The sequence below is a fragment of the Caballeronia sp. BR00000012568055 genome (genome assembly GCF_029439455.1).
In the GTDB taxonomy this organism is placed as follows: Bacteria; Pseudomonadota; Gammaproteobacteria; order Burkholderiales; family Burkholderiaceae; genus Caballeronia.
The window spans coordinates 1-57,671 of the sequence record NZ_JAQFVG010000298.1; the positions used below are offsets into that span (position 1 = coordinate 1).

At 61.9% G+C, this 57,671-nt stretch carries 47 protein-coding genes and 1 tRNA gene (1 of these 48 running past the window's edge); 32 read left to right on the top strand and 16 right to left on the bottom strand.

Features of this window, described 5'->3' with window-relative positions; all coding sequences use genetic code 11:
* The 5 genes from P7F28_RS33880 to P7F28_RS18510 form a co-directional block, all read right to left on the bottom strand.
* Positions 1–272, bottom strand: a 272-nt coding sequence (locus P7F28_RS33880) for a DUF6538 domain-containing protein (RefSeq protein ID WP_368860341.1), incomplete at its 3' end; no start/stop codon positions are given.
* Positions 273–365: 93 nt separating this feature from the next.
* A tRNA-Met gene (locus P7F28_RS18495) sits at positions 366–442 on the bottom strand.
* 95 nt (positions 443–537) lie between these two features.
* The gene (locus P7F28_RS18500) at positions 538–2,196 is read right to left on the bottom strand and encodes an MFS transporter (protein WP_277186042.1); all 1,659 of its coding nucleotides are present in this window, start codon (positions 2,194–2,196) and stop codon (positions 538–540) included.
* 103 nt (positions 2,197–2,299) lie between these two features.
* Entirely contained in the window at positions 2,300–3,859 is a 1,560-nt protein-coding gene (locus P7F28_RS18505) for a sensor histidine kinase (RefSeq protein ID WP_277186043.1), read from the bottom strand.
* Between the two features lie 9 nt (positions 3,860–3,868).
* Entirely contained in the window at positions 3,869–4,561 is a 693-nt protein-coding gene (locus tag P7F28_RS18510) for a response regulator transcription factor (RefSeq protein ID WP_277186044.1), read from the bottom strand.
* Between the two features lie 256 nt (positions 4,562–4,817).
* On the opposite strand from P7F28_RS18510, the gene recA reads away from it, so the two are divergent.
* The 8 genes from recA (at position 4,818) to P7F28_RS18550 (ending at position 13,205) form a co-directional block, all read left to right on the top strand.
* Positions 4,818–5,888, top strand: coding sequence for a recombinase RecA (gene recA / locus P7F28_RS18515; RefSeq protein ID WP_277186045.1), 1,071 nt, complete (start codon positions 4,818–4,820; stop codon positions 5,886–5,888).
* Positions 5,889–5,908: 20 nt separating this feature from the next.
* A complete protein-coding gene (recX, locus tag P7F28_RS18520) occupies positions 5,909–6,781 on the top strand; it encodes a recombination regulator RecX (protein WP_277186046.1) in 873 nt (290 codons plus the stop codon).
* A 105-nt stretch (positions 6,782–6,886) separates the two neighbouring features.
* The gene (locus P7F28_RS18525; protein WP_277186047.1) at positions 6,887–7,462 is read left to right on the top strand and encodes a DUF2889 domain-containing protein; all 576 of its coding nucleotides are present in this window, start codon (positions 6,887–6,889) and stop codon (positions 7,460–7,462) included.
* 87 nt (positions 7,463–7,549) lie between these two features.
* Positions 7,550–8,731, top strand: coding sequence for an ADP-forming succinate--CoA ligase subunit beta (gene sucC, locus P7F28_RS18530; protein ID WP_306805944.1), 1,182 nt, complete (start codon positions 7,550–7,552; stop codon positions 8,729–8,731).
* A 94-nt stretch (positions 8,732–8,825) separates the two neighbouring features.
* A complete protein-coding gene (gene sucD, locus P7F28_RS18535) occupies positions 8,826–9,707 on the top strand; it encodes a succinate--CoA ligase subunit alpha (RefSeq protein WP_277186049.1) in 882 nt (293 codons plus the stop codon).
* Positions 9,708–9,795: 88 nt separating this feature from the next.
* Positions 9,796–10,506 (top strand): TerC family protein, encoded by a 711-nt coding sequence (locus tag P7F28_RS18540; RefSeq protein WP_277186050.1) that lies wholly within the window; start codon positions 9,796–9,798, stop codon positions 10,504–10,506.
* A 114-nt stretch (positions 10,507–10,620) separates the two neighbouring features.
* On the top strand, positions 10,621–11,217 hold the full coding sequence (locus P7F28_RS18545) for a pilin (RefSeq protein WP_277186051.1): 597 nt from the start codon (positions 10,621–10,623) through the stop codon (positions 11,215–11,217).
* A 185-nt stretch (positions 11,218–11,402) separates the two neighbouring features.
* The gene (locus P7F28_RS18550) at positions 11,403–13,205 is read left to right on the top strand and encodes a Wzy polymerase domain-containing protein (protein ID WP_277186052.1); all 1,803 of its coding nucleotides are present in this window, start codon (positions 11,403–11,405) and stop codon (positions 13,203–13,205) included.
* 107 nt (positions 13,206–13,312) lie between these two features.
* Here P7F28_RS18550 and moaC read toward each other — a convergent pair whose 3' ends face one another.
* The gene (moaC, locus tag P7F28_RS18555) at positions 13,313–13,792 is read right to left on the bottom strand and encodes a cyclic pyranopterin monophosphate synthase MoaC (RefSeq protein WP_277186053.1); all 480 of its coding nucleotides are present in this window, start codon (positions 13,790–13,792) and stop codon (positions 13,313–13,315) included.
* A gap of 145 nt (positions 13,793–13,937) precedes the next feature.
* Here moaC and P7F28_RS18560 point away from each other — a divergent pair, with 145 nt between their 5' ends.
* Positions 13,938–15,767, top strand: a complete 1,830-nt coding sequence (locus tag P7F28_RS18560) for a M48 family metalloprotease (RefSeq protein WP_277186054.1) — start codon at positions 13,938–13,940, stop codon at positions 15,765–15,767.
* Here P7F28_RS18560 and P7F28_RS18565 read toward each other — a convergent pair.
* The 6 genes from P7F28_RS18565 to P7F28_RS18590 form a co-directional block, all read right to left on the bottom strand.
* Complete coding sequence (locus tag P7F28_RS18565) at positions 15,764–16,330, bottom strand: DUF2946 family protein (protein WP_277186055.1); 567 nt, start codon at positions 16,328–16,330, stop codon at positions 15,764–15,766. The two genes, P7F28_RS18560 and P7F28_RS18565, sit on opposite strands and share 4 nt — an antisense overlap.
* The gene (locus P7F28_RS18570; protein WP_277186056.1) at positions 16,323–17,396 is read right to left on the bottom strand and encodes a YheT family hydrolase; all 1,074 of its coding nucleotides are present in this window, start codon (positions 17,394–17,396) and stop codon (positions 16,323–16,325) included. The genes P7F28_RS18565 and P7F28_RS18570 overlap by 8 nt, the downstream gene beginning before the upstream one ends.
* 34 nt (positions 17,397–17,430) lie before the next feature.
* A complete protein-coding gene (locus P7F28_RS18575) occupies positions 17,431–17,877 on the bottom strand; it encodes a nuclear transport factor 2 family protein (RefSeq protein ID WP_277186057.1) in 447 nt (148 codons plus the stop codon).
* Positions 17,878–18,042: 165 nt separating this feature from the next.
* The gene (gene waaF, locus P7F28_RS18580; RefSeq protein ID WP_277186058.1) at positions 18,043–19,104 is read right to left on the bottom strand and encodes a lipopolysaccharide heptosyltransferase II; all 1,062 of its coding nucleotides are present in this window, start codon (positions 19,102–19,104) and stop codon (positions 18,043–18,045) included.
* Between the two features lie 145 nt (positions 19,105–19,249).
* Positions 19,250–19,447, bottom strand: coding sequence for a zinc-finger domain-containing protein (locus tag P7F28_RS18585; RefSeq protein ID WP_277186059.1), 198 nt, complete (start codon positions 19,445–19,447; stop codon positions 19,250–19,252).
* Positions 19,448–19,512: 65 nt separating this feature from the next.
* Positions 19,513–20,433, bottom strand: a complete 921-nt coding sequence (locus tag P7F28_RS18590) for a branched-chain amino acid transaminase (protein WP_277186060.1) — start codon at positions 20,431–20,433, stop codon at positions 19,513–19,515.
* Between the two features lie 278 nt (positions 20,434–20,711).
* Between P7F28_RS18590 and P7F28_RS18595 the strand changes: the two genes are divergently transcribed.
* From P7F28_RS18595 to P7F28_RS18635, 9 genes are all read left to right on the top strand, one after another.
* Entirely contained in the window at positions 20,712–21,500 is a 789-nt protein-coding gene (locus tag P7F28_RS18595; RefSeq protein WP_277186061.1) for an AzlC family ABC transporter permease, read from the top strand.
* On the top strand, positions 21,497–21,820 hold the full coding sequence (locus P7F28_RS18600; protein WP_277186062.1) for an AzlD domain-containing protein: 324 nt from the start codon (positions 21,497–21,499) through the stop codon (positions 21,818–21,820). The genes P7F28_RS18595 and P7F28_RS18600 overlap by 4 nt, the downstream gene beginning before the upstream one ends.
* A gap of 372 nt (positions 21,821–22,192) precedes the next feature.
* Complete coding sequence (locus tag P7F28_RS18605; protein ID WP_277186063.1) at positions 22,193–23,389, top strand: phosphoglycerate kinase; 1,197 nt, start codon at positions 22,193–22,195, stop codon at positions 23,387–23,389.
* A 358-nt stretch (positions 23,390–23,747) separates the two neighbouring features.
* On the top strand, positions 23,748–25,184 hold the full coding sequence (gene pyk / locus P7F28_RS18610) for a pyruvate kinase (protein WP_277186090.1): 1,437 nt from the start codon (positions 23,748–23,750) through the stop codon (positions 25,182–25,184).
* Positions 25,185–25,339: 155 nt separating this feature from the next.
* The gene (gene fba / locus P7F28_RS18615) at positions 25,340–26,404 is read left to right on the top strand and encodes a class II fructose-bisphosphate aldolase (RefSeq protein WP_277186064.1); all 1,065 of its coding nucleotides are present in this window, start codon (positions 25,340–25,342) and stop codon (positions 26,402–26,404) included.
* Positions 26,405–26,552: 148 nt separating this feature from the next.
* Positions 26,553–27,443, top strand: coding sequence for a phosphoribosylaminoimidazolesuccinocarboxamide synthase (locus tag P7F28_RS18620; RefSeq protein ID WP_277186065.1), 891 nt, complete (start codon positions 26,553–26,555; stop codon positions 27,441–27,443).
* 11 nt (positions 27,444–27,454) lie between these two features.
* The gene (purE, locus tag P7F28_RS18625) at positions 27,455–27,967 is read left to right on the top strand and encodes a 5-(carboxyamino)imidazole ribonucleotide mutase (protein WP_277186066.1); all 513 of its coding nucleotides are present in this window, start codon (positions 27,455–27,457) and stop codon (positions 27,965–27,967) included.
* Positions 27,968–28,092: 125 nt separating this feature from the next.
* Entirely contained in the window at positions 28,093–29,280 is a 1,188-nt protein-coding gene (locus P7F28_RS18630; protein ID WP_277186067.1) for a 5-(carboxyamino)imidazole ribonucleotide synthase, read from the top strand.
* 33 nt (positions 29,281–29,313) lie between these two features.
* Positions 29,314–30,345: an L-threonylcarbamoyladenylate synthase gene (locus P7F28_RS18635; protein ID WP_277186068.1), complete on the top strand. Its 1,032-nt coding sequence runs from the start codon at positions 29,314–29,316 to the stop codon at positions 30,343–30,345.
* Positions 30,346–30,464: 119 nt separating this feature from the next.
* On the opposite strand, the gene P7F28_RS18640 is transcribed toward P7F28_RS18635, so the two are convergent.
* From P7F28_RS18640 to dacB, 3 genes are all read right to left on the bottom strand, one after another.
* Entirely contained in the window at positions 30,465–30,773 is a 309-nt protein-coding gene (locus tag P7F28_RS18640; protein WP_277186069.1) for a HigA family addiction module antitoxin, read from the bottom strand.
* 91 nt (positions 30,774–30,864) lie between these two features.
* Entirely contained in the window at positions 30,865–31,974 is a 1,110-nt protein-coding gene (locus P7F28_RS18645; protein ID WP_277186070.1) for an SGNH/GDSL hydrolase family protein, read from the bottom strand.
* 269 nt (positions 31,975–32,243) lie between these two features.
* Positions 32,244–33,809 (bottom strand): D-alanyl-D-alanine carboxypeptidase/D-alanyl-D-alanine-endopeptidase, encoded by a 1,566-nt coding sequence (dacB, locus tag P7F28_RS18650; protein ID WP_277186071.1) that lies wholly within the window; start codon positions 33,807–33,809, stop codon positions 32,244–32,246.
* Positions 33,810–34,033: 224 nt separating this feature from the next.
* Between dacB and P7F28_RS18655 the strand changes: the two genes are divergently transcribed.
* From P7F28_RS18655 to P7F28_RS18685, 7 genes are all read left to right on the top strand, one after another.
* The gene (locus tag P7F28_RS18655; RefSeq protein ID WP_277186072.1) at positions 34,034–34,696 is read left to right on the top strand and encodes a response regulator; all 663 of its coding nucleotides are present in this window, start codon (positions 34,034–34,036) and stop codon (positions 34,694–34,696) included.
* A complete protein-coding gene (locus P7F28_RS18660; RefSeq protein WP_277186073.1) occupies positions 34,696–35,997 on the top strand; it encodes an ATP-binding protein in 1,302 nt (433 codons plus the stop codon). Before P7F28_RS18655 ends, P7F28_RS18660 begins: the two co-directional genes overlap by 1 nt.
* Before the next feature lie 490 nt (positions 35,998–36,487).
* Positions 36,488–39,520 carry a YadA-like family protein gene (locus P7F28_RS18665; protein WP_368860342.1) on the top strand — a complete coding sequence of 1,011 codons (3,033 nt, stop codon included), beginning with the start codon at positions 36,488–36,490 and terminating at the stop codon, positions 39,518–39,520.
* 152 nt (positions 39,521–39,672) lie between these two features.
* Positions 39,673–41,208 carry a DegQ family serine endoprotease gene (locus P7F28_RS18670; RefSeq protein ID WP_277186075.1) on the top strand — a complete coding sequence of 512 codons (1,536 nt, stop codon included), beginning with the start codon at positions 39,673–39,675 and terminating at the stop codon, positions 41,206–41,208.
* 152 nt (positions 41,209–41,360) lie between these two features.
* Positions 41,361–41,837 (top strand): carboxypeptidase regulatory-like domain-containing protein, encoded by a 477-nt coding sequence (locus P7F28_RS18675; protein ID WP_277186076.1) that lies wholly within the window; start codon positions 41,361–41,363, stop codon positions 41,835–41,837.
* A gap of 161 nt (positions 41,838–41,998) precedes the next feature.
* A complete protein-coding gene (locus P7F28_RS18680) occupies positions 41,999–42,376 on the top strand; it encodes a DUF427 domain-containing protein (RefSeq protein ID WP_277186077.1) in 378 nt (125 codons plus the stop codon).
* Positions 42,377–42,453: 77 nt separating this feature from the next.
* Positions 42,454–43,245, top strand: a complete 792-nt coding sequence (locus tag P7F28_RS18685) for a CoxG family protein (protein WP_277186078.1) — start codon at positions 42,454–42,456, stop codon at positions 43,243–43,245.
* Positions 43,246–43,248: 3 nt separating this feature from the next.
* Here P7F28_RS18685 and P7F28_RS18690 read toward each other — a convergent pair whose 3' ends face one another.
* Positions 43,249–43,887 carry a TetR family transcriptional regulator gene (locus P7F28_RS18690; protein ID WP_277186079.1) on the bottom strand — a complete coding sequence of 213 codons (639 nt, stop codon included), beginning with the start codon at positions 43,885–43,887 and terminating at the stop codon, positions 43,249–43,251.
* A 439-nt stretch (positions 43,888–44,326) separates the two neighbouring features.
* Between P7F28_RS18690 and P7F28_RS18695 the strand changes: the two genes are divergently transcribed.
* From P7F28_RS18695 to P7F28_RS18725, 7 genes are all read left to right on the top strand, one after another.
* Complete coding sequence (locus P7F28_RS18695) at positions 44,327–45,634, top strand: efflux RND transporter periplasmic adaptor subunit (protein WP_277186080.1); 1,308 nt, start codon at positions 44,327–44,329, stop codon at positions 45,632–45,634.
* Positions 45,635–45,649: 15 nt separating this feature from the next.
* A complete protein-coding gene (locus P7F28_RS18700; RefSeq protein ID WP_277186081.1) occupies positions 45,650–48,832 on the top strand; it encodes an efflux RND transporter permease subunit in 3,183 nt (1,060 codons plus the stop codon).
* 1 nt (position 48,833) lies between these two features.
* Entirely contained in the window at positions 48,834–50,357 is a 1,524-nt protein-coding gene (locus P7F28_RS18705; protein ID WP_277186082.1) for an efflux transporter outer membrane subunit, read from the top strand.
* Positions 50,358–50,842: 485 nt separating this feature from the next.
* A complete protein-coding gene (locus tag P7F28_RS18710) occupies positions 50,843–52,009 on the top strand; it encodes an efflux RND transporter periplasmic adaptor subunit (protein WP_277186083.1) in 1,167 nt (388 codons plus the stop codon).
* A gap of 17 nt (positions 52,010–52,026) precedes the next feature.
* Positions 52,027–55,212, top strand: a complete 3,186-nt coding sequence (locus tag P7F28_RS18715; RefSeq protein WP_277186084.1) for an efflux RND transporter permease subunit — start codon at positions 52,027–52,029, stop codon at positions 55,210–55,212.
* A gap of 1 nt (position 55,213) precedes the next feature.
* Entirely contained in the window at positions 55,214–56,692 is a 1,479-nt protein-coding gene (locus P7F28_RS18720) for an efflux transporter outer membrane subunit (RefSeq protein ID WP_277186085.1), read from the top strand.
* Between the two features lie 62 nt (positions 56,693–56,754).
* Positions 56,755–57,671 carry the 5' portion of a polysaccharide pyruvyl transferase family protein gene (locus tag P7F28_RS18725; protein ID WP_277186086.1) on the top strand. Its footprint extends 379 nt past the window's final position, so the window shows 917 of its 1,296 coding nt (coding positions 1–917); its start codon is at positions 56,755–56,757; its stop codon lies beyond the right edge, outside the window.

The window sequence follows — 57,671 nt, forward strand, 5'->3', positions numbered from 1 at the left end:
ATGCGCAAGCCCTCCACGATGAGCTTTCGGATCGAATCCGCGTCAATGCGGTCAGGGTCAAAATGCGCGGCCAAGCGTTTCGCCTCCTCAACGATCGGAATCATCTTTGCCGACAGATGGTAAGCCAAGAGGCGGGCTGCCGTCGGGCTTTTCGTGCCGAGAGAGCGCTTGATTTCTCTTTGGCCAAGCGCGGCTCGAAGAGGGGCGGGAAGGACGAGGCGGAATGAATAAACGCCGTGTCGGGAACGGCGGAGATGGGACGCAAGGCGCATGGGCTCACTCGGTTAAGAGTGGACCACCTTCTTGGACCCCCGGGCGCGCCCGGAAATGAAAAAAGCCCTGACAAGTCAGGGCTTTAGTGAAACTGGTGGCGAATCAGGGATTCGAACCCCGGACCTGCGGATTATGATTCCGTCGCTCTAACCGGCTGAGCTAATTCGCCAAGAGAAGCGAGATTATGGCGATCTCCGAAACGAGTGTCAACCCCTTCCGCGCATTTTCTTCATCAACCTCGCGCGGAAGGGAAACGCCCCGAAATCAATCCTCGTGATACACGTTCGACTTGCGCGTGTCCTTCACAAACAACATGCCGATCACGAAGGTCGCCAGCGCAATCACGATTGGATACCACAAGCCCGAATAGATATCGCCCTTGGCCGCGACAATGGCAAACGCCGTAGCAGGCAGGAACCCGCCGAACCAGCCATTGCCGATGTGATACGGCAGCGACATCGACGTATAGCGAATCCGCGCGGGGAACATCTCGACCAGCATCGCTGCGATCGGGCCGTAGACCATCGTCACGAAGATCACGAGGATGGTGAGGATCACGATCGCCATCGGCCAGTTGATGAGCGCCGGATCGGCCTTCGCCGGATAGCCCGCGCTCTTGAGCGTACCCGCCAGCGTTTTGTCGAACGCTGCGCCCTGAGCCTTTGCGTCCGGTCCCTTGCCGTCGTACGTGTTCACCACGGTTTCGCCGACCTTGATCTGCGCGAGTGTGCCTGCCGGCGCGGCCACGTTCTCATAGTTGAGACCGGCTTTCGACAGCGCGCTCTTGGCGATATCGCACGACGACGTGAACTTCGACGTGCCCACCGGATTGAACTGGAACGAGCACTCGTCCGGATTCGAGATCACCACGATTGGCGACTTCTGCGTCGCAGCTTCGAGCGTCGGGTTCGTGTAGTGCGCCAGCGCCTTGAACAGCGGGAAGAAGCTCAACGCGGCGATCAGGCAGCCCGCCATGATGATCGGCTTGCGGCCGATACGATCCGACAACGAGCCGAAGAACACGAAGAACGGCGTGCCGATCAACAACGCCACCGCGACCATGATGTTCGCGCTGGTGCCATCGACTTTCAAAGTTTGCGTGAGGAAGAACAGCGAGTAGAACTGGCCCGTGTACCAGACGACCGCCTGGCCCGCCGTCAGACCGAACAGTGCGAGCAGCACGATCTTCAGGTTTTTCCATTCACCGAACGCTTCGGTCAGCGGCGCTTTCGAGGTCTTGCCTTCCGACTTGATGCGCTCGAACACCGGCGACTCGTGCAGCTTCATGCGAATCCACACCGACACCGCCAGCAGCAGAATCGACACGAGGAACGGCACGCGCCACGCCCATGCGCCGAACTGTTCTTCGCCGACCATCGTGCGGACCGCGAGAATCACGATCAGCGAGATGAACAGGCCAAGCGTCGCCGTCGTCTGAATCCACGCGGTCCATGCGCCGCGCTTGTTCGCGGGCGCGTGTTCGGCCACGTAGGTCGCAGCGCCGCCGTACTCGCCGCCGAGCGCGAGACCTTGCAGTAGGCGCATCGCAATGAAAATGACGGGCGCCGCAATGCCTATGGTCGCGTATCCCGGCAGGAAGCCGATCAGAAACGTCGATAAACCCATGATGACGATGGTCACCAGGAACGTGTACTTGCGCCCGACCATATCGCCGAGCCGCCCGAACACGATCGCGCCGAACGGACGCACCGCGAAGCCCGCCGCGAAGCCGAGCAGGGTAAAGATGAAGCCGGCCGTCGGATTGACGCCCGAGAAAAACGTCTTGCTGATGTAGATAGCGAGCGAGCCCGCCAGATAGAAGTCGTACCACTCGAACACGGTGCCGAGCGACGACGCGAAGATCACTTTCCTTTCTTCGCTTGTCATCGGCGCGTGTGAGATGCGTTGTTCGACCGTAGCCATGAATCGTCTCCTGATTGGTCTTTCAGCCACTCGTTGTCATCGTCCCGCCTGAAGCGGTCCGGTGAGACGATTATTGGAACGAAAACTTACGGCGTTCTGACGCTCAGGGTTTGTCCCGCATAGGAAAAACCCGCTGCAGGGTCACGCGCACCAGCGTGCCCGCGAGTCGCGGTGTCTGCTGATAGACATGGTCTTCGATTGCGAGCGTGCCGCCGTGCATCGCCGTGATTTCCTTGACTATGGCAAGGCCCAGGCCGCTGCCGTCGCCTTCGCGTCCGAGAATGCGGTAGAAGCGCTCGGTCACGCGTCCCCGTTCGGCGGCGGGAATGCCGAGTCCGGTGTCTTCCACTTCGAGGTGCACGAAGTCGAGTTCGTGTTCATCGGTCCGCACGCGCACGGTGATGCGTCCGCCAGCGGGCGTGTAGCGGATGGCGTTATCGACGAGATTGGACAGCAACTCGCGCAGCATGACCACGTTGCCTTGTACTTCGACCGGAAAGGGCGGTTCTTCGAAACCGAGATCCATGCCTTTGGCAAGCGCCGCCTGCACCCAGTCGCGCACGGCGAGACGCGCCAGCGCCGACAGTTCGATCTCCGTAAAGATTTGCCCCGTCGCGCGATTCTCCGCGCGCGCCAGCGCCAGCAATTGCGTGACGAGCCGCGCCGCGTGCTCCGAACTCGTCGCGATCTGTTCGAGCGAACGCTGCACTTCCATCGATACATCCTGCCGCAACGCCAGTTCCGCCTGCATGCGCAAGCCCGCGAGCGGCGTCTTCATCTGATGCGCGGCATCGGCGATAAAGCGCTTCTGGAACTCCATGTTCTGTTCGAGCCGCGTCAGCAAGTCATTGAACGATGCCACCAGCGGCGCGATTTCCGGCGGCGCGCGGCCCGCTTCCAGCGGCGAAAGATCGTCCGGCCGGCGCGCGCGGATATTCGATTGCAACGCGTGCAGCGGCGCGAGTCCGCGCGACAGCCCGAACCAGACCAGCACGATGGCCAGCGGCAGAATCACGAACTGCGGCAGGATCACGCCTTTGATGATGTCGTTGGCAAGCGCGCTGCGTTTGTCGAGCGTTTCTGCGACTTGCACGAGCACGGGCTGGCGGCTTTCGGGATCGCGTCCGGGCGCGAGCGCGGGCAGATCGACGGTTGTATAGGCGACGCGGATATCGTTGCCGCGCAGCACATCGTCCCGAAATTCGACGATGCCCGGCTGCGGCCGGTCATCTTCATGCGGCAAGGGCATATCGCGGTCGCCGCCGACCAGTTCGCCGCGCGTGCCGAGCACCTGAAAGAACACGCTATCGACGTTATCGGCGCGCAGGAAATCGCGCGTCGCTTCGGGCAGACGCAGTTCGGCCACGCCGTTGACCGGCTGGATTTGCCGCGCGATGACGTAGGCATCGGCTTCGAGTGCGCGGTCGAACGGCCCGTTGGCGATCGACTTCGCGACCAGATACGTGACCGCGATGCTCATCGGCCAGAGTAGCAGCAAAGGCGCGAGCATCCAGTCGAGAATCTCGCCGAACAGCGAGCGCGGATGCGCTTCGTTGTCGGATTCGATTTCGTCGGGCGGCGCGAACGGATTGGCGTAGCGGGCGTCGCGCTCGGCATCGGAATCGTTCGATTCCTGTCGGCGGGTGGAAGCGGGCGACGCCATGTATATCGCTCAGTGGTGAGCCGCGGGCGCGCTGCTCGACGCCTTCTCGAGCGTGTAACCCAGCCCGCGTACCGTGATGATCTTCGCGCCGCTCGGCTCGATCTTCTTCCTCAGCCGATGCACGTAGACCTCGATCGCGTTGTTGCTGACTTCCTCGCCCCACTCGCACAAGTGATTCACCAACTGTTCCTTCGATACCAGCCGGCCCGTTCGTTGCAACAGCACTTCGAGCACGCCGAGTTCGCGCGCGGACAAATCGATCACCTGATCGCCGATCGACGCGATCCGCCCGACCTGATCGAAGCACAGCGAACCGTGTTTCACGACGGTCGGACCGCCCCCCGCGCCGCGACGTGTCAGCGCACGCACGCGCGCTTCCAGCTCGTTCAGCGCGAAGGGTTTGGCCATGTAGTCATCGGCGCCGAGGTCGAGTCCCTTGACTCTTTCATCGACGGAATCGGCGGCGGTGAGGATCAAAACCGGCATCTGCGAATTGCGTGCGCGAAGCCGCCGAAGCACCTCCAGGCCTGGCATCAGCGGAAGTCCGAGGTCGAGAATCAGCAGGTCGAAAGGCTGCAGCGTGAGGGCTGTATCGGCCTCGACGCCGTGCTTCACATGGTCAACGGCGTATCCCGATTGGCGGAGTGATCGAACCAGGCCATCGGCGAGTATGCTGTCGTCTTCGGCAATGAGGATTCGCATCGTGGTGTGCGCCTTGGTGTGCCGAGCTTGCCGGCAGCGCATGTGCGCGGCGCGGCGGTCTCCGGGTTTTGGGTGGTTTTTGCGGTTCGCGTGGCGTGGAAAAAACGCATCGGCGCGATGTTCGGGCTTGCAAAAACTACTGTTTTTTTATACAGTGTCTGCGTGAGTGGGAAGGGCGGGATTGCGTGCTCATTAAGAGCGGCAGTCAGCCGTGAACACTGCCTCAGACGCCGTTCATCATAGCAAAGGACGATTCATGGAAGAAAGCAAGAAAGGCCCGGCTGGAATGACTGCAGAGAAGAGCAAGGCGCTGACTGCCGCGCTCTCGCAGATCGAAAAGCAATTCGGCAAAGGGTCGATCATGCGGCTCGGCGCAGGTGAGGCGGTGGAAGACATTCAGGTGGTCTCCACAGGTTCGCTCGGACTGGATATCGCGCTCGGCGTCGGCGGCTTGCCGCGTGGCCGTGTGGTGGAAATCTACGGTCCGGGATCGTCGGGTAAGACCACGCTCACGCTGCAAGTGATCGCGGAAATGCAGAAGCTCGGCGGCACGGCGGCGTTTATTGACGCGGAACACGCGCTTGATGTGCAGTACGCGGGCAAGCTCGGCGTGAATGTGCCGGAACTGCTGATCTCGCAGCCGGACACGGGCGAACAGGCGCTGGAAATCACGGACGCGCTGGTGCGCTCTGGTTCCATCGACATGATCGTGATCGACTCCGTGGCGGCGCTGGTGCCGAAGGCGGAAATCGAAGGCGAAATGGGCGACTCGCTGCCCGGCCTGCAAGCGCGTCTGATGTCGCAGGCGCTGCGCAAGCTGACCGGTTCCATCAAGCGTACGAACTGTCTGGTGATCTTCATCAACCAGATCCGCATGAAGATCGGCGTGATGTTCGGCAATCCGGAAACCACCACCGGTGGTAACGCGCTGAAGTTCTACTCGTCGGTGCGTCTGGATATTCGCCGGATCGGTTCGATCAAGAAGAACGACGAAGTGATCGGCAACGAAACACGCGTGAAGGTGGTGAAGAACAAGGTGTCGCCGCCGTTCCGCGAAGCCATCTTCGACATTCTTTACGGCGAAGGTATTTCGCGTCAGGGCGAGATTATCGACTTGGGCGTGCAAGCCAAGCTGGTCGATAAAGCCGGTGCCTGGTACAGCTACAACGGCGATCGTATCGGTCAGGGTAAGGACAACGCGCGGGAATTCCTGCGTGAGAATCCGGACATCGCGCGCGAGATCGAGAACAAGATCCGCGAATCGCTGGGCGTGGCTGCAATGGGTGAAGCAGTCGCCGCAGGCGCAGCGACGGCGGATGACGAGTAACGCGTTTTACGCTTAGTCGTATGCTGAGAAGCCGGTTCGGACCGAAGTCTGGCAAGCAGGGCGCATCGCGCGCCCGTGCTGGCGACGGTTCGAATCGCGCTGATGATGTACCGGCTGTAAATGAAGCAAAAGAAGAAAGCCGCGCGGATCGTCTGGAGCATGCGCGTGTGCTGATGAAGCAAGCGGCCGAGCAACCCAAAGCCGCGCGCGTGGTTGATGTTGGCAGCCCCGTTGGCAGTCCCGCTCCCAGTCCCACGCCACAAATTACCGACGCAGCGTTCGAAGACGACGCCGATCCGTTCGAGCCATTCGAACAATGCGCGCCTTCGGAACCTCCTCCGCCAGCGGCCGACGAATCCGTCTATAGCCGTTCCAGCGATCGCAGACGCGCCAAAGCTTCCGCAAAAGAACTCAGAGCAGCAAAGCGCCCGAAGCTATCGCTGAAGGGCCGCGCGCTCGGCTATCTCTCGCGCCGCGAATACTCGCGCGCGGAGTTATCGCGCAAGCTGCGTCCGTATGTCGAAGAGAACGATTCCATCGATACCGTGCTCGACGGCCTCGAGCGCGACGGCTGGCTCTCGAACGAGCGCTTCGTTGAAAGCGTCGTGCATCGGCGGGCGACGCGCATGGGCGGCAAGCGCATCATCGATGAACTGAAGCGCCACGCCGTCGGCGACACGCTCATCACCGAAACCGCAGGCAAGCTCGCGCAAACCGAGACCGAACGTGCGCGCGCCGTGTGGGAGAAAAAGTTCGGCACTCCGCCCGACACGCCTGCCGAACGGGCGAAACAATCGCGCTTTCTGGCGGCACGGGGTTTTTCGGGCAGCACAATCGGCAAGATCCTCAAAGGTGGCGAAGACGACTGGGCCGACGAATTCGACGGCGACTGATCGCACCCGCAAAGCCAATACGGGCGGGCCTGAGGACCATGCCCGGCCAGAAATACCCAATATGCTAAAATTCCACGGTTTTCCCCGTTCCGGCTTCGACCCAGCATGCCTCTTTCTCCGCCCGTTTCCCGAAAATTGCGCCATCAGCGCGTGATTCGGCTGGAAGCGTTTGAGCGGGACGACGGCCTGTGGGATATCGAAGCCCGGCTCACCGATGAGAAGCCTCGCGATTTTCCCCTCGCGACGGGCGTCCGGCCAAATGGCCTGCCGATCCATGAACTCTGGCTACGCATCACCATCGACCGCAAGCTCACTATCGTTGACGCAGAAGCGTCGTCGGTGTGGTCGCCTTACGGTCAGCAATGCGCCGAGTCGAATTCAGCCTATCGCAGTCTCATCGGACTCAATTTGCTTCAGAATTTTCGCCGCGAAGCCAACAAGCTTCTGCGTGGCGTGGTCGGCTGCACGCATCTCACGGAGATGTGCGCGGTATTGCCGACTGCTGCCGTGCAAGCCTTTGCGGGCGACGTCTGGAAGATCGAAGACGGTAATCCCTTCACAGGTCACAGCGCGAAAGACCAGCCTCCGTTTCAGCTTGGCCAATGTCACGCGCTGCGCTTCGATGGTCCCGCCGTTCGAGAGTTTCATCCGCGCTGGGTCGATTACACGCCGGAAACGTGAACGGCCGCGCGGCTAGCCAAATAAATCCAAAACCAGAATCGACGTAATAAGCGGTTCAACTCCTAGAAGTTCACTCCAACTCTCAGACTGAAGGAATCACGCATGAAGATTCACGAGTACCAGGGTAAGGAAATCCTGCGGAAATTCGGCGTCGCGGTCCCGCGCGGCACACCCGTGTTCTCGGTGGATGATGCGGTCAAGGCCGCGGAAGAGCTGGGCGGCCCGGTTTGGGTCGTCAAGGCGCAAATTCACGCTGGCGGCCGTGGTAAGGGCGGTGGCGTGAAGGTTGCCAAGTCGATCGAACAGGTTCGTGAGTACTCGAACCAGATCCTCGGCATGCAGCTCGTCACGCACCAGACCGGCCCGGAAGGCCAGAAGGTCAATCGACTGCTGATCGAAGAAGGCGCGGACATCAAGAAAGAACTGTATGTCGGCCTCGTGCTGGATCGCGTTTCGCAGAAGATCGTCGTGATGGCGTCGAGCGAAGGCGGCATGGACATCGAAGAAGTCGCGGAAAAGACGCCTGAGTTGCTGCACAAGCTGCCGGTCGATCCCGCAACGGGCCTGAAGGACGCCGAAGCCGACGACCTCGCACGCAAGATCGGCATTCCGGACGCATCGGTGCCGCAAGCGCGCGCGATCCTGCAAGGTCTGTACAAGGCCTTCTTCGATACCGACGCATCGCTCGCGGAAATCAACCCGCTGATCCTGACCGGCGACGGCAAGGTCATCGCACTGGACGCCAAGTTCAACTTCGACGCCAACGCGCTGTTCCGTCACCCGGAAATCGTCGCGTATCGCGATCTGGACGAAGAAGATCCGGCTGAAGTCGAAGCCTCGAAGTTCGATCTCGCGTACATCTCGCTGGACGGCAATATCGGCTGTCTGGTGAACGGCGCAGGTCTGGCCATGGCGACGATGGACACCATCAAGCTGTTCGGCGGCGAGCCGGCCAACTTCCTGGACGTCGGCGGCGGTGCGACGACGGAGAAGGTGACCGAAGCGTTCAAGCTGATGCTGAAGAACCCGAACCTGAAGGCGATTCTCGTGAACATCTTTGGCGGCATCATGCGCTGCGACGTGATCGCGGAAGGCGTGATCGCGGCGTCGAAGGCCGTGGACCTGAAGGTGCCGCTCGTCGTGCGCATGAAGGGCACGAACGAAGACCTCGGCAAGAAGATGCTCGCTGATTCCGGCCTGCCGATCATTTCGGCGGACAGCATGGAAGAGGCTGCGCAGAAGGTCGTCGCGGCTGCCGAAGGCAAGTAAGCGCATCCGCTTGCAAGCCTAAGAGAGCGTTCACCAGATACGAATGGCGGCGCGCGCGAAAGCGTTGCGACGCCAAACGAACAGAGGTCACTACATGTCGATTCTGATCAACAAAGACACGAAGGTCATCACGCAGGGCATCACCGGCAAGACCGGCCAGTTCCACACGCGCGCTTGCCGTGAATACGCAAACGGCCGCGAAGCCTACGTCGCGGGCGTGAATCCGAAGAAGGCCGGCGAAGATTTCGAAGGCATCCCAATCTACGCATCCGTCAAGGAAGCGAAGGCCGAAACCGGCGCGACCGTTTCGGTCATCTACGTGCCGCCCGCAGGCGCTGCTGCCGCGATCTGGGAAGCCGTCGAAGCCGATCTGGATCTCGCGATCTGCATCACGGAAGGCATTCCGGTTCGCGACATGCTGGAAATCAAGGACCGCATGCGCCGCGAAAATCGCAAGACGCTGCTGCTCGGACCGAACTGCCCCGGCACGATCACGCCGGACGAACTGAAGATCGGCATCATGCCGGGTCACATTCACCGCAAGGGCCGCATCGGCGTGGTGTCGCGTTCGGGCACGCTGACGTACGAAGCAGTCGGCCAACTGACGGCGCTCGGCCTCGGCCAGTCGTCGGCGGTCGGTATCGGCGGCGATCCGATCAACGGTCTGAAGCACATCGACGTGATGAAGATGTTCAACGACGATCCGGATACGGACGCCGTCATCATGATCGGCGAAATCGGCGGCCCGGACGAAGCGAACGCTGCGTACTGGATCAAGGACAACATGAAGAAGCCGGTCGTCGGCTTTATCGCGGGCGTGACGGCGCCTCCGGGCAAGCGCATGGGCCACGCCGGCGCGCTGATTTCGGGCGGTGCGGACACGGCTGACGCGAAGCTGGAAATCATGGACGCGTGCGGCATCAAGGTCACGAAGAACCCGTCGGAGATGGGTCGTCTGCTGAAGTCGGTTATCTAACCGGCACGACGCGACGGGGTTTGGTACGCTTACCGAACCCTTTCGTTTTTGAAAAGCGAGGGAGCGCTGGCTTCCTCGCTTTTTTTCTATGCTCGAATTCTTTGCGACGCTCCATTGGGGCGCGGTTGTTCAGATCATCGTCATCGATATCTTGCTTGGTGGCGATAACGCCGTCGTGATTGCGCTCGCCTGCCGCAATCTGCCGGCGCAGCAGCGCGCGCGCGGCATCGTGCTCGGCACGCTCGGGGCGATTGCGCTGCGCGTCGTGCTGATCGCGTTCGCGGTGATGTTGCTCGATATCCCGTTTCTCAAGTTCGTCGGCGGAATGCTGCTGCTGTGGATCGGCGTGAAGCTGATGCAGCCCGACCACGACGAGCACGAAGTCAACGCATCCGATCGGCTATGGACGGCCGTGAAAACCATCATCGTCGCGGATGCGGTGATGAGTCTCGACAACGTGATCGCGATTGCCGGCGCGGCGGAGGCGGCCGATCCGCGGCATCGGCTGACGCTGGTGATTTTCGGGCTGATCGTGAGCATTCCGCTGATCGTCTGGGGCAGCACGCTGGTGCTCAAACTGCTCGATCGCTTTCCGATGGTCGTGCTGCTCGGCGCGGGCTTGCTCGGGTGGATCGCGGGCGGGCTGATCATCGACGATCCGTTTATCGATCGCTGGCCCGCGCTGAATACGGATTTTGCGATTTACGCCGCGCGGGTCGCGGGCGCGGTGTTCGTCGTGGGCGTGGGTTGGATGCTCAAGCGCCGCGCGCTCGCTCAAACCAATCGCGCCACGAGCTAGCGTCCGTTTTGCCTATGCCATCTGGCTGACTGCCGGAATCGCGCCATCCTCAATACGATCGAAGCGTCCTGTCTGCATCACGCGGGCAGGCGCTTTTTTCTTATCGAGGTGGCAATGACGAAGATGGCTTTGAAAGCGACCGCGCCCGATGCGCGGCGCGGTGTGCGCGCATGGCTCGGCCGTGCGCAGGAAACGGCGGCGAAGGGCTTTACGCTGATCGAATTGATGATCGTGCTGGCGATCGTCGGCGTGATCGCGGCGTACGCGATTCCCGCGTATCAGGACTATCTGGCGCGCAGCCGCGTGGGCGAGGGCATGGCGCTGGCGTCATCGGCGCGGCTGGCGGTGGCGGAGAACGCATCGAGCGGAACCGACTTCGCAAGCGGCTACGCGACGCCGCCCGGCACGCGCAATGTCGAATCGATTCATGTGGATAGCGACAGCGGACAGATCACGATTGCGTACACCACGCGCGTCGCGCCTGCGGGATCGAACACACTCGTGCTCGTCCCGTCCGCACCCGATAACGCCGATACGCCGACGGCGCGTATCGCACTGGCGCGTGGTTCGGTGCAGGCGGGCACGCTGACGTGGGAGTGTTTCGCGGGCGGGAAGGCGTCGTCGTCCTTGCCTGCGCCTGGAGCGGGACCGTCTCCCGCGACTGCGCCCACGTTGCCGGCGAATCTCGCGCCGCCGGAGTGCCGCGCGTGACCATGAAGGCATGAATTGAAGCACGCGTGCCGCTACGCCCTATGCTTTCGTTCGGCAAGGAAACCAGCGCGCACGCGTGTTTTTTGTGCGAAAGGCCCGGATTTCGTGGCATTTCCGGTCGTTCGGCGAACAGCGGGGCGCAAAGTTTTGTATAGTGCGCCGGTCGCCGACGTTCCCAGTTCCTCATGCCTTCTCAATACGCGCGTTATCTCTGCTTTACCGTTCTGTGTTTCGCGTTGACGATTCCCTTCGGCGTCGTCAACCACACGTATCCGATACCGACGTTCTACGCCGAATACAGCGCGCTCGCGTTGTACCTTGCGTTGGGCGCGACGGTCGCGCTGCTCGTGCGCGTATCCGAACCGCGCGTGCCGTTCGCCTCACCGATGATCGCGCTGATGCCGCTCGCGTTCGGCGTGCTGCTGGTCGCGCAGACGGTGCTGCTGCCGGTCGCGCAGCCATCGATGAACTGGCTCGGCGGGGCGTATCTGCTGGCATCGTTCGTTGCGGTGCATACGGGCTTCGGGCTCGTGCGTGCGGGACTTGGCGAGAAGGCGTTGCGCATCGGCGCGGCGGCGCTGATGGTCGGCGGGCTGTTCGCGGTGTTCTGCCAGATCGTGCAGTTGTTCCATCTCGAGGTGAAGTTCACGCCGTTTGTCGTCGCCTATAACGTGATGGTCGATCGGCGTCCGTTCGGCAATATGGCGCAGGCGAATCACTTGGCGACCGTGATCGCCTTTGCGATGGCGGGCGCGCTGTTTTACGTGCAGACGCGTCGCTTGCCGGTGGTGCTGTGGCTCGCGGTGTCGGCGGTGTTTGCGCTTGGTTTGGCGCTGACGGTGTCGCGCGGGCCGTGGTTGCAGATGGCGGTGATCATCGTCGGCGGATTCTGGATGGCGTTCGCGCAGGGGCGCGCGGTGGCTTCCGATGGATTCGACGGTCCGGGCAAGCGCGATATGCGCGCGTGGATCATGCCGGTCGTGCTGGCGGTGCTGTTCTTCGCGGTGAACGGCGCGGTCCGTTGGGCGAACGTGCGATTCGGCTTCGACCTTGCGCAGTCGGCGGCGGAGCGTATGCAGGACGCGAATCAAATCGCACCACGGCTCGCGCTGTGGAAATACGGCTGGACGATGTTCAAGACGCATCCGTTGCTGGGCGTCGGCTGGGGCGAGTTTCCGCGTTATCAGTTCGATATGGTGCGCGAGTTGGGCGGCGTCGAAATCGCGAACAACGCGCACGATATCTTTATCGATTTGCTGGCGAAGACCGGCGCGCTCGGCATGGCTATTCTGGTGCTCGGCATCGTGTTGTGGCTGATCCGCGTGCTGCGCGCACCGCAGACGCCTGCGCGCATTTTCGGTTTGTCGTTTTTGGGCGTGCTGATGATGCACGCGCTGGTCGAATACCCGCAGCAGTACATGTTCTTCCTGATGCCGTCGATGCTGGTGATCGGCTTGCTGGAGACGCGGCCGATGCGTTTGTTCGCGCGCCCCTTGTCGTACGGCTTGTATGTGGTGCTGGTGCTCGGCGGCCTGGCGACGCTCTATCCGACATTGCGCGATTACAACCGCGCGGAAGTGCTGTATTACGGATCGCGGCCGGCGGAGCAGTATCGTGATGATCCGTCGTTCCTGTTCACCGCGTGGGGCGAATATGGCGCCGCCACGCTGCTGCCGATGAACGCGCAGGACTTGCCGATGAAGCTCGCGATGCATCGGAAAGCGATTGCGTTGCTGCCTGGGGAGACGGTGCTGCGTCGGTATGCGGTGTTGCAGGCGCTCGCCGGCCAGCGCGATGAAGCGCTGGATACGATGGCGCGTTTGAAAATCTTTGCCACCGAGCTTCACGACTGGCCGACGCAGTATGCGGCGACAGTGAAAATGGTGGATGAGATTGGTGGGCCGCTGGGGGCGTTTAAGAAGGATTTGGTCAAGCTGTATGGGGCGCCGGCTGCCGCAACCACCACTGACGATGAGGATGACGAGTAACCGACACAAGCCTTAAACCCGTTGGTTTCGCTATCCGATGAAGCCAACGGGCAAAAACGGAACGATCGTTGCTTCGAAGTAAATTCGGGCGAAACGGTGGCGGCCCTTTAACGCTCCACCACCCAATCCCCCGACTTCCCGCCATGCTTCTCCATCACCTTCACATTGGTGATTGTCATCCCGCGATCCACGGCTTTGCACATATCGTAGACCGTGAGCAATCCGACCTGGACGGCAGTTAAAGCCTCCATCTCAACCCCAGTACGCCCAAAAGTCTCCACGCGCACCTCGCAATGCACGCCCGGCAGCGCCTCATCGATCTCGAACTCCACCGCGACCCGCGTCAACGCCAGCGGATGACAAAGCGGAATCAAATCCGCAGTTTTCTTGGCACCCTGAATCGCCGCGATTCGCGCGACGCCCAGCACATCGCCCTTTTTGGCGTGACCATCGCGAATCAGCGCCAGCGTCGCATCGAGCATGACGATAGAACCGCGCGCCACCGCGACGCGCCGCGTCTCGCTCTTGGCGCCGACATCGACCATATGCGCCTCGCCGGCGGCATCGAAATGAGTGAGTCCGGACATCGCGTCTCCTTGAAATGGGCGCTTATCTTACCAGCGCGGTTTCGCGGGCAAACAGGCCAAATCGGCCAACAAAAGCGCGGCACTTGATACGATAAGCCCGTTTTCATCCTCCAGCCGACCGGCCACGCGCAGCCGGTGCCGCGTCATGTATCCGAAGCGTCCGAGCCGTTCGCTGATCGCCGTGTTGTGCCTCAGTCTCGCCGTATCGTCTAACGCGATGGCGCAGGCGAGCAAAGTCGCGTCTACGATGGCGCAAAACCCGCAAACCGGCACGCTCGCTGCCGACGCACTCCGCGCCTCGCCGCAAGACGATGCACGCAACTTGCCCGGCAACGTTGCGGAAGGCGTGTTCGGCGTGTACGGCGGCCGCGAAAGCCGCTTCACCAACAAGCCCGGCACGATGTCCGGTCTGCGCTCGCCGCTGTCCTCCGTCGAGTTGCCCGATCTCGGCGATGGCTCCGGCGGCAAGCTCACGCCGCAAGCCGAACGCCGCTTAGGCGAGCAGATGATGCGCGACGTCCGCGCGGATCCCGACTATCTCGACGACTGGCTGATCCGCGATTACCTCGACTCCATCTCCGCGAAGCTATCCGCCGCCGCCGCCACGCAATACCTCGGCGGTTATAGTCCGGACTTCGATCTGTTCGCCGTGCGCGATCCGCAAATCAACGCGTTTTCCATGCCGGGCGGTTTTATCGGCGTCAACACGGGGCTGATCGCGGCGACGCAGACGGAGTCGGAACTGGCGTCGGTGATCGGCCACGAAATGGGGCACGTGCTGCAACGGCATATCGCGCGGATGCTGAGCACGCAGGAAAAGAGCAGCTACACCGCGCTGGCATCGATGCTCGCTGGTCTGCTGGCGGGCGTGCTCGCGCACAGCGGTGATCTCGGCATGGGTATCGCGATGGGCGGGCAGGCGTTCGCCGTCGATAACCAACTGCGCTTTTCGCGCGCGGCCGAGCACGAGGCGGATCGCGTCGGTTTTCAGATGCTCGCGGCGGCGGGCTACGATCCCTACGGCATGTCGGCGTTCTTCGAGCGTCTCGATCGCTCGACCATGGCTGATAACGGCGTGCCCGCGTACGTGCGCACGCATCCGCTGACCAGCGAGCGGATCGCGGATATGGAAGATCGCGCGCGGCGGGTGCCGTATCGGCAGCCGCGACAATCGGCGGAGTACGGCTTTGTTCGCGCGCGTTCGCGTGTGTTGCAGGTGAGTTTCGCGAGTGATTATCGCGAAGTGGCGAGCCGTTTGAAATCCGAAATCACCGATCAGACCGCGCTCAATCCCGCCGCGAATTGGTACGGCATCGCGCTCGCGCAGATGCAAATGGGCGATTACGATGCCGCGAACGAGGCGCTCGCGAAGGCGCGCAAGCTCTTCGAGGGCGATGAAGCGCAGGAAGCCGCCATCGCCGCGCTGCTCAAACAGCAGCCGAAAACGGCGTCGGTCGCGGGCAAAGCGGGCATTGTCTTGCCGCCGGTGCAGGTGCACGCGTTGGCGGCATCGAAAGCAACGCCAAGAAGCTCGCCAAGCCTCGACGTGCTCGCCGCCGACATCGCCCGAAAATCCGGCCATTTCGATGAAGCCATCCGCTTGTCCGAACTCGCCGAGCAGCGCTGGCCGGATTCGCACGCCGCGCTCGACGCCAATCTGCAAGCGCTTCTAGCCGCGCGCCGCTTCAGGGACGCGCAAGTTCTGGCGCGACGCGAAACGCGCGCCGAGCCGAATCGCGGGGAATGGTGGTTGTATCTGGCGCAGGCCAGCGCCGGTCTCAACGATCCGCTGACCCAGCATCAGGCGATGGCCGAAAAGCTCGCGCTCGACGGCGCGTGGCCCTCCGCGATCCGTCAATTGAAGGAAGCGCGCGACGTGAAGACCGCCAGCTTCTACGAACTTTCGACTATTTCCGCCCGCCTGCGCGACTTCGAAACGCGCTACAAGGAAGAGCGCGAGCTGGAAAAGAGCTAACGAGACGCCGGGCTGGCAACGAAACCGAACGTACTTTCCAGCGACGCGTGATCCACTTGCTGCAGAGGCAAATCCACGCCCGCGCGCCAATGAAACTCGCCCGACCGCGCCGACTCATCGAGCGAAGCGTGGTCCGCGAACAGATCGATATCGTGATCGTGCAGCGCGGCCACGCGCGCGGGCGTGGCGTGGTCGGTGAACAGAATGCCGCCTGCATCGTCGATCCACACATGCGCCGGATCGAACGCCGCGCCGGTCTGATCGGTCAGGCGCAACTCGCCGTCAATCGAAGCAAGTCGCACGATCCACGGTGTCACAGCCAACTCCACGTACACCCGCTGCGGCCCGTTCTGAAAGAACCACTGGCCTTTATCGTCACATTCGTAATTGCGGTTGATGAAGCCGAGCAGCGCATCGTGCCGAATCACCGTGCCCAATTCGCCCGCGGCCTGCGCGGCTTCATCGCGCATGCGCCACTGGCCGCGTCGGTCGAGCAATAGCCAGCCGGTGCAATGCGGCACGTTCGGCCATTTGACCAACGCCTGTTTGACGATCTCATCCATTCGAAACGAAGTTCTCCAGATAACCGAATACGCGCGTCGAAAGCCAGTCGATCTTGCCCGGAAACGGCCCCGTCATAAAGCCGACGTGCCCGCCGTGTTTCGGCTGATCGAGCGTCACGCGCGGCGAGACTTCGGCGGGCGAGGGCAGCGCGAATTCCGGCAGGAACGGATCGTTGCGGGCGTTCAGCACCAGCGCAGGTATGTCGATGTTCTTCAGATGCGCACGCGTCGTTGCGCTGGACCAATAGTCGTTGGTATCGCGGAAGCCGTGCAGCGGCGCGGTGACGACGTTGTCGAATTCGTACAGCGTGCGCGCGGCGAGCACGGCATCGCGATCGTATAGGCCGGGATACTGGCCGAGTTTCGCGAGCGCCTTGATCTTCAGCGACTTCAGGAAGCTGCGCGTATAGACCATGCCGAAGCCCTGCGAAATCGCACGGCCGCCCGCGTGGACATCGAGCGGCGCGGAAATCGCCGCCGCCGCGTTGATGATCGATGCATCCGAACCGCGCTCGCACAGCCAGTGCAGCAACACATTGCCACCCAGCGATACGCCCGCCGCCACGATCGGCCCCGGATGGCGCTCCGACAACCGACGCAGAATCCAGTCCACTTCGTTGCTGTCAGCGAGGTGATAGAAGCGCGGCATCAGATTCATCGGCCCGCTGCAACTGCGGAAATGCGGCACCACGCCGTGCCAGCCGCGCGCTTTCGCAGCGAACATCATCGCGCGGGCGTAGTGGGAATCGGAGTTGCCTTCGAGGCCGTGGAACAGCACGAAGAGCGGGGCGGTCGGAGAAATGGAATCGCCGGGATCGCGTGCGAGAAAATCGAGGTCGATGAAATCGCCGTCGGGCGTATTCCAGCGCTCGCGCCGGTATGTCACCTCGGGTTTGCGCCCGAACAGCGCCGGCACGATGGTCTGCGCGTGGCTCGTCGGCAGCCATAGTGGCGCGGTGTAGAGCCAATTCCGGGCAGTCGATAACGGCTCCGTAAGCCTGACGGCCACGCCAGGCGATTTATCCACGAACGACGAATCGTGTTTCAACAACGGATCGCGCTTCATGGAACCTCCCCGGCAAACGCTTTTTGTTACTTGTTCAATGCAACGGCCCCTGGCCGTGCCGCAGCTTGGCCGCGAACGCGCCGGCGGTCTCGTCCGGCATTTCGCTCGCGTGAATATGCGCGATGCGCCACTCGCCGCGCTCATGAACCATCACGTAGGTCGTGAAGATCATGCGCGGTATGCCCGCCGGATCGGCCGGCTGATGCGCCTCGGCAATCGCATACACGACCGTCCCGAGACTGTCGTACACGCGGATATCGAGCGGCTCGATGCTCACCGGCTGCCCGGCAAGCTGCTTCGCCAGACCCGCCCGAATGCTGTCCAGCCCGTGCAGATGCGTGCCGTCCGCGCAGATGCAAGTCGCGAACTCCTCGTCGATCCACAACGACATCACCGTGTCGATGCTGCTGTCCGCGACTGCCTGATAGTACGCATTGAGGGTGTCGGCGGCGGCTTCGAAGAGGCGGGCAAAACGTGGCATGGCTAGTGGGTCTCAGGCATTCGCTGCGACGCCCCGCTTGAAAGCGGCACGCCGCATCGGTCATTGGTCTAAGCATGCCCCCGTTCGGAGACATTCGCGTGTCCGCGCCCGCACACTCGGGCCGAAGCCGTCCGATAGCAACAGTCGGCCGGCGGCCCTGAAGAATCAGCGATGCGCGAGCAACATGCCGCGCAGATCGCCGAAAACCTGTTCGGCGGAGAGTTCGCGCAGGCAGTTCAGATGGCCGAGCGGACACTCGCGGGCAAAGCACGGACTGCATTCAAGATGGAGCCATTGTACCTTTGCAAGATCGGACAAGGGCGGCGTGTGACGCGGATCGGTGGAGCCGTAGACGGCGACCAGCGGGCGTCTGAGGGCGGCGGCGACGTGCATCAGCCCGGAATCGTTGGTGACGACGGCGCTCGCGCGCGAGATTAGCGCGCACGCCTCACCGAGCGATGTCTGCCCGCACAGATTGCGCACGTTCGGCGCACGCTCCGCGATAGCCTGAGCGATCGGCGCATCCTTGTTCGAGCCAAGCGCGATGATGCGTGCGTACGGAAACGACTGCGCGACAAACTGCGCCAGCGACGCGAAATGCTCTGGCGGCCAGCGCTTGGCCGGACCGTATTCCGCGCCCGGACAGAACACGACCAGCGGCGTGCGCGTATCGAGATTGAAGCGGGCGGAAACGCGCGCGGCTTCGTTCGCATCGGCTTCGAGGCGCGGGACGGGCAGTTTCGTGGCTTCCGATTCACCTTCCGACTGTTTCCCGATGAACGGCAGCTTCGCGCCCGGCGCATACGCCAGCGCCGCGTAATGTGCGGTCATCGGCGGACGATCGGTCTTCGGCGGATTCGCATGGCGCACGTTGAGCAGCCCGAAACGGCTCTCGCCCTTATAGCCGATGCGCAGATTGATGCCCGCCATCCACGGAATCAGCGCCGATTTCATCGAGTTGGGCAGCACGTAGGCGGCGTCGTAGCCGACATCGCGCAGATCGCTTGCGAGTTGCCAGCGGCGCATCAGTTGCAGCTTGCCGTGCGCGAGGTCGGTGGCGTAGACATCGCGGATTTCGGGCATGCGTTCGAGCACCGGCGCGACCCACGACGGCGCAATGGCATCGATATCGATGCGCGGATGCAGCTTTCTCAACAGCGTAAACAGCGGCTGCGCCATCAATGCGTCACCGATCCAGTTCGGTGCTATTACCAGCGCACGGCGCATCTGTAGTTATCCGATCTCAAAATAGTCGCGGCGCTCGGCATCGAGGCCATCGATTGAAAATGTGCGTGAAAAGCGGCAAGCGAGGCCGGCGCGGCGTGGAGCCGCGCGGGGCCTCGTATCGGTCGAATCGAATCGAAAACGAGATTCAGTGACCGCCCTTGAGGACTTCGCCGTCCTTGAGCTTGTAGCGCGTGCCGCAGTACGGGCAGCGCGCTTCGCCGTGCGTCACGTCGAGAAACACGCGCGGATGCGTGCTCCAGCGCTGCATTTTCGGATTCGGGCAGAAGGCGGGAATGTCCTTCGCCGACAGTTCCACCAGCGGCATTTCCTTCAGGTCGCTCATTGCTATCTCTTGTTTGATGTGCGGGGAGAGGCGGGCGTTTTGCGTTCGGCCCGCCGCCAACTGCGTTAGACCTTCGCCAGCCAGCCTGCGTACTTCTCGTTCTTGCCGGAAACCACGTCGAAGAACGCGCTTTGCAGCTTCTCCGTGATGGGACCGCGCGCGCCCGAACCGATGGTGCGATTGTCGAGTTCGCGGATCGGCGTGACTTCGGCGGCGGTGCCGGTGAAGAACGCTTCGTCGCAGGTGTAGACCTCGTCACGCGTGATGCGTTTCTCGATCACCGGAATGCCGAAGTCGCGCGCCAGCGTGATGACCGTGTCGCGCGTGATGCCGTCGAGGCACGACGCCAGATCCGGCGTATAGATCTTGCCGTTGTTGACGAGGAAGAAGTTCTCGCCCGAGCCTTCGGACACGTAACCGTCCACGTCGAGCAGCAGCGCTTCGTCGTAACCGTCGGTGACGGCTTCCTGATTGGCGAGAATCGAGTTCACGTACCAGCCGGACGCCTTGGCGCGCACCATCGACACATTCACATGATGGCGCGTGAACGACGACGTCTTCACGCGGATGCCCTTGGCCAGCCCGTCTTCACCGAGATACGCGCCCCACGGCCACGCCGCGATAGCCACGTGAATGGTGTTGCCCTTCGCCGATACCCCGAGCTTCTCCGAGCCGACCCAGATGATCGGGCGCAGATAGCACGACTCCAGCGCGTTCGCCTTCACCACTTCCAGTTGCGCGGCTTCGAGCGTTGCGGCGTCGAACGGGACGTCCATCTGGAAAATCTTGGCCGAGTTGAGCAGACGCTTGGTGTGCTCCTTCAGGCGGAAAATGGCGGTGCCCTGCGCGGTTTTGTACGCGCGCACGCCTTCGAAGACGCCCATGCCGTAATGCAACGTATGGGTCAGGACGTGAATATTCGCGTCGCGCCAGTCGATCAGCTTGCCATCCATCCAGATCTTGCCGTCGCGGTCGGCCATTGACATACGGTTCTCCTAGCAGTCTCGTTCAAGTGATTTCGGGCGAGCCGATTTCCTGCCAATCCGAAGTTTTTCGATACGCGAAAGCCCTTTGCAGGCGCGCGCAAGAAAACTCCGAAAGGCGGCGAAAGACCGTCATTTTAGCGTCTTTTCGCGACGAAACCGATCTTGGCGCGCCTTACGCGCCGCTATAATTCGCCTTTCGCCACGTATTATCCGGCGGATTCTCCTTTTAGCGTTTCAGCGCGCGTTCCTTCCTGCCGCGCGCGGCAACGAACCCAATCATGCTGAACCGGCTGTCCGACACCAATCGCCGCGCCTTTTTCGAAGGCTTGCGCACCTTTTCTCCCGCGTTCTGGGCCACATTCGCCTGGGGCCTCGTCACCGGCGTGGCAATGGTCAAGTCCGTGCTGACCGTGCCGCAATCGCTCGGCATGACGATCGCGGTCTACGCGGGCTCGTCGCAACTGGCGGTGCTGCCGCTGTTCGCCGCCAAATTGCCGATCTGGACCGTGCTGCTGACCGCCGCGATGGTGAATCTGCGCTTTGTCATTTTCAGCGCGGGCCTCGCGCCGCATTTCTCGTATCTGCCGCTCAGGCGGCGACTGCTGCTCGGCTATTTCAACGGCGACATCATCTATCTGATGTTTTCGAAGCGGAATTTCCCGACCGGTTTCCAGCCGGGCAAGGAAGCGTATTTCTGGGGACTGGCGATGGGAAGCTGGTTCTCGTGGCAGATTTCTTCGGTGCTCGGCATTCTGCTCGCCAGCATGATTCCCGATAACTGGGGACTCGAACTCGCCGGCACGCTCGCGCTGTTGCCGCTGATCGTTTCCGCCATCGCGACGCGCTCGACGCTGGCTGCCGTCGCCGCGGCGGGCGTCGTCGCGCTGCTGACCTTCGATCTGCCGTATCGCTTCGGCCTGCCGATCGCGGTTTTTACGGCGATGATCGTTGGCACGCTCGCGGATGTGTTTATCGAAGAGAAGGGTGGCGGGGAGCGCAAGGAGACGCGCATCGTCGTGGACAAGCCGGAAACGGATACACCTGATAGCACGGAGCAAACGCGATGAGTGCTTTCCAGATCTGGCTCGCCATCATCGGCATGGGTTTGGTCACAGCGGTGACACGCGCGTTCTTTCTTATCGGCGGTGAGCGCGCGGTGTTGCCACCGCGTATTCAGCGCGTGCTGCGTTATGCGCCTGCAGCGGCGCTCGCGGCGGTGGTCGTGCCGGACTTGCTGGAAACGCCCACGGGCTTTTCCATCGCGCTGTCGAATCATGCGTTGTGGGCCTCGCTGGCGGGGCTGGCGTATTACCTGAAGCGGCGCGGCATGCTGGGCACGATTGCCGTCGGCATGGTCGTGTTTACGCTGCTTCGGCTGATTTTTTGAGCATCAAATACGCGCCATTCCGGATTGACGGCTAAAAGCGCGCGGTCCATTCGGTTAAAATGATGGTCTTTGTCGCCGCCCGGCGACGCATATGAGCGAGGTCGAGAGTGTTCCCGGCAGTCACCGCGCATCGCTTGCACCGCTTGCATTGCTCACGAAGCTCGCAACGCCGTTCACCACGGGCAGGGTGCCGCCTGCGCCCGAACATCGCTCATCCTCTCCGCTCTCCCTGCTTTTTCGGTCCGCTGGCGCGGCCCTCTCCGCCCGCCTGACCCGCGCCGTCGCCGCTGTCCCGCATTCCCCCGATGAAGGCCACCCGCAGCACACCGGCCTTTCCCGCCCGAACCGCTTCTCTACTCTACGTTGACTCCCATGACGAAAGTACTGCGTTTCACCGACCTGATCGCCGAAGGCAAAGTCTCCGGCAAGCGCGTGTTCATCCGCGCGGATCTCAACGTGCCCCAGGACGATAACGGCAACATCACCGAAGACACGCGCGTGCGCGCATCGGTGCCGGCCATCAAGGCTGCGCTCGATGCAGGCGCCGCCGTGATGGTCACCTCGCACCTCGGCCGTCCGACCGAAGGCCAGTTCAAGCCGGAAGATTCGCTCGCGCCGGTCGCAGCGCGCCTGTCGGAACTGCTGGGCCGCGACGTGCCGCTGGTTTCCGACTGGGTCGATGGCGTGAACGTGCAGCCGGGCAATGTCGTGCTGCTGGAAAACTGCCGCGTCAACAAGGGCGAAAAGAAGAACGACGATGCGCTCGCGCAAAAGCTCGCCAAACTGTGCGATGTCTACGTGAACGACGCGTTCGGCACGGCGCATCGCGCGGAAGCGACCACGCACGGCATCGCGAAGTACGCGCCGGTGGCGTGCGCGGGCCCGCTGCTCGCCGCTGAACTGGACGCGCTCGGCAAGGCGCTCGGCAACCCGAAGCGTCCGCTGGTCGCGATCGTGGCGGGATCGAAGGTATCGACCAAGCTGACGATTTTGAAGTCGCTGGCGGAGAAGGTCGATCAGTTGATCGTCGGTGGCGGGATTGCCAACACGTTCATGCTGGCGTCGGGTTTGAAGATCGGCAAGTCGCTGGCGGAAGCGGATCTGGTCGGCGAAGCAAAAGAGATTATCGATGCAGCCCGCGCGCGCGGCGCATCGGTGCCGATCCCGAGCGATGTCGTGACGGCCAAGGAATTCGCCGCCACCGCGAAAGCCGAAACCAAGCCCGTCGCGGATGTCGCCGACGACGATCTGATTCTCGATATCGGTCCGGATACGGCCAAGGCGCTCGCGCAGCAGCTTGAAACGGCGGGCACCATCGTGTGGAACGGCCCGGTCGGCGTGTTCGAATTCGATCAGTTCGGCAACGGTACGAAGACGCTGGCGCACGCCATCGCCAATTCGTCGGCATTCTCGATTGCAGGCGGCGGCGACACGCTCGCGGCCATCGCCAAGTACGACATCGCCGATAAGGTCAGCTATATCTCGACCGGCGGCGGCGCGTTCCTCGAATTCCTGGAAGGCAAGACACTGCCTGCGGTCGAAGTGCTCGAATCGCGCGCAGGGGCTTAAGGCCTTGGCCGCCCGACAGAATCCGGTGAAGAAAGCAGTAAAGCAGGGCGCGCAAGCAGCCGGCGGCGCGCAAGAAGATGGACTGAATAACGCTCAGGAACTCGATGCCGCTGCCGAGGCGGCTCAGGTTATCGCGGAGGCGGCTCGGCCTGATGAGTCGTCTTCCGAGGAAGAAGTAACCGTACCGGAAACACCGCCCGTCATCATCGGCGGGGTGCCGGCTCACGCATTGAAGCAAATCGACAAAGCGACGCCGGCACGATCCGGCGCGCGCGCGCAACCGGTGAGCAACACCTCACTGCAAGCGCAACGTGCTCGCAGCCTTAATACGGGCGTTCCTACAGAGACGAGGAAAGACATGCATCGCGCTACCAAGATCGTTGCCACCATCGGACCGGCTTCCAGCAATCCGGACATCCTGCTTCAGATGATGCAGGCCGGACTGGACGTGGTCCGCTTCAATTTCTCCCACGGTTCCGCCGACGACCATCGTCAGCGCGCCGAATGGGTCCGCGAGGCCGCGCGCCAGGTAGGCCGCGAGGTTGCCATCATGGCGGACCTCCAAGGCCCGAAAATCCGCGTCGGCAAGTTCGAAAACAACAAGACTTTGCTGGTCGCGGGCAACACGTTCATTCTCGATGCGGGCTGCACGCTCGGCAATAACGATCGCGTCGGTCTGGACTACAAGGACCTGCCGCGCGATCTGCGTGCCGGCGACGTGCTGCTGCTCAACGACGGCCTGATCGTGCTCGACGTCACGCGCGTGATCGGTGAAGAGATTCACACGGTCGTGAAGGTCGGCGGCGAGTTGTCGAACAACAAGGGTATCAATCGGCAAGGCGGGGGGCTGACCGCGCCCGCGCTGACCGAGAAAGACATGGAGGACATCAAGACGGCGATGTCGCTCGGCGCGGATTTCGTCGCGGTGTCGTTCCCGAAGAATGCGACCGATATGGAGATGGCGCGTCAGCTTGCGAATATCGCGGGCGCGCCTTACGGCATCAAGCCGAAGATGATCGCGAAGATCGAGCGCGCCGAAGCCATTCCGGCGCTGCAAGGCATTCTCGATGCGTCCGACGGCATCATGGTCGCGCGTGGCGATCTGGCCGTGGAAGTGGGCAACGCGGCGGTGCCGGCGCTGCAAAAGCGCATGATCCGCATGGCGCGCGAGTCGAACAAGCTCGTGATCACCGCCACGCAGATGATGGAATCGATGATCCACGCGCCGGTGCCGACGCGCGCGGAAGTATCGGACGTGGCGAATGCCGTGCTCGACGGCACGGACGCGGTGATGCTGTCCGCCGAAACCGCTGCGGGTAAATATCCGGTCACGACCATCGAAACGATGGCGGCGGTGTGCGTGGAAGCGGAGAAGTCGGAAGAGTCACAGCTCGACCGCGATTTCCTCGACCGCACGTTCACGCGCATCGACCAGTCGATCGCGATGGGCGCGTTGTTCACCGCGTATCACCTCGGCGCGAAAGCCGTGGTTGCGCTGACGGAATCCGGCTCGACCGCGCTGTGGATGTCGCGCCACTGGACGCATGTGCCGATCTTCGCGCTGACGCCGCGCGTGGCGAGCGAACGCACGATGTCGCTGTATCGCAATGTCACGCCGCTGCATCTCGATACCAATATGGATCGCGATCTCGCGCTGAATCAGGCGCTGGAAGTGGTCGTGTCGAAGGGTTACGCAGCGCGCGGCGATATGGTCGTGCTGACCGTCGGCGAACCGATGGGCGCGGCGGGCGGTACGAACACGCTGAAGATCGTGCGCGTCGGCGATCATTTCTAAGAAGCATGCAGAGTCAATAAGCGCGCAGGACGACGAAGGCTCCTTTTTTAATAAAGGAGCCTTCGTCAGTCATAGGCATCTAAAAAGCCGAAAGCCGCCTTAGAGCGGAATCATGTGCGCCAAAGAATTCGTTTTACCTTTGGAGTCTCACCACAATGCCTCTCGTATCAATGCGTCAATTGCTGGATCACGCAGCCGAACACAGCTACGGTCTCCCGGCTTTCAATGTCAACAATCTCGAACAGGTTCAGGCCATCATGCAGGCCGCGCACGAAGTCGGCGCGCCGGTCATCATGCAGGCGTCCGCTGGTGCGCGTAAGTACGCGGGCGAAGCGTTTCTGCGTCATCTGATCGAAGCGGCGGTCGAGTCGTATCCGCATATTCCGGTCGTGATGCATCAGGATCACGGGCAATCGCCGGCTGTCTGCATGGCCGCGATCCGCTCGGGTTTCACCAGCGTGATGATGGACGGCTCGCTCGAAGCAGACGGCAAGAGCGTGGCATCGTATGAGTACAACGTCGCGGTGTCGAAGCAGGTTGTGGAGTTTTCGCACTCCATCGGCGTCACGGTCGAAGCTGAGCTGGGCGTGCTCGGCTCGCTCGAAACCATGAAGGGCGACAAGGAGGACGGCCACGGCGCGGAAGGCACCATGACGCGCGAGCAGTTGCTTACCGACGTCGAACAGGCCGCCGACTTCGTCAAGCAGACGCAGTGCGATGCGTTGGCCATTGCCATCGGCACGTCGCACGGCGCGTACAAGTTCTCCAAGAAGCCGACGGGCGATATTCTCGCCATCGAGCGGATCAAGGAGATTCACCAGCGCATTCCGAACACGCACCTCGTCATGCACGGTTCGTCGTCGGTGCCGCAGGAATTGCTGGCGGAAATCCGCGAATTCGGCGGCGATATGAAGGAAACCTACGGCGTGCCGGTTGAAGAAATTCAGGAAGGCATCAAGTTCGGCGTGCGCAAGGTGAATATCGATACCGACCTGCGCCTCGCGATCACCGGCGCGATCCGCCGCTTCATGTTCGAAAACCCGTCGAAGTTCGATCCGCGCGACTTCCTCAAGCCCGCGCGCGAAGCGACCAAGGAAATCTGCCGCCAGCGTTACATGCAGTTCGGCTGCGAAGGCATGGCCGGCAAGATCAAGCCGATTCCGCTCGACAAGATCGCCGAAAAGTACAAGTCCGGCGAGCTGGCGCAGATCGTGAAATGAGACTGATCTGATTCCGGCGTCATTTGTAAAGTAAAATCAACGGGTTCCGGGTTCGGAGCCCGTTCGCTTTTTCTCTCGTTTTTTGTTCGGCACACTCGTCGCCGCTTTGCAGCCCAAAGCGGCGAATCACTTTTTCCGGTACACGACGATGTCCACGTTATACGAATCCACGATCAAATCGCTGCCGCTGCTCGGCCGCGGCAAGGTCCGCGACAACTACGCCGTCGGTCAGGACAAGCTCCTGATCGTCACGACCGACCGCCTTTCCGCATTCGATGTCGTCATGGGCGAGCCGATTCCGAACAAGGGCCGCGTGCTGAACACCATGGCCGACTTCTGGTTCGAGAAGCTGGGCCATATCGTGCCGAATCACAATACGGGCATCGATCCGGCGACGGTGGTATCGGCGGAAGAAGCGGAACAGGTGAAGGGCCGCGCGGTGGTCGTCAAGCGCCTGGAGCCGATTCTGGTCGAAGCCGTGGTGCGCGGTTATCTCGCGGGCAGCGGCTGGAAGGACTATCAGGCGACGGGTTCGGTCTGCGGCGTGGAATTGCCGCCGGGTTTGCAGAACGCGCAAAAGCTGCCCGAGCCGATCTTCACGCCCGCCGCGAAGGCCGAAATGGGCCATCACGACGAAAACATCACCTACGATGACATGGAACGCCGGATCGGCACGGAGCTGTCCGCGACGATCAAGCGCATTTCCATCGAGCTGTACAAGGCGGCGGCGGAGTTCGCGGCGACGCGCGGCATCATCATCGCGGATACGAAGTTCGAATTCGGGCTGGATAACAAGGGCGAGCTGTATCTGATGGACGAAGTGCTCACCGCCGATTCGTCGCGCTTCTGGCCTGCGGACGGTTATCAGGTCGGCACCAATCCGCCGTCGTTCGATAAGCAGTTCGTGCGCGACTGGCTGGAAACGCAGCCGTGGAAGAAGGAGCCGCCCGCGCCGAAGTTGCCGGATGAGGTGATCGCCAAAACGTCGGAGAAATATCAGGAAGCGTTGCAACGCCTGACCGGCCAGACGCTTGATTGAGTAAGACGACGATGACGAACGAAGCACATACGCATAACGCGCCGCTCGTCGGCGTATTGATGGGTTCCAGTTCCGACTGGGACGTGATGAAGAACGCCGTCGCCATGCTTCAGGAATTCGGCGTGCCGTACGAAGCGAAGGTTGTCTCCGCGCATCGCATGCCGGACGAAATGTTCGCCTACGCGGAAAGCGCGCGTGAACGCGGTCTGCAAGCGATTATCGCGGGAGCGGGCGGCGCGGCGCATTTGCCGGGCATGCTGGCGGCGAAGACCACTCTGCCGGTGCTCGGCGTGCCGGTGGCAAGCAAGTATCTGAAGGGCGTCGATTCGCTGCATTCGATCGTGCAGATGCCCAAGGGCGTGCCGGTCGCGACGTTCGCTATCGGTGAAGCGGGCGCGGCTAACGCGGCGCTGTTCGCGGTATCGATTTTGAGCGTGACGGATGCGCGCTATGCCGAAGCGCTCGCCGCGTTTCGCGTGAAGCAGAATCAGGCAGCACACGATATGTCGTTGCCGCCGCTTTGATCGTTTTTTCGATGCGCCGTCCATGGTCGGCGCATCCCACTTTGCTGTTCTGAAACGCCCGAAAGCACGAAGAAGCCGCACGCGTCGCCCACAGTCCGCAACGTAGTCCCCACGTTCAGCCCACGATGAACCCACAATCCTCCCCAATCTCCCCGATTTTGCCCGGCGCCTGGCTCGGCATGGTCGGCGGCGGCCAGCTTGGCCGCATGTTCTGCTTCGCCGCGCAGTCGATGGGCTATCGCGTCGCCGTGCTCGATCCCGATCAGACCAGTCCCGCAGGCGCGGTCGCCGATCGGCATATTCGCGCGGCGTATGACGATAAGGCTGCGTTGACCGAACTTGGCCGGCTGTGTGCGGCTGTATCGACGGAATTCGAAAATGTGCCGGCTGCCAGCCTCGAATTTCTCGCGACTTGCACGTTCGTCAGTCCTGCGGCGAGCTGTGTGGCGATTGCGCAGGATCGGGTGGCGGAGAAGCGGTTTATTGCGGAATCGGGCGTGCCGGTCGCGCCGCATGTGGTGATCGAGTCGTCGGCGGCGCTTGATGCATTGGCTGACGAGAAGATCGCCGCCGTGCTGCCGGGCATTCTCAAGACCGCGCGACTGGGCTACGACGGCAAAGGACAGGTGAGCGTGCGCAATGTGCAGGAAGTGCGCACGGCGTATGCGTCGCTGTCGGGCGTGGCGTGCGTGCTGGAAAAGCGCATGCCGCTTAAGTACGAAGTGTCCGTGCTGATCGCGCGTGGCAGCGATGGCAAGTCCGCCGTGTTCCCCCTCGCGCAGAATTCGCATGTGGGCGGCATTCTGGCCAAGACCGTGGTGCCCGCGCCGGATGCATCGGATTCGCTGGTCGCGCAGGCGCAGGACGCGGCGCTGACGATTGCTGCAAAGCTCGGTTACGTAGGCGTGCTGTGCGTCGAATTTTTCGTGCTGGAAGACGGGTCGCTGATCGCCAATGAAATGGCCCCGCGCCCGCACAATTCCGGCCACTATACAGTCGATGCCTGCGCCACCAGCCAGTTCGAGCAGCAAGTGCGCGCGATGACCGGCATGCCGCTCGGCGATACGCGCCAGCATTCGCCCGCCGCGATGCTGAATCTGCTCGGCGATATCTGGTTCGATGGCAAGAAGTCGCGCCCGCCCGCGTGGCCCGAAGTCGCATCGATGCCTGCCGCGCGGTTGCATCTGTACGGCAAGGAGGAAGCGCGTCCGGGCCGCAAAATGGGGCATATCAACTTCACGGCGGCGACGCTTGAAGAGGCGCGCACGGCGGCGCGCGACTGTGCGCGCATGCTGCATATCGCGCTTGATTAAGATTTTCCGTAGTTTCTTTTGTAGTTCGATGCAATGACCATCATCCATCCGAGCGCCGCGCAGATCGACGAAGCCGCGGCGCTGCTCGATGCCGGCGAACTCGTCGCCTTTCCGACCGAAACCGTCTACGGACTCGGCGGTGACGCCGAAAATCCCGATGCCATCGCGCGAATTTATGCGGCGAAGGGCAGGCCTGCGAATCATCCGGTGATCGTGCATCTCGCGCCCGAAGCCGATCCGGGTTATTGGGTGCGCGCGCTTCCCGCTGACGCACAAAAACTGATCGATGCCTTCTGGCCCGGACCTCTGACGCTGATTCTCAAGCGTGCTGACCATATTCCCGCTGCGGTGAGCGGCGGACAGGATTCGGTCGGCGTGCGGTGTCCGTCGCATCCGGTGGCGCAGGCGTTGCTGTCGGCGTTTCATCGGCGGCGCGTGGGAACGGGGAAGCAGGGCGGCGTGGCGGGGCCATCGGCGAATCGGTTCGGGCATGTCAGTCCGACGACCGCGCAGCATGTGCGCGAGGAATTCGGTAACGCCGTGCATGTCGTCGATGGTGGTGCGGCGGACGTCGGTATCGAATCGACTATTTTGGATTTGTCGCGTGGGTTTCCGGCGTTGCTGCGGCCGGGTCATGTGAGTCCGCAGCAGATCGCAGATGTGATCGGCCGGCCGCCGCGTTTGCCCGATGGCAGCGATGCAACTGCGCCGAGGGCATCGGGGACGCTGAAGGCGCATTACGCGCCGCGCACGCCTTTGGTTTTGCTGCCGTTTGAGTCGTTAGAACCGCTGATTGCTTCGTTCGATCGGGCGAGTGGGAAGAAGGTAGCGCTGGTGGCGCGGCCATCGAGTGCGGGGGAATGGGCGCATGCGGGGCACGTGCACTTCATCGCCGCGCCGGAAGATCCGCAGAGCTATGCGCGCGAGTTGTATGGCTTGCTGCGCGCGCTGGATCGGGCGAATGTCGAGCGGATTTTGATCGAGAAGCTGCCGGAGACGATGGAGTGGATTGCTGTTAATGATCGGTTGGGACGGGCGGCGGCGGCGTTTGAGGCGGCGGAGTGAGGGCTCGATGCGCGCCGGTTGCTCCGCGTATGCGGAGATTGAACCATGCCTGAAGCATTGGAAACACGATCGTCGAGGGGTTTCTCCGCGTGCGCGGATTTTGTTGCCCGTTCTAAACCTTAAGCGTGCTTGACCTCGCGCGGAGTGACTTCGCGTTCGATCCGACGCACAAGTTCACGTTCCGCGATCTTCATGTCGTACGTGACCTGAAGATTCATCCATGTCTGAGCGTCACCGCCGAAATAACGCGCGAGGCGAAGTGCTGTATCCGGCTTGACGCCTCGCCGCTCGCGAACGATGTCGTTGATGCGGCTGGGTGGGACGTGTAACGCACCTGCAAGCGCGTTCGCATTCATTCCCAACGGTGCGAGGTAATCCTCGCGCAGAATTTCGCCCGGATGGACCGGACGCATATCGTTCTTGAACATCTAACACCTCGTTTTAGTGTCCGCTTCCCGCGAACACAAAAAAACCGCCCGGCAGTCCCTCGCCGGGCGGCTCTTTACCACTCTAAAAAACTTACTTCCCCAACCCCGACTTCGCCACGACCTGCTCCGCCGTCTGCGCATAAAGCGCATGCAGATGCGTGGTCGGATGCACGGTATCGGCGTACATGTAGGTTTGATCCGCGCCCGCGACCGTCAGCGTTTCCGGCGAACAGAACAAGGACGTCGCGAACGCCTGCGGATTCGGCTCGCCGAACTTCGCTGCCGCCGCCGCCATCGCTTGCAGATTACACGCCGTGCCCGTGTTCGATACCGTGAACCCGTACTGTCCGAAGTTCGCGGTAATGTTCGCCAGCGGCGCGACGATATCGAGGTAAATCACCTTCGACATCAGCCCGGCCTGCGTCAACGCGCCCGCCAACACTTGATTGAACCCCAGCGATGCCTGCGACAACTGTGCCTTGCCCGTCGCACTGCTCATCATGCCTTGCGGCGTCGTGCCAATATCCGGTACATCCGACACCAACACGTGCGTCGCGCCGCTCTGCAAGACCTTGCCGACGACGCCCGCCAGATCGATCGCCGCCTGCTGAATGGCAGCGCTCGCAGCCGTCGGTGTGATCGCACCGGCTTGCGCCGCTTGCAGGTTGTAGAGGATATCGTTCGCGCCGCCGTTGATGATCACGAGCTGATTCGAATTGAAGCTGCCGTGCGCCGCGAGGTAATTGGTCACCTGCTGGACGACCGGCACCGTCAGCGCGCCGGAATAATCCGCCGCATTCGTCGTGTTGTGACCAATGCCGATCGGGTTCGTCACACGCGATCCGCCCTGCGCGTAACCCATCCCCGATTGCGTCACCGGCGCGACGCCAAAGCCGCCCGTCATCGCGGGCGTGAGCGTATCGCCGTAATACTGCGCGACGTTCTGCACCCAGACCTGACCCGGATTCGTCGTGAATCGCCCGCCGCCGAAGTTGGCCGCCGCGACCGGCGCGTACGTGCCGACATCGGACAAACTGTCGCCGAACGAGACGATCTGGAGTTTGACGCCGCCAGCGGGCGTCGAATTGTTGTTGTCGTCGCCGCCACCGCCGCAGGCAGCGATGAATGCGAATGCGGCGCTCGCGGTTGCGATGCGCGCGTAGCGTGCCCAGGCGGCGCGCGTCGATGCTTGCTTCTTCATGGACCTCGTCTCCGATCTTCGGTGTTTTTGTCTCGGCGCGGCGTCGGCGTCATGTCGGCCGACATCCGATCCTGCATCGCATTGTGACGCATGCACGCGCGATGTCGAGTCGTCCGGCATCGAACGATCGATCGGCCGGGCGCCGTGCACGACAGCGTACACGGCGCGCGAGCCTTATCGGGCGGGACTTCGTAGAAGAAATCTTCGGTAGAAGCTCAGGCACGCGCGGGTTTCGGCGGATTGCCGATTTCCCGCAGGCGTGCTTGGCGCTACTCGATTTCGCCCGTTTTGCGCGCGCCTTCGTAGACCCATTCGAGCAGCGCATCGTGCGCGGCGCGGGCCGCTTCCGCGCGCGGATCGTTGATGAAGCTCACTACGACGTAGCTCTCGCCGTTCGCCGCGCCGACATAACCGGCGATCGCCCGCACATCGCGCAAGGTGCCGGTCTTGATGTGCGCGTTGCCGAGCGCGCCTGCGTTGGTGAGACGGTTGCGCATGGTGCCATCGACACCGGCAATCGGCAGCGATTCGACGAAGACCTGTGCCACCGGACTGGCGTTCGCGGCCTGCAAAAGATCGGCCATCGACGCGGCGCTGATGTGCTCATCGCGTGATAAACCCGAGCCGTTGTCGAGCACGAGACCGTTCATCGGCAGGGCGCTGCGGCGCAGGAAGGCCTGAATCGCGTTGGCGGATTTCGCGGTCGTCGCGGGCGGTTTCGATTGCACCGCGCCGATGGTCAGAAACAGATTGCGCGCCATCACGTTATTGCTGAACTTGTTGATGTCGCGCACGACATCGGACAAGACGGGGCTTCGGTGCGTGCCGACCAGCCGCGCCGATGAAGGCGTCGGGCCTTCGCGCGTGGTGCCCTGGAATGTGCCGCCGGTCTGCTTCCACAGCGCGAGGAAACCGCCTGCGAAGAACGTCGAATGATCGAGCGCGGCCACGTTCACGGTGCGCGAGCCGCAACGCAACGGATAGTCGCCGATAAACGATGCCTGCACGAAGCCGCCCTGCGTCTGCGCCACGCTCGGCGACGCCGCCTGCAACGATCCCGTGCACGCGCCGCGCGTCACGCGCAATTCGTTATCGATCTGCAATTGCGCGAGTTGCGGCAGCACGTCGATCGATACTTGCCCGTCTTCGTTCGGCGTCAACGTGAAGGACAGCGATTTAAACGCGTAGAGCAGCGGATCGGGACCGACGTTGTAGGGCGCGGAATCGTCGTTGTCGAAGGCGGGCAGATCGCGCGTGGAGGCATCGAAATAACGCTTGTCGAGCACCAGCCCGCCATCGATTCCGGTGATGCCGTTCTTGCGAATCTGATCGACCAGATCGATCAGTTCTTCGGGCACGAGTTTGGGATCGCCCGTGCCCTGAATGTACAGATTGCCGTGCAGAATGCCTTGCGGATCGACCTGGCCGTCGGCGTACGCGGTGGTTTTCCAGCGATAGTCGGGACCGAGCAGCGACAAACCGGAATACGTCGTCACCAGCTTCATGGTCGATGCGGGCAGCATCGGCTCGTTTGCATTCACGGACACCAGCGGCGCCGGCGCGCCGATCCGCTGCACGACCACGCTCATCGACGAAAGCGGCACGTGGGCGCGGGCGAGCGCGGCCATCACCGAAACGGGAAGCGGGCCGCTTGGTACGCGGACCTTCGATTTAGCAGGCTTGCGTGCAGCGCGTTCGGGCGCGTGCTTTTGTCCCTCGGATTTCGAACCGCCGCCGCGCGCATACGCTGCGGGCGATTGAACGAGTGCGGCACTGGCGATCGTCACGCACAGCGCGACGGACAGAGAGCGGAATGCAGGCAGAAAAAGCGGCATGGACGATCGTTTTTTGAGCGTGAAGGTTGAGGCCACGCCGCGCGCCTCGGTCGATGCCGGCACGGGCGAAGCGGCTATTGTAGACAAGCCGCCTTGCGAAAATCGTACGAATACGTCGATGCTCCGCTGTCCTTGCAATTTGCGTTAAGTCCGGTTTAAGGCCCGCGCGGATAAAATTCATTGCGGCCCGAATGCCGCTCCCTCAATCACGAACAGACGATGCCATGCGAATCCTGCTTGTCGAAGATGATCGAATGATCGCCGAAGGCGTGCGCAAGGCACTGCGCGCGGATGGCTTCGCGGTGGACTGGGTACAGGACGGCGAGGCGGCGCTGACAGCCGTGAGCGGCGAGTCCTACGATCTGATGCTGCTCGATCTCGGCCTGCCCAAACGCGACGGCCTCGACGTGCTCAAGACGCTGCGCGCACGCGCGAACGCCTTGCCCGTGCTGGTCGTCACCGCGCGCGATGCAATCGCTGATCGCGTGAAAGGGCTGGACGCGGGCGCGGACGATTACCTCGTCAAACCCTTCGATCTCGATGAACTCGGCGCACGCATGCGCGCGCTGATTCGCCGTCACGCGGGGCGCGGCGAATCGCTGGTGCGGCATGGCGAACTGACGCTCGATCCGGTCGGCCATCAGGTGACGCTTTCGGGTGCGCCGGTATCGCTGTCGGCGCGCGAATTCGCCTTGCTCGAAGCGCTGATGGCGCGGCCGGGCGCAGTGTTATCGAAGAGTCAGCTCGAAGAAAAAATCTACGGCTGGGGCGAGGAAATCGGCAGCAACACGGTGGAGGTGTACATCCACTCGCTGCGCAAGAAACTCGGCGCGGATTTGATCCGAAACGTGCGCGGCCTGGGCTACATGGTCGCGAAGGACGCCTGATGCGGTCGATCCGCCGAACGCTGCTGATCTGGCTGCTCGCGCTGGTGATTTTTGGCGTGGGTATCGCGGGATGGCTCATCTATCGGCAAGCGCTCGCCGAAGCCAACGAACTGTTCGATTACCAGCTTCAGCAGATTGCGGCGGCGTTGCCGTCGGAGCCGTTTTCGGGCGTGCTGACCTCGCGCAGCGAGAGCGATGAAGGCGTCGTGATCCAAATCTGGAATCGCAATGGCGTGCTGATGTACTACTCGCATCCGCGCGTGCCGCTTGCGCCGCACGCGGAACTCGGCTTCTCCACGGAAATGACGCCGCGCGGCGAATGGCGCGTGTATAGCGCGATCGTCGGCGATAACGTGGTGCAACTCGCGCAGCCTTTGTCGATACGCAATCGCGTGGCGGCGGGCGTCGCGTGGCGCACGTTGTGGCCGCTCGTGCTGCTGCTGCCGCTGCTGGGTCTGGCAATCTGGGTGATCGTCGGACGCGGACTCGCGCCTTTGCAACGCGTCACGCGCGCGCTCGACACGCGTCATCCCGATGCCCTCGATCCGCTCTCCGATCAACGTCTGCCGCAGGAAGTGCGGCCCGTGGTGCGCGCGTTGAACGCGCTGCTATCGCGCCTATCGACCGCGCTCGATACCCAAAAAGCCTTCGTCGCCGATGCCGCGCACGAACTGCGCACGCCGCTTGCCGCCGTGCAGATTCAGGCGCAACTCGTTGCGCGCGCACAGGACGACGACACGCGCCGCGAAGCGCTTGCCGATCTGCACGAAGGCATCGCGCGCGCGACGCGGCTGGCGGAGCAATTGCTCGCGCTGGCGCGTTCGGAGCCGGACGGCAAGGGCGTCGCAACGCGTGTCGATTTGCACGCCTTGCTCGACGATTGCGTGCGCGCGTATGTGCTGGTTGCGCAGGAACGCGGCGTGGATCTGGGCATTGAATCGAGCGAAGCGGCGAGCGTTATCGGCGATGCCGATTCGCTGCGCGTGATGTTCAACAATCTCATTGATAACGCGACGAAGTACACGCCGAAGGGCGGGCGCGTGGATGTGTGTCTGAAAGCAAACGACGGCCATCCGATCGTCGAAATTTCCGATACGGGGCCCGGCATTCCGGAAGCAGAACGAGAACGCGTGTTCGACCGGTTTTATCGCGTGGGCGAGGGTGAATATCGTGCGCGTACGGATATCGCTGGCAGCGGGCTTGGACTGGCGATCGTGCGGCGCATTGCCATTCAGCATGATGCGGTTGTCTCGCTGAGCGAATCGACGGCGGGCGGACTAAAAGTGATCGCGCAATTTTGATTGTCTTTGATCGTATAGCGTGAAAGTTTGAAGTAAAAGTCGTGAAGCAGAGAAGGGCAGCCATTATTTAGTAATGGCTGCCTTTTTTATTTTTGATCTTCCGTGAACGACGCGATTTTGAAACTGAAGTACGAGTTTTGAAAGGTTGAGGAAGGAAATAACAGCGACTGATTATCGAAAATGATTTAAATCGTCTTTAATCGCAGCCAAAAATAATACAATCACAAAGCGTGTCTTAATTCATACGTGCCTGAATATAAGGGCTTTTGTATGCTCAATAACAATTAAAATATGATATTCGATGCCTTTGATACTAAGCTATCCTGCACAAGGTAAACGCGATATTCATCGAGCACGGAATAGGAAAAGTTTTACGCGACTTTTCCGGGGGATTCGTTTGCCCGATTAATTCGCTTAGTTTCCCTGAGTCGTATTGTGGCCGAGCGCTATTTGATTGCATTCTGTCCGACTGGTGAATCACATGTTTTCCATGAACAAAACTTTTCGGGTTATTTGGAATACGGTGACTGCCACTTGGATCGTGGCGTCAGAACCTGCGATCAATCGCAAAAAGCAAATCGATGTAAAGCGCGCATTCGCCATGTCGATCCGTCGCGGTTTAATCGTGAGCATCGTCGGTCCGGCGTTGAACTTCGCAAGCCAGGGCGCAATGGCGTCTAGCGGCGCTTTCGTCGCGTGCGCCGACGACAACACTGCCTATGGCGTGGGTTCAGGGGGCGGCGCCGTGCTGGCCCCTTGCTCAACCTCCGTCTATTACTGGGGCCTTTTCACCGATACCGGTCCCAATGGTCAAACGCTTGGAACCGCATCAAAGGTTTATCTCACCGGCAACAAGGACGGCACGATGAGCGTGTTCGCCATCAACGGAGTGAACATACTCAGCACGGTGAACATGAACAACTTCAAGATCACCGGACTGGCTCCCGGTGTGGCGAATACCGATGCCGTGAACGTGTCGCAGTTGAACACGACCAATGCTGCCGTGGCTCAGAACGCGACGAACACCACCAATCTGACGAACCAGATCAACAACGGAACGATCGGTCTCGTGCAGCAGGCGGCGGCGGGCGCGAATCTGACGGTTGGCGCAGCTACGGACGGCACAGCAGTCGATTTCGCCAACGTGAACGGCGCGACGCGCACGCTACAAAACGTGACGGCGGGCGTGGCGGCCACGGACGCGGTGAACATGTCGCAACTGAACGCGACCAACGCAAACGTGGCGCAGAACACGAGCAATATCAGCGCGATCAACAGCACGCTGAGCAACGCGGTGACGTACGACTCATCGGCGCATAACGTGGTGACGCTGGGCATCGCAGGCACGCCGGTGCAATTGACGAACGTGCAGAGCGGCGCGTTGTCGGCTGCGAGCACGGACGCGGTGAACGGCTCGCAGTTGTACGCGACCAATCAGCAAGTCGCGCAAAACACGACGAACATTGCCGGTAACACGACGGCCATCAGCAATCTGACGAACCAGATCGACAGCGGCACGATCGGTCTCGTGCAACAGCCTGCGCCGGGCGCAAATCTGACGGTTGGCGCAGCCACCGACGGCACAGCGGTCGATTTCGCCGATAAGAACGGCGCAACGCGCACGCTACAAAACGTGACGGCAGGCGTGGCGGCGACCGACGCGGTGAACATGTCGCAACTGAACGCGACCAACGCGAACGTGGCACAGAACACCAGCGATATCGGCACGATCAACAGCGCGATCACGTCGATAAACAGCACGCTAAGCAACGCAGTGACGTACGACTCATCGGCGCATAACGTGGTGACACTGGGCACCGCAGGCACACCGGTGCAATTGACGAACGTGCAAAGCGGCGCGTTGTCGGCTGCAAGCATGGATGCCGTGAACGGCTCGCAGTTGTACGCGACCAATCAGCAGGTCGCGCAAAACACGACCGACATCACCAACATCACGAACCAGGTCAACAACGGCGAAATCGGCCTCGTGCAACAGGACGCGACCACGCGCACCATCACCGTGGCGAAAAGCACCGACGGCACGACAGTCGATTTCACCGGCACGCAAGGCGCGCGCCTTCTGGATGGCGTGGCGAACGGCGCGGTCAATGCGAGCAGCAAGCAGGCGGTGAACGGCTCGCAACTGTATGCGCTCGCCAGTTTCACGGCTGCATCGCTCGGCGGCGGCTCGACGGTGAATACCGATGGCTCGATCACCGCGCCCGTGTACACCGTCGGCGGAACGACCGTGAACAACGTCGGCGATGCGATCAGCAATATCGATGGCCGCACGACGCAGAACACGACGCAAATCACCACGATCGCCAACCAGCTCGACAACGGCGAAATCGGCCTGGTTCAGCAAGACCCGGTGACGCGCAATATCAATGTGGCGGCAAATACCGATGGCGGCATCGTCAATTTCACGGGGCTTGCGGGGGCGCGCGTGCTGGAAGGCGTGGCGAACGGCGCAGTGACGAGCACGAGCAGGCAGGCGGTGAACGGCTCGCAACTGTATGCGCTCGCCAGTTCCACGGCGGCGTCGCTCGGCGGCGGCTCGACCGTGAACAGCGATGGCTCCGTCACCGCGCCGACGTACACCGTCAACGGTCAGACCGTGAACAGCGTGGGCGCGGCCGTCTCGAACCTGGACGGCCGCGTGACGCAGAACACGGCGGCCATTGCGGGTCTCAACTCGAATGTGACGCAGAACACATCGGATATCGCGAGTCTGACGACCAGCGTGACGAACAATACGACGCAAATCGCGAAGAACACATCGGACATCACCAACATCACCAATCAGCTCAACGGTGGCGGAGTGGGCGTGGTGAAGCAGGATCTGGGATCGCGCAATATCGAGGTTGCCAGAAACACCGACGGCAAGGTCGTCGATCTCACCGGCACGCAAGGCACGCGCACGGTGACCGGCCTGACGGCGGGCGCGCTTTCCGCGAGCAGCACGGATGGCGTCAACGGTTCGCAGCTCTATGCGACCAACCAGCAACTCGCCAGCCTCGTGAGCGCGACATCGGTGATTGCATCGTCGGGCACGGGCACGCCGGCCGTCGCGAGCGGCTCGGGTTCGATAGCGATGGGCAACGGCGCGATTGCATCGGGCAACAATTCGGTTGCGATCGGCAGCGGGTCGGTGGCCAGCGAAGACAACTCGGTCTCGATGGGTTCACCGGGCAACGAGCGCCGCATCACGAATGTCGCGCCGGGCGTCAACGGCACCGACGCGGTGAATGTGAATCAACTGTCCACGGTGCTGGGCAGCGTGAATTCGGTCGCGAGTGCGGCTTTCGCGGGCGTCGCGGCTGCCATGGCGATGCCGAATCTCACGCCGAGCGCGCCGGGCAAGATCCTGGTCGCCGCGGGCGCCGCGAACTACAAGGGCTACTCCGCGATGGGACTCGGCGGGACGTATCGCTCGGAGAACGGGCGCTGGCTGGTCAACGGCGCGTTTTCGACGACCGGTCACGACACGGGCGTGCGCGCGCAGATCGGCTACGAGTTCTGAAACCAGCGTGAAAGTCGCCCGTAAATGACGTGTACATCGGTTTAAGAGACGTTTAAGCGACGCCCCGTAATCTTGCTCCATCGAAAAAGCGCGCTGCTTTTTCAACCTTTTTCAATTCAATCAGGCAGCGCATCCCTCGTCAGGAGCACACGATGAAATCGAAGATCCTCACCCGCAGCGCCGCCGCAGTGGCCGTCGCCGTTGCCGTATCGGCGGGCTACGTGGCCGGTCATAACAATGTGCCTGCGCCGCAGGTCATCGCGCCCGCGCAAGCGGCGATGATGCCCGCCGAAGCCGCGGCCAAGACCGGTATCCCCGATTTCTCCGGTCTCGTCGAAACCTACGGTCCGGCCGTGGTGAACATCAGCGCGAAACACGTCGTCAAGCAGACGGCGCAGCGTCGCGGCGGTGGCAATGGCAACGGCAACGCCAATCAGGTGCCGATGGATCCCGACGATCCTTTCTACCAGTTCTTCAAGCGCTTCTACGGCAACGTGCCCGGCCTGGGCGGCGGTGGCGGCGATGGCGGCTCCGGCGCGGATCGTCCGAGCGAAGGGCTGGGTTCGGGCTTTATCGTCAGCAGCGATGGCTACATTCTCACCAACGCGCACGTCGTCGATAACGCCAATGTCGTCACGGTCAAGCTGACGGACAAGCGCGAATATCGCGCGAAGGTGATCGGCGCGGACAAGCAGTCGGACGTCGCGGTGCTGAAGATCGACGCGAAGGATCTGCCGACCGTGAAGATCGGCGATCCGAACGGCAGCAAGGTCGGCCAGTGGGTGGTGGCGATCGGCTCGCCTTACGGGTTCGATAACACCGTGACCTCGGGCATCATTAGTGCGAAATCGCGCGCGCTGCCGAACGAGAATTACACGCCGTTCATCCAGACCGATGTGCCGGTGAATCCGGGTAATTCGGGCGGGCCGCTGTTCAATCTGCAGGGCGAAGTAATCGGCATCAATTCGATGATCTATTCGCAGACCGGCGGCTTCCAGGGTCTTTCGTTCGCCATCCCGATCAACGAAGCGATCAAGGTGAAGGACGCGATCATCAAAACCGGTCACGTCGATCGCGGCAGGCTCGGCGTGACGGTGCAGGGCATGAATCAGACGCTGGCGAATTCGTTCGGCATGAAGTCGCCGGCGGGCGCGCTGGTGAGTTCGGTCGAGCCGGGCGGTCCGGCGGCGAAGGCGGGCTTGCAGCCGGGCGATGTGATCACCGCGCTCAATGGCGCACCGGTCGCGGATTCGACGTCGCTGCCGGCGCAGGTCGCGGGCTTGGCGCCGGGTACATCGGCGAAGGTGACGGTGTGGCGCGATAAAAGCGCGAAGGATCTGGACGTGACCATCGGCGCATTGAAGGACGCGAAGACCGCGAGCGCCAATGCCAACGGCGACGATGGCGGCGCGAGCGCGCAGGACGCGCGTCTGGGCGTGGCGGTGCGGCCGTTGACGCCGGAAGAGAAGCAGCAGGGTTCGGTGTCGCGCGGTCTGCTCGTGCAGCAGAGCAACGGCGCGGCGGCGAACGCGGGCATCCAGCCGGGCGACGTGATTCTCGCGGTCAACGGCCAGCCGGTCACTTCACCGCAGCAATTGAAGGCGATGATCTCGAAAGCCGGCGACAGCATCGCGCTGTTGATCCAGCGTGACGATGCGCAGATCTTCGTTCCAGTCGATCTCGGCTAACCCGCGCACTTGACGATCCACAAGGCGATGCGGGCACGAAGCATGCTCCAGCGTGCTTCGGTGCCCCATCGCGTGATCTCCACGCATCGGGCGTAACGTCGCCTTTTACGTAGTACGCGGCGGCATCGGATAAAGGAGAGGAGAAAACGACGATGATGAACAAGACCACGGGAAAGATTGCAGTTGCATTGATCACGGCGGCGCTCGCGGGTGGCGCGTGGGCGCAGGCATCGGGCACGACCAGCGGCGGCACCAGCGATACTTCGAGCGCCGGCAACACCAACGGCGGCGGTCTGCCGCAAATCCAGCAACAAGGCGATGTGTCGTACACGTCGGGCGGCGTGGGACTGGATGAATCGCATGCGCTGCAACGGGAACAGGCGCATTGGCCGCTTTCATTGCGATTCACGGGACCGACGGCGGATTATCTGTCGAACGTGCATGTGCGGATTACCGGCAGCAAAGGCGAAGTGCTGAACGCCGAATCGATGGGACCGTACATGCTGGTGAAACTACCGGCGGGCAGCTACACGATCGCCGCAAAATACAAGGATCAGGAAAAGAAGCAAACCGTCGCGGTTTCCGGTCCGGGCAAGGCGAAAGCGGCCTTCCACTGGAGCATTCAGTAAGCGCGCAACAATCGCCTGAGGTCGGCGCAATCACCGCAACCCGACGGGCGAAACTTGTCTCATAATTAAGCCACGAGCTTGCCGTCGCGCTCGTGGCTTTTTTAGTAAGAGATCGCCTGAAAGCAGACGCAAGTAGGCGCAAGCACGCCGGAGGACACACGATGACCACGGACCTGAACGACGGCCACGAAGCAGCGCATCGCATCGCGATCAAGCCGAACGGCCGGCGCTGCCGCGTGATCCATCAGGGCGTCACCTATGCCGATACCCACGCCGCGCTTACGCTCGCCGAAGCAGGCGCGGAAAACGTGCATTATTTCCCGCGCGCCGACGTCAACATGGCGCGTCTCGAACGGTCGATCCATACCTCGCATTGCCCGATCAAGGGTCAGGCGACGCACTACCACTTGCTGACGGAAGACGGTCCCGTCGAAAACGCCGCGTGGAGTTACGAATCCCCGAGCGATGCCGCCGTGCAGATCAAAGGCTATCTGGCTTTTTATCGCGGGCGGGTGGATCGCATCGACGAGACTTCCTAGGCGAGTTGCCGTACAGACGCATTACGCCGATTACGCGATAACGAAATCCATGCGGTTTTTTGGCCCCGGAGGATCGGATGGAAGTCACCGAAGCGTTGCGCGTTCCGCTCGATCCGGAGCATGTCCAGGCGGCGCTGTCCGATCTCGCCCTGTTGCGCGCGAGTCTGGACAATTGCGAATCGTTCACGCGCACGCCGAACGGTGAATATGCGCTGACGCTGACCGTGCCGCTCGGCGCGCTCAGGGCGCGTTACGAGATCAAGGCGCACGCGGCGGGCCGCACGCGTCAGGGTTTGAATCCCGTCGAACCCAAAACTTCCACCCATTCCGATGACTACGTCTACGCGCGCACACTGAGCTTCAAGGCGCGCAGCGATGGCGTCGGTTCCTTGCGCGGGCAGATCGCAGTGGCGTTGCTGCCGGAGGACGACGGCGAATCGACCTGCGTCGAATATACGGTGTGGGCGACGGTTGCCGGGCCGCTGGCCGGTTTGCCGTCGCGTCAGATCGAGAACGCGCTGCGCGAAGGCGCGGACGATTTCTTTGCCGAGTTCTGCGAAGTGGTGCGCGCCAAGCACGGTCTGCCGTCGGTGCGGACGGTCGAGGAGCGGCGGCACTTGTTTTTGCGGCCGAGCGTGATGTCGTCGGCGTTTTCGCGTCGGTCGGGCGTGAGTGCGCGCGCGTTGCACGGCGGCGTTCATGGCGATGCCTCCGGTGTCTTGCGGCATCGGATGCCGGGACACGGGCTGTTGCGGCATCGCGATCATTCGCACGAGCATCATCCGCTCGGGCTGCCCGGCTGGGCGTGGGCGACGATGCTCGTGTGCATCGCGCTGTTCGCGTTCTTTGCGCCGCGCGTCGGTTTATAACGGCTAGGCGGGCAGAAGCAGCGCCGGACTGCAGCGCAAGGCATCGAAACACGCATCGATCAGCGCTTCCGAATCGCGCTCCGGATCGACGAGATCGGGCAACATCAGCGAGTCGTGCAGGATGCCGCTGAACATCGTGTGGAGCATGACGGTGGCGCGGCGCGTGTCCAGCGTGGCGGGCAGTTGCTTCTTCTCGACCGCATTGCGCAGCGCCCGCGCGATACGTTCCATGCCATCGCGCATGCTGTTCTGATGCCGCTCGCGCACCGGGCCCATCTCCTCGACGAATTCGCACTTCATAAACAGAATGTCGAACACGCGGCGGCGCTGCTCGTCGGTGGTGATGTTGTGCATGCACCAGATGAACAGTTCGCGCAGCCGCGCCAGCGGATCTTCTTCTCGGCCATCGAGCGTCGATTCAACCAGTTCATCGAGCGGCAGCAGACTGCGGTCGAACATCGCGTTGAAAAGATCGCTCTTGTTGGTGAAGTGCCAGTAGATCGCGCCGCGCGTCACGCCCGCCGCCTGCGCGATATCCGCCAGCGTGGTGCGCGACACGCCTTTCTCGTAAAACACGTGCTCGGCGGCATCCAGCACGCGATTTCTCGTCTCCTGTGCTTCTTCCTTGGTTCGTCTGACCATAGTGTGCGGCGTGATGCCGCGTGCTCCCGCGTGTCCCGCACCGCAGCAAATTACTTGCGCCGATGTCGGGAATTTGTCTAATTGATTGGATGTTCAAGCAAATTTCGCCTAACGCGCTGTAAGATCAGATTGCGCACGTTTTTTACATTCATTCGCGAATGTATATACAATACCACGCACCGATCAGTAAGCCTAGGTTTCAGTGGTGTCGTGGTCTGTATTGCGCCTGATTTTTGAGATGGCCCGTTCTGGCCGTCCTTGCGCCTGAGGCGACGGTTTCCAGCCGTCGTCCGGATTCACTGTGCCGGCCGCGCGCCGGTGAAAAGCGCCACTGGTCTCACTGCTTCTGGTCAGCGTCTTACGACGCTCGTGCGCGGCTTCGCCCGGGGAAGGCCGTCGCGCACCCACTTCACTCTCAGTCTTAGACAGAGGTCGCTCCATGCGCGTCGAACGGGTACCACTCCGCTTAATCACCGCCGCGACGGCTGCCGTTTTTCTGGCCGCCTGCGGACAAAAACAGTCGGCGCCTCCGCCGCAAACGCCTGAAGTCGGCATCGTCACGGTGCAGCCGCAAACCGTGCCGGTCGTATCGGAACTGCCGGGCCGCACCAGTGCTTTCCTCGTCGCGCAAGTGCGCGCACGGGTGGACGGCATCGTGCTGCGCCGTGAATTCACCGAAGGCGATGACGTCAAGCAAGGCCAACGCCTGTACAAGATCGATCCGGCGCCGTACATCGCATCGCTGAATACGGCCAAGGCCACGCTCGCGAAGGCGCAGGCCAACGTCGCGACGCAAAACGCGCTGGTCCAGCGCTACAAGGTGCTGGTCGCAGCCAACGCGGTCAGCAAGCAGGACTACGACAACGCCGTCGCCTCGCAAGGTCAGGCGGTCGCGGACGTCGCGTCCGGCAAGGCCGCCGTCGATACCGCGCAGATCAATCTCGGCTATACGGATGTCGTCTCGCCGATCTCCGGCCGCACCGGTCTCTCGCAAGTCACGCCGGGCGCGTACGTGCAGGCGAGCGCGGCGACGCTGCTCACCACCGTGCAGAAACTCGATCCGATCTACGTCGATCTGACGCAATCGAGCGTCGATGGCCTCAAGCTGCGTCGTCAGATTCAGGAAGGGCGTCTGCAAACCGAAGGCATTCACGCCGCGAAGGTCTCGCTGGTGCTGGAAGACGGCCGCACGTACTCGGAGCAGGGCAAGCTGCAATTCTCCGATGTCAGCGTCGATCAGAGCACGGGTTCGGTCACCGTTCGCGCGATCTTCCAGAACAAGGATCGCGTGCTGCTGCCGGGCATGTTCGTGCGCGCGCGCATTCAGGAAGGCACCAACGACCACGCGCTGGTCGTGCCGCAGATCGGCGTGACGCATGACCAGAAGGGTCAGCCGACCGCGCTGGTGGTCGGCAAGGACGACAAGGTCGAACTGCGTCAGCTCGTGACGAGCGGCACGTACGGCCAGAGCTGGGTGGTCGATTCCGGCCTGAATCCGGGCGATCGCGTGATCGTGAACGGCGTGGAAAAGGCCAAGCCGGGCATGCAGGTCAAACCCGTCGATGCCAAGTTCCCGTATCCCGTCGCAGGGGCTTCGGGCGCGGCAGCGGCTTCGGCTCCGCAAGCGGGATCGGCTCCGCAAGGTGCGTCGGCGGCGCCGGCCAATTCGCAAGGCCAGCAGGACTCCGCCAACGGCGCGACCGGCGCATCGGCTGCGTCTGCCAACGCCGCCTCGGCCGGGAAATAAAAGGGAGCCTGTCACATGGCAAAGTTTTTTATCGATCGCCCGATTTTTGCGTGGGTGATCGCGATCATTCTGATGCTGGCGGGCATGGCGTCGATCTTCACGCTGCCGGTTGCGCAGTATCCGACGATCGCGCCGCCGGCCATTCAGATCAGTGCGACGTATCCGGGCGCATCGGCGAGCACGGTTGAAAACACCGTGACGCAGGTGATCGAGCAGCAGATGACCGGTCTCGATCACTTGCTGTATCTGTCGTCCACCTCCGATGACTCGGGCACGGCCACCGTCACGCTGACGTTCGCGGCGGGCACGAATCCGGACATCGCGCAGGTTCAGGTGCAGAACAAGCTGCAACTGGCGACGCCGTTGTTGCCGCAGGTCGTGCAGCAGTTGGGCACCAAGGTCACGAAGTCGAGTTCGAGCTTCTTGCTGGTGCTCGCGTTCGTGTCCGAAGACGGCAGCATGAGCAAGTACGATTTGGCGAACTACGTGGCGTCGAACGTGGCGGACCCGTTGTCGCGTCTGGATGGCGTCGGCACGACCACGCTGTTCGGCTCGCAATACGCCATGCGTATCTGGCTCGATGCCACCAAGCTGACCAACTTCTCGCTCACGCCTGTGGACGTGAAGAACGCCATCACCAATCAGAACGTGCAGGTGGCGGCGGGTTCGCTCGGCGGCACACCGGCGGTTCCCGGTCAGATGTTGCAGGCGACCATCACGGAAGCGACGCTTTTGCAGACGCCCGAGCAGTTCGGCAACATTCTGCTGAAGGTGAATCAGGATGGCTCGCAGGTGCGTCTGAAGGATGTCTCGCACATCGAACTGGGCGGCGAAAACTATAACTTCGACACCAAGTACAACGGTCAGCCGACCGCGGGCTTCGGTATTCAGTTGGCCACCGGCGCGAACGCGCTCGCGACCGCGAAGGCCGTGCGCGAGAAGGTCGATCAGTTGTCGAAGTACTTCCCGCACGGTCTGGTGGTGAAGTATCCGTACGACACCACGCCGTTCGTGCGCCTGTCGATCGAGGAAGTGGTCAAGACGCTGATCGAAGGTATCGTGCTGGTGTTCCTGGTGATGTATCTGTTCCTGCAGAATTTGCGGGCGACGATCATCCCGACCATCGCGGTGCCGGTGGTGTTGCTGGGCACGTTCGCGATCATGTCGGCGGTGGGCTTCTCCATCAACGTGTTATCGATGTTCGGTCTCGTGCTGGCAATCGGTCTGCTCGTCGATGATGCGATCGTGGTGGTGGAAAACGTCGAACGGGTGATGAGCGAGGAGCATTTATCGCCACGCGAAGCCACCCGAAAAGCGATGGGCCAGATTACCGGCGCGTTGATCGGCGTGGCGCTGGTGTTGTCGGCGGTGTTCGTGCCGGTGGCGTTCTCGGGCGGTTCGGTCGGCGCGATTTACCGGCAGTTCTCCTTGACGATTGTCGCGGCGATGGTGCTGTCCGTGATGGTCGCGTTGATTCTCACGCCCGCACTGTGCGCGACGATTCTCAAGCCGCACAAGGAAGGCCACACCGAAGCGAAGACCGGCTTCTTCGGCTGGTTCAATCGCAACTTCAACAAGAGCCAGGACAAGTACCACAAGGGCGTTCAGCACGTGATCCGGCGTTCGGGCCGCTGGCTGATCATCTATCTGGTGGTGATCGTCGCGGTGGGCATGCTGTTCCTGCGTCTGCCGAAGTCGTTCCTGCCGGACGAAGATCAGGGCACGATGTTCGTGCTGGTGCAGGCGCCGTCCGGTTCCACGCAGGAATACACCGCGCACGTGCTGAAGGATGTGCAGGAGTACCTTCTGCAAGACGAAAAGGCGATCGTCGAGTCGGTGTTCACGGTGAACGGCTTCTCGTTCGCGGGTCGCGGCCAGAACTCGGGTCTCGTGTTCGTGCGGATGAAGGACTACGCGCAACGTCAGTCGAGCAACGAGAAGGTGCAGGCGCTGGTCGGCCGGATGTTCATGCACTTCGCGCCGTACAAAGACGCGATGATCTTCCCGGTCAATCCGCCTTCCATTCCGGAACTCGGCACGGCGGCGGGCTTCGACTTCGAACTTCAGGATCGCGGCGGCCTCGGCCACGCCAAGCTGATGGAAGCGCGCAACATGCTGCTCGGCATGGCGGCGAAGGACCCGACGCTGGCGCAGGTGCGTCCGAACGGCCTGAACGATACCCCGCAGTTCAAGGTGAATATCGACCGTGAGAAGGCGAGTTCACTGGGCGTCGCGATTGCGGATATCGACCAGACATTCTCGATCGCATGGGCGTCGGCGTATGTGAACAACTTCCTCGACGTCGATAACCGGATCAAGAAGGTCTACGTGCAGGGCGACGGTCCGTTCCGCATGACGCCGGAAGATATGGACAAGTGGTACGTGCGGAACACGGCCGGAACCATGGTGCCGTTCTCCGCGTTCTCGACGGGCCAGTGGATCTACGGTTCGCCGAAGCTCGAACGCTACAACGGTATTTCGGCGGTGGAAATCCAGGGCGCGGCGGCGGCAGGCAAATCGACGGGTCAGGCCATGACGGCGATCGAAGCCATCGCAGCGAAGCTGCCGGCGGGGATCGGTTACGAATGGACGGGGTTGTCGTATCAGGAACGTCAGTCGGGTTCGCAGGCGCCGATTCTGTACGGCATCTCGATCCTCGTCGTGTTCCTGTGTCTGGCCGCACTGTACGAAAGCTGGTCGATTCCGTTCTCGGTCATCATGGTGGTGCCGCTCGGTGTGTTGGGCGCGTTGCTGGCGGCGACCTTGCGCGGACTGGAAAACGACGTGTTCTTCCAGGTCGGCTTGTTGACTACCGTGGGTCTGTCGGCGAAGAACGCGATTCTGATCGTGGAATTCGCGCGTGAACTGCGCATGCAGGGCATGTCGACGGTGGAAGCGGCGATGGAAGCGGCGCGCCTGCGGTTGCGCCCGATTCTGATGACCTCGCTCGCCTTCATTCTCGGCGTGATGCCGCTCGCGATCAGTAACGGCGCGGGTTCGGCGAGTCAGCACGCGATTGGCACGGGCGTGATCGGCGGCATGCTGACGGCGACCTTCCTGGCGATTTTCATGATCCCGATGTTCTTCGTCGTGATCTCGAAATTCAGCAAGAGCAAGGATGTGCCGGCACCGGGTTCGGACGGCGATATCGAAGGTCCGCACGGCGGTTCGCCCGCCACGGGCAAGGAAGGACACTGAGATGCTTAAACTATCTTTGATCGCAGCCTCGGTCGCGATGCTCGCCGCCGGCTGCACCTTCGAGCCGAAGTACGAGCGCCCGGCCGCGCCCGTCTCGCAGAACTTCCCGCAAGGCGGCGTCTACGCGACGCAGCCGGACGCGGATTCCGAGGCGAGCAAAGGCCGCAGCGCGAACGGGCAGAACGCGCCGGAAATCGGCTGGCGCGAGTTTTTCTCCGATCCGCGTCTGCGCGAGATCGTCTCGCTGGCGCTGAAGAACAACCGCGATCTGCGCGTCTCCGTGCTGAACGTGGATGCGCAGCGCGCGCAGTATCAGATCACGCGCGCGGGTCTGTTCCCAACGCTGGACGGCGTGGCGTCGCAGAGCAAGCAGCGCACGCCGAAGGATTTGTCGTTCTTCAACCAGACGATCTCGAACCAGTATCAGGTGGGGTTGAGCGCGTCGTGGGAAATCGACTTCTTCGGGCGGATTCGCAGCCTGAAGGATCAGGCGCTGGCGCAGTATCTTTCGACGGCGGAATCGCGCAAGGCGGCGGAAATTTCGCTGGTGTCGTCGGTGGCGGATCAGTATCTGACCATGCTCGCCTATGACGATCAGCTCGTCGTCACGCAGAACACGCTGAAGACGGCGCAGGAGTCGTATCGGATCACCAAGCTGCAATTCGATAACGGCACGGGTTCGGAACTCGATCTGCGTCAGTCCGAGGGCGTGGTGCAGCAGGCGCAGGCGAATCTGCAGGCGCAGGCGCGCTTGCGTGCACAGGCGGAAAACGCGCTCGTCGTGCTGGTCGGTGAGCCGTTGCCCGACGATCTGCCGCAAGGCATGCCGCTCGACGCGCAGAATCTGCTCTCCGATATCCCGGCCGGTCTGCCGTCCGATCTGCTGACGCGTCGTCCCGACATTGCTGCTGCCGAGCAGACGTTGTTGGCGGCGAATGCGAATATCGGCGCGGCGCGCGCGGCGTTCTTCCCGAAGGTCTCGCTGACGGGCAGCTTCGGCACGCTGTCGCCGACGCTCGGCGGTCTGTTCAAGCCGGGATCGGCGGCGTGGTCGTTCGCGCCGCAGATTTCCATTCCGATCTTCGAAGGCGGTCAGAACGTCGCCAACCTCGATCTGGCCAACGTGCAGAAGCGCATCGAGATCGCCAACTACGAGAAGGCGATTCAGACCGCATTCCGCGAAGTCGCCGATGGCCTCGCCGCGCGCGGCACCTACGACTCGCAGATTCAGTCGCTCGAACGTTTCGTGAAATCGCAGAGCCGCCGGCTGGAGTTGTCGGATCTGCGGTATCGCAACGGCGTGGACAGCTATCTCGCGGTGCTGACGGCGCAAACCGATCTGTACTCGGCGCAGCAGACGCTGATTTCGGCGCGGCTGAACCGCCTGACCAACCTCGTCGATCTGTATCAATTCCTCGGCGGCGGATGGATCGAAAATACCGGCGATACCCCGCGCCCCGCGGATGCGCCGGTGGATTACGGTGCGGCCAGCGCACCGAAGGCGGCATCGGCGGCAGCGAGCTGATTCTGCTGATGCGTTAAAAATAACGAGCCCGGACGGGAAACTGTCCGGGCTTGCTTATTTTTATCGCCTGATTAGTTTGGTATTCCTACGCATGGTTGATTGCGCGGCTTCGGACATGACGGTTTATTAAGCCATTGCGGAATATTCAAACCTGAAAACCTGCAAGCGGAACCGTCAATAAGACTGCCGGTTTTCTGCGACAAACCATCTCATTGCCCGCGCATTAAGCACACTTGCAAAAGATGTTTGCGCCTCGTCATTTTTCGATATAGATCGCCGTTGATCAGGTTTGCTGATCAAAGGTGCTCCCTATAATCGCCCGCAAACTGCAAGGAAGGTCTTCCTTGCGGACCAAGCCTTCTCTCATCTATTCCACGAGCCTGTGTGACGGCATCGTGGTTCGGCTCATTTGAAAGCGATCGCGGCGTTGACGCAGGCATCGGCAACGCGCGCCTTCGTTTTCAGTCAACAAGGGGTTGCGCTCAATGCGTTTCGAACGGATTCCATATTGCTTTATTACCGCGACTGCGGCCGTTGTATTGCTTGCAGGCTGCGGTGAGAAGCATGCCGCCATGCCGCAGCACACGCCGGAAGTCGGCGTCGTCACACTCGCTCCGACCGCCGTGCCCGTCACGAGCGAACTGACGGGCCGCACCAGCGCGTTCCTCGACGCGCAAGTGCGCGCGCGCGTTGACGGTATCGTGCTGCGGCGCGAGTTCACCGAAGGCGGTCTCGTCAAGCAAGGTCAGCGTTTGTACAAGATCGACCCGGCGCCGTATATCGCCAAGCTCGACAGCGCAAAGGCATCGCTTGCCAAGGCGCAGGCAAGCCTCGTCACGGCGCAGGCGCTGGCCGAACGCTACAAGGTGCTGGTCGCATCGAACGCTGTCAGCAAGCAGGATTTCGACAACGCCGTGGCATCCCAGGCCGAAGCCGTCGCGCAGGTGGCATCGGCGAAAGCGGACGTGCAGACCGCGCAGATCAACCTCGGCTATACGGACGTGACCTCGCCCGTGACCGGCCAGATCGGCATTTCGCAGGTGACGCCGGGCGCATACGTGCAGGCCGCGCAAGCCACGCTGATGGTGACCGTACAGCAGCTCGATCCCATGTATGTCGATCTCACACAATCGAGTCTCGACGGTCTGAAGCTGCGCCGCCAGATTCAGGAAGGACGGCTGACGACGTCCGGCGCGAATGCCGCGCAAGTGGAACTGACGCTCGAAGACGGGCGCGTCTACCCCGAGAAAGGCAAGCTGCAATTCAGCGACGTGACCGTCGATCAATCCACTGGCTCCGTCACCGTGCGCGCCGTGTTCCAGAACAAGGACCGCGTGCTGCTGCCGGGCATGTTCGTGCGCGCGCGCATCGAAGAGGGCGTGAATTCGAACGCGCTGGTGATCCCGGTGCAGGGTGTATCGCATGACCAGAAGGGCACGGCCGTCGCCATGATCGTCGGTGAGGATGGCAAGGCGGCGATGCGTCCCATCGTCACCTCGGGCATGGTCGGGCAGAACTGGATCGTCGAGGACGGCGTGAAGGCGGGCGATCGCGTGATTGTCGAAGGCATCGACAAGGTGCGGCCGGGCATGCCGGTGAAGGCCGCGCCCGCGCATCTTGCGCCGGCCTCGTCGGTCGCCGCTGGCGCATAAGGAGAAGGAGTCGCCTTATGGCCAAGTTCTTTATCGATCGCCCTATTTTCGCGTGGGTGATCGCCATCATTCTGATGCTCGCGGGTCTCGCGTCGGTGGCTACGCTGCCGGTCGCGCAGTATCCGACCATCGCGCCGCCGAATATCCAGATCACGGCGAACTATCCGGGCGCGTCGGCGCAGACGGTCGAAAACACGGTCACGCAGGTGATCGAGCAGCAAATGAGCGGGCTCGATCATTTGATGTATCTCTCGTCTACGTCGGATGACACCGGCACGGCCACCATCACACTGACCTTCGCCGCCGGCACCAATGCCGATACCGCGCAGGTTCAGGTGCAGAACAAGCTGCAACTCGCCACGCCCAATCTGCCGCAGATCGTGCAGCAGCTCGGGCTGTCGGTCACGAAGTCGAGCAACAGCTTCCTGCTGGTGCTCGCGTTCGTGTCCGAAGACGGCAGCATGTCGCGGGAAGATCTCGCGAACTACGTTGCCTCTCACGTGCAGGACCCGATCAGCCGTCTGAACGGCGTCGGCACGGTGAGCCTGTTCGGCACGCAGTACGCCATGCGTATCTGGCTCGATCCGAACAAGTTGACCAACTTCGGCCTCACGCCCGTGGACGTGAAAGACGCGCTGCAATCGCAGAACGTGCAGGTCGCGGCGGGTCAGTTGGGCGGCACGCCTGCCGTGCCCGGCCAGTCCATGCAGGCGACCATCACCGAAGCGACCTTGCTGCGCACGCCGGAGCAGTTCGGCAACGTGCTGCTGAAGGTCAATCAGGATGGCTCGAAAGTGCGCATCCGCGATGTCGCGCGCGTGGGTCTGGGCGGCGAAAACTACAACTTCGAGACGCAGTACAACGGCCGTCCGGCTGCGGGCTTCGGTATCAATCTGGCCACCGGCGCGAATGCGCTGGCGACGGCGGAAGCGGTGCGCAAGAAGATCGACGATTTGTCGAAATACTTCCCGCCGGGTCTGGCCGTGAAGTATCCGTACGACACCACGCCGTTCGTCAAACAGTCCATTGCCGACGTGGTCAAGACGCTGTTCGAAGCGGTCGTGCTGGTGTTCCTCGTGATGTATCTGTTCCTGCAGAACTTCCGCGCCACCATCATTCCGACCATCGCGGTGCCGGTGGTGTTGCTCGGCACGTTCGGCATCATGGCGGCGCTCGGTTTCTCCATCAATACCTTGTCGATGTTCGGCCTCGTGCTTGCCATCGGCCTGCTGGTGGACGACGCCATCGTGGTCGTGGAAAACGTCGAGCGTGTGATGACGGAGGAAGGCTTGCCGCCGCGCGAAGCCACGCGCAAGGCGATGGGTCAGATCACCGGCGCGCTGATCGGCGTGGCGCTGGTGCTGTCGGCGGTGTTCGTGCCGGTGGCGTTTTCCAGCGGCTCGGTCGGCGCGATTTATCGGCAGTTCTCGTTGACTATCGTGTCGGCCATGGCGCTGTCCGTGCTTACGGCGATGATTCTCACGCCCGCACTCTGCGCGACCATTCTCAAGCCGCTGCCGAAGGGCCACGAAGAGAAGAAGACCGGATTCTTCGGCTGGTTCAATCGCAACTTCGAGAAGAGTCAGGAGAAATATCACAGCGGCGTCGCGCATGTCCTGCGCCGCTCGGGACGGTTCCTGATTCTCTATCTCGTGATTATCGTGGGCGTGGGGCTGCTGTTCACGCGGCTGCCGAAAGCGTTCCTGCCGGACGAAGATCAGGGCACGATGTTCGTGCTGGTGGCCACGCCGGCTGGTTCGACGCAGGAAATGACGCAGCGCGCGCTGGACGATGTCGCCAACTATCTGCGCAAGGACGAAGGTTCGATCGTCGAATCCGCGTTCACGGTGAACGGGTTCAGCTTTGCCGGGCGCGGTCAGAACTCGGGTCTGGTGTTTGTGCGCCTGAAGGACTTTTCCGAACGGACCAAGGCGGATCAGCGTATTCAGGCGTTGGTCGGGCGTACGTATGGGCGCTTTGCGGGCTATCGGAACGCGCTGGTGTTCCCGGTGAATCCGCCGTCCATTCCCGAACTCGGCACGGCGTCGGGCTTCGACTTCGAGCTTGAAGATCGCGGTGGCGTGGGCCACGAGAAGCTGATGGAAGCGCGCAACATGCTGCTCGGCATGGCCGCGAAAGACCCGTCGCTGGCGCAGGTTCGTCCGAACGGTTTGAACGATACCGCGCAGTTCAAGGTGAATATCGACCGGGAAAAGGCGCTGGCGCAGAGCGTGTCGGCATCGAGCGTCGATCAGACATTCTCGATCGCCTGGGCGTCGTCGTACGTCAACAACTTCCTCGATACCGACAGCCGTATCAAGAAGGTTTATCTGCAAAGCGACGCGCCGTTCCGCATGACGCCGGAGAACGTGAACAACTGGTACGTGCGCAATTCGACCGGTGCGATGGTGCCGTTCTCGTCGTTCGCCACGGGAACGTGGAGCTACGGCTCGCCGAAACTCGAACGCTACAACGGCATCTCGTCGATCGAAATTCAGGGCGCGGCCGCGCCGGGCAAATCCACCGGCCAGGCCATGCAGGCCATCGAAGCGCCCGCGGCCAAGCTGCCGGCGGGGATTGGCTATGAATGGACGGGCTTGTCGTACCAGCAGATTCAATCCGGCTCGCAAGCGCCGATTTTGTACGGCATCTCCATTCTCGTCGTGTTCCTGTGTCTCGCGGCCTTGTATGAAAGCTGGTCGATTCCGTTCTCCGTGATCATGGTCGTGCCGCTCGGCGTGATTGGCGCGTTGCTCGCGGTGACCTTGCGCGGACTGGAAAACGACGTGTACTTCCAGGTCGGCTTGTTGACCACGGTCGGCTTGTCTGCGAAGAACGCGATTCTGATCGTGGAGTTCGCGCGCGAATTGCAGATGACCGAAAAGATGGGACCGATCGCGGCGGCGCTGGAAGCGGCACGTCTGCGTCTGCGTCCTATTTTGATGACCTCGCTCGCGTTCATTCTCGGCACCATGCCGCTCGCCATCAGCAATGGCGCGGGCGCGGCGAGCCAGCACGCGATCGGCACGGGCGTGATCGGCGGCATGATCACCGCCACGTTCCTCGCCATCTTTATGGTCCCGATGTTCTTCGTCGTGGTGCGCGCGCACTTCGGCGGCGACAAGGAAGACCCGGCGACGGCTATCGCCGAATACGAGCGTCAGCGCGGCGTTTCTGCCGGCACACGCAACGAGGGACATTGAGATGCGTAGATTTTCTTTGATCGCGGGTGCTGTTGCAGTGCTCGCGTCCGGTTGCACGATGGCGCCGAAGTACGAGCGGCCGGCGTTGCCGGTTCCGGCGGAGTATCGCAACGATGGCGTGTATGCAACGCAGCCGGTCGCATCGAACGGTGCGCGCAGTGCGGGCGGCGTGGCGGCGGCAGACACAGGCTGGCGCGACTTTTTTGTCGATGCGCGTTTGCAAACGCTGATCGATGCGGCGCTCAAAAACAATCGCGATCTGCGCGTCGCCGTGCTGAATGTGCAGGCGGCGCAGGCGCAGTATCGGATCGCGCGTTCGGAGTTGATGCCGAGCATCGGCGCGGCGGCGGGACAGTCGAAGCAACGTACGCCTAAGGATTTGTCGCTGTTCAATCAGACGATCTCGAACACGTATAACGTGGGATTGAACGGATCGTGGGAACTCGATCTGTTCGGGCGTGTGCAAAGCCTGAAGAATCAGGCGCTCGCGCAGTACTTTGCGACCGCGTACGCGCGCAAGGCAGCGGAGATTTCGCTGGTGTCGCAAGTCGCCACGCAGTATCTGCAAGTACTCGAAGCCGACGATCTGCTGAAAATCACCGTTCAGACGATGAAGACGGCGGAGGATTCGTACAAGCTCATCAAGCTGCAATTCGATAACGGCACGGCGTCCGAACTCGATCTGAGCCAGTCGCAGACCATCGTCGAAGCGGCGAAGGCGAACTTGCAGGCGCAGGAGCGCGCGCGGGCGCAGGCGGTGAATGCGCTGGTGCTGCTGATCGGCGAACCGATGCCCGATGACTTGCCGGGCGGCGCGCCGCTCAACGGTCAGGACATGTTGACGGATATCCCGGCGGGCTTGCCGTCTGATTTGCTGACGCGTCGGCCGGACATCATGGAAGCCGAGCAGAACTTGCTGGCGGCGAATGCGAATATCGGCGCGGCGCGGGCGGCGTTTTTCCCGAGCATTTCGTTGACGGGGAGCTTCGGCACCTTGAGTCCGACGCTTGGCGGATTGTTCAAACCGGGATCGGCGGCGTGGAGCTTCGCGCCGACCATCACGCTGCCGATTTTCGAGGGTGGCCAGAATATGGCGAACCTCGATCTCGCGAATATCCAGAAGAACATTCAGATCGCGCAGTACGAGAAGACGGTGCAGACCGCGTTCCGCGAAGTCGCGGACGGATTGGCGGCGCGTGGAACCTACGATCAGCAGATTCAGGCGTTGCAACGCGACACGGCGGCTCAGCAACGGCGGCTGGATTTATCGACGCTGCGGTATCGGCAAGGTGTGGATTCGTATCTCGGCGTACTGGAAGCGCAGCAGGATCTTTACTCGGCGCAGCAGACTTTGGTTTCCGCGCGGACGCAGCGGTGGGCGAATCTGGTGACCTTGTATCAGGCGCTGGGTGGCGGGTGGATCGAGCGGACGGGGGATGCGCCGCGGGCGGCAGATGCGGGGATGGCGAAGGCGAGTTGATTGGGGGCGTTGGAGCGGCCACCGACGGCTCCGTCAAGTGATATCAAGATGAAGGCATCAACATGTTCAAAGCAAGTCCGGCCAATGCGCGTAGCGTGACACAAGCTGACCTGAGTGATGATCCACTCATCGCATTTCTGAAGTCGATTCAGAATCAACACGTTCACATTTTTCCGAAGTCGGGAAACGCGGGCGACGGCTTTATTACCTACGCGACATTCACATTACTCAAGCGATACGGCATCTCCTTCACGACTCATCACCAACATGAGACGATTGAAGGACAAACCGTTCTGATCGGCGGGGGCGGAAATCTCGTCGAGGGCCGGTACGACGACGTGGCGGAACTTATCCGCCGCCATGCGGACAAGAACCGGGTCGTGCTGCTGCCTCACACCATCGTCGGCTTCGCAGATATTCTTGCGCATACACACAGGAACCTGACCGTCTTCTGTCGCGAGCCAGTTTCATATCAATTGGCGCTGCTCAACGGCGCAGACGAGGCTGCGACGCATCTGTCGCACGATATGGTCTTCTTCCTCGAGAGCGACCACTTCAGCGAATTTATCCGTGAAGGAGTTGGGACGTTGACAGCGCTGAGGCAGGATGGAGAATCGTCCGGCGGAATGCCGATTTCCGGAGACAATGTGGACTTGTCATCTTGCTGGAACGGCGATATCTGGACATCGCCTGATTTTTGCAAGCATGTGACGCGTAGTCTCGCTGCCTTCATTACACCTCACGCATCCGTGTACACCGACCGTTTGCACGTATCGATTCTTTCTGCGTTTTTGCAGAAAAACGTGTACATGATGCCCAACGCTTACTTCAAGAATCGCGCTGTCTTTGAACACTCGATTAAACCGCGCTTCCCACACGTGACGTTCGTAAACGTACTTAGGGAGCTTGAAGATATGTCTGCTATTCCCGCGAAACTCGCGGAAAAGGTGAGCCCGCCGCAAACGCCCGACAACGACAT

Coding starts and splice junctions, on each gene's coding strand:
- P7F28_RS18500 (WP_277186042.1), bottom strand. CDS start 2,196: ATGGCTACGGTCGAACAACGCATCTCACACGCGCCGATGACAAGCGAA.
- P7F28_RS18505 (WP_277186043.1), bottom strand. CDS start 3,859: ATGGCGTCGCCCGCTTCCACCCGCCGACAGGAATCGAACGATTCCGAT.
- P7F28_RS18510 (WP_277186044.1), bottom strand. CDS start 4,561: ATGCGAATCCTCATTGCCGAAGACGACAGCATACTCGCCGATGGCCTG.
- recA (WP_277186045.1), top strand. CDS start 4,818: ATGGAAGAAAGCAAGAAAGGCCCGGCTGGAATGACTGCAGAGAAGAGC.
- recX (WP_277186046.1), top strand. CDS start 5,909: ATGCTGAGAAGCCGGTTCGGACCGAAGTCTGGCAAGCAGGGCGCATCG.
- P7F28_RS18525 (WP_277186047.1), top strand. CDS start 6,887: ATGCCTCTTTCTCCGCCCGTTTCCCGAAAATTGCGCCATCAGCGCGTG.
- sucD (WP_277186049.1), top strand. CDS start 8,826: ATGTCGATTCTGATCAACAAAGACACGAAGGTCATCACGCAGGGCATC.
- P7F28_RS18540 (WP_277186050.1), top strand. CDS start 9,796: ATGCTCGAATTCTTTGCGACGCTCCATTGGGGCGCGGTTGTTCAGATC.
- P7F28_RS18545 (WP_277186051.1), top strand. CDS start 10,621: ATGACGAAGATGGCTTTGAAAGCGACCGCGCCCGATGCGCGGCGCGGT.
- P7F28_RS18550 (WP_277186052.1), top strand. CDS start 11,403: ATGCCTTCTCAATACGCGCGTTATCTCTGCTTTACCGTTCTGTGTTTC.
- moaC (WP_277186053.1), bottom strand. CDS start 13,792: ATGTCCGGACTCACTCATTTCGATGCCGCCGGCGAGGCGCATATGGTC.
- P7F28_RS18560 (WP_277186054.1), top strand. CDS start 13,938: ATGTATCCGAAGCGTCCGAGCCGTTCGCTGATCGCCGTGTTGTGCCTC.
- P7F28_RS18565 (WP_277186055.1), bottom strand. CDS start 16,330: ATGGATGAGATCGTCAAACAGGCGTTGGTCAAATGGCCGAACGTGCCG.
- P7F28_RS18570 (WP_277186056.1), bottom strand. CDS start 17,396: ATGAAGCGCGATCCGTTGTTGAAACACGATTCGTCGTTCGTGGATAAA.
- P7F28_RS18575 (WP_277186057.1), bottom strand. CDS start 17,877: ATGCCACGTTTTGCCCGCCTCTTCGAAGCCGCCGCCGACACCCTCAAT.
- waaF (WP_277186058.1), bottom strand. CDS start 19,104: ATGCGCCGTGCGCTGGTAATAGCACCGAACTGGATCGGTGACGCATTG.
- P7F28_RS18585 (WP_277186059.1), bottom strand. CDS start 19,447: ATGAGCGACCTGAAGGAAATGCCGCTGGTGGAACTGTCGGCGAAGGAC.
- P7F28_RS18590 (WP_277186060.1), bottom strand. CDS start 20,433: ATGTCAATGGCCGACCGCGACGGCAAGATCTGGATGGATGGCAAGCTG.
- P7F28_RS18595 (WP_277186061.1), top strand. CDS start 20,712: ATGCTGAACCGGCTGTCCGACACCAATCGCCGCGCCTTTTTCGAAGGC.
- P7F28_RS18600 (WP_277186062.1), top strand. CDS start 21,497: ATGAGTGCTTTCCAGATCTGGCTCGCCATCATCGGCATGGGTTTGGTC.
- P7F28_RS18605 (WP_277186063.1), top strand. CDS start 22,193: ATGACGAAAGTACTGCGTTTCACCGACCTGATCGCCGAAGGCAAAGTC.
- pyk (WP_277186090.1), top strand. CDS start 23,748: ATGCATCGCGCTACCAAGATCGTTGCCACCATCGGACCGGCTTCCAGC.
- fba (WP_277186064.1), top strand. CDS start 25,340: ATGCCTCTCGTATCAATGCGTCAATTGCTGGATCACGCAGCCGAACAC.
- P7F28_RS18620 (WP_277186065.1), top strand. CDS start 26,553: ATGTCCACGTTATACGAATCCACGATCAAATCGCTGCCGCTGCTCGGC.
- purE (WP_277186066.1), top strand. CDS start 27,455: ATGACGAACGAAGCACATACGCATAACGCGCCGCTCGTCGGCGTATTG.
- P7F28_RS18630 (WP_277186067.1), top strand. CDS start 28,093: ATGAACCCACAATCCTCCCCAATCTCCCCGATTTTGCCCGGCGCCTGG.
- P7F28_RS18635 (WP_277186068.1), top strand. CDS start 29,314: ATGACCATCATCCATCCGAGCGCCGCGCAGATCGACGAAGCCGCGGCG.
- P7F28_RS18640 (WP_277186069.1), bottom strand. CDS start 30,773: ATGTTCAAGAACGATATGCGTCCGGTCCATCCGGGCGAAATTCTGCGC.
- P7F28_RS18645 (WP_277186070.1), bottom strand. CDS start 31,974: ATGAAGAAGCAAGCATCGACGCGCGCCGCCTGGGCACGCTACGCGCGC.
- dacB (WP_277186071.1), bottom strand. CDS start 33,809: ATGCCGCTTTTTCTGCCTGCATTCCGCTCTCTGTCCGTCGCGCTGTGC.
- P7F28_RS18655 (WP_277186072.1), top strand. CDS start 34,034: ATGCGAATCCTGCTTGTCGAAGATGATCGAATGATCGCCGAAGGCGTG.
- P7F28_RS18660 (WP_277186073.1), top strand. CDS start 34,696: ATGCGGTCGATCCGCCGAACGCTGCTGATCTGGCTGCTCGCGCTGGTG.
- P7F28_RS18665 (WP_368860342.1), top strand. CDS start 36,488: ATGAACAAAACTTTTCGGGTTATTTGGAATACGGTGACTGCCACTTGG.
- P7F28_RS18670 (WP_277186075.1), top strand. CDS start 39,673: ATGAAATCGAAGATCCTCACCCGCAGCGCCGCCGCAGTGGCCGTCGCC.
- P7F28_RS18675 (WP_277186076.1), top strand. CDS start 41,361: ATGATGAACAAGACCACGGGAAAGATTGCAGTTGCATTGATCACGGCG.
- P7F28_RS18680 (WP_277186077.1), top strand. CDS start 41,999: ATGACCACGGACCTGAACGACGGCCACGAAGCAGCGCATCGCATCGCG.
- P7F28_RS18685 (WP_277186078.1), top strand. CDS start 42,454: ATGGAAGTCACCGAAGCGTTGCGCGTTCCGCTCGATCCGGAGCATGTC.
- P7F28_RS18690 (WP_277186079.1), bottom strand. CDS start 43,887: ATGGTCAGACGAACCAAGGAAGAAGCACAGGAGACGAGAAATCGCGTG.
- P7F28_RS18695 (WP_277186080.1), top strand. CDS start 44,327: ATGCGCGTCGAACGGGTACCACTCCGCTTAATCACCGCCGCGACGGCT.
- P7F28_RS18700 (WP_277186081.1), top strand. CDS start 45,650: ATGGCAAAGTTTTTTATCGATCGCCCGATTTTTGCGTGGGTGATCGCG.
- P7F28_RS18705 (WP_277186082.1), top strand. CDS start 48,834: ATGCTTAAACTATCTTTGATCGCAGCCTCGGTCGCGATGCTCGCCGCC.
- P7F28_RS18710 (WP_277186083.1), top strand. CDS start 50,843: ATGCGTTTCGAACGGATTCCATATTGCTTTATTACCGCGACTGCGGCC.
- P7F28_RS18715 (WP_277186084.1), top strand. CDS start 52,027: ATGGCCAAGTTCTTTATCGATCGCCCTATTTTCGCGTGGGTGATCGCC.
- P7F28_RS18720 (WP_277186085.1), top strand. CDS start 55,214: ATGCGTAGATTTTCTTTGATCGCGGGTGCTGTTGCAGTGCTCGCGTCC.